Annotated in this window: 56 protein-coding genes and 1 riboswitch (1 of these 57 only partly in view); of the genes, 39 read left to right on the forward strand and 17 right to left on the reverse strand. The window is 70.1% G+C overall.

Annotation, left to right across the window (positions count from 1 at the left end; all coding sequences use genetic code 11):
- Positions 1–228 precede the first annotated feature (228 nt).
- Positions 229–786, forward strand: a complete 558-nt coding sequence (locus ABD331_RS28575; RefSeq protein ID WP_344480969.1) for a hypothetical protein — start codon at positions 229–231, stop codon at positions 784–786.
- Positions 783–1,403 (forward strand): DUF6461 domain-containing protein, encoded by a 621-nt coding sequence (locus ABD331_RS28580; RefSeq protein ID WP_344480972.1) that lies wholly within the window; start codon positions 783–785, stop codon positions 1,401–1,403. Before ABD331_RS28575 ends, ABD331_RS28580 begins: the two co-directional genes overlap by 4 nt.
- 1 nt (position 1,404) lies before the next feature.
- On the opposite strand, the gene ABD331_RS28585 is transcribed toward ABD331_RS28580, so the two are convergent.
- Both ABD331_RS28585 and ABD331_RS28590 read right to left on the reverse strand, forming a co-directional pair.
- Positions 1,405–1,986: a dihydrofolate reductase family protein gene (locus ABD331_RS28585; protein ID WP_344480974.1), complete on the reverse strand. Its 582-nt coding sequence runs from the start codon at positions 1,984–1,986 to the stop codon at positions 1,405–1,407.
- A gap of 65 nt (positions 1,987–2,051) precedes the next feature.
- Positions 2,052–2,888: a helix-turn-helix domain-containing protein gene (locus tag ABD331_RS28590; RefSeq protein ID WP_344480976.1), complete on the reverse strand. Its 837-nt coding sequence runs from the start codon at positions 2,886–2,888 to the stop codon at positions 2,052–2,054.
- A 48-nt stretch (positions 2,889–2,936) separates the two neighbouring features.
- Between ABD331_RS28590 and ABD331_RS28595 the strand changes: the two genes are divergently transcribed.
- Entirely contained in the window at positions 2,937–3,563 is a 627-nt protein-coding gene (locus ABD331_RS28595; protein WP_344480979.1) for a class I SAM-dependent methyltransferase, read from the forward strand.
- 241 nt (positions 3,564–3,804) lie between these two features.
- Positions 3,805–5,502, forward strand: coding sequence for a sulfatase family protein (locus tag ABD331_RS28600; RefSeq protein ID WP_344481532.1), 1,698 nt, complete (start codon positions 3,805–3,807; stop codon positions 5,500–5,502).
- A 302-nt stretch (positions 5,503–5,804) separates the two neighbouring features.
- On the opposite strand, the gene ABD331_RS28605 is transcribed toward ABD331_RS28600, so the two are convergent.
- Positions 5,805–6,251 carry an LLM class flavin-dependent oxidoreductase gene (locus ABD331_RS28605; protein WP_344480981.1) on the reverse strand — a complete coding sequence of 149 codons (447 nt, stop codon included), beginning with the start codon at positions 6,249–6,251 and terminating at the stop codon, positions 5,805–5,807.
- 13 nt (positions 6,252–6,264) lie between these two features.
- Positions 6,265–6,780, reverse strand: a complete 516-nt coding sequence (locus ABD331_RS28610) for an LLM class flavin-dependent oxidoreductase (RefSeq protein ID WP_344480983.1) — start codon at positions 6,778–6,780, stop codon at positions 6,265–6,267.
- A gap of 87 nt (positions 6,781–6,867) precedes the next feature.
- On the opposite strand from ABD331_RS28610, the gene ABD331_RS28615 reads away from it, so the two are divergent.
- From ABD331_RS28615 to ABD331_RS28660, 10 genes are all read left to right on the forward strand, one after another.
- On the forward strand, positions 6,868–7,338 hold the full coding sequence (locus tag ABD331_RS28615; RefSeq protein ID WP_344480985.1) for a GNAT family N-acetyltransferase: 471 nt from the start codon (positions 6,868–6,870) through the stop codon (positions 7,336–7,338).
- A 250-nt stretch (positions 7,339–7,588) separates the two neighbouring features.
- Positions 7,589–8,527 carry a phosphotransferase family protein gene (locus tag ABD331_RS28620; RefSeq protein ID WP_344481534.1) on the forward strand — a complete coding sequence of 313 codons (939 nt, stop codon included), beginning with the start codon at positions 7,589–7,591 and terminating at the stop codon, positions 8,525–8,527.
- Positions 8,528–8,606: 79 nt separating this feature from the next.
- Positions 8,607–9,137 (forward strand): DUF305 domain-containing protein, encoded by a 531-nt coding sequence (locus tag ABD331_RS28625; protein WP_344480988.1) that lies wholly within the window; start codon positions 8,607–8,609, stop codon positions 9,135–9,137.
- Positions 9,138–9,200: 63 nt separating this feature from the next.
- Positions 9,201–9,899 carry a FadR/GntR family transcriptional regulator gene (locus ABD331_RS28630; protein ID WP_344480990.1) on the forward strand — a complete coding sequence of 233 codons (699 nt, stop codon included), beginning with the start codon at positions 9,201–9,203 and terminating at the stop codon, positions 9,897–9,899.
- Between the two features lie 18 nt (positions 9,900–9,917).
- Positions 9,918–11,168, forward strand: a complete 1,251-nt coding sequence (locus ABD331_RS28635; RefSeq protein ID WP_344480992.1) for an ABC transporter substrate-binding protein — start codon at positions 9,918–9,920, stop codon at positions 11,166–11,168.
- Positions 11,165–12,013: a carbohydrate ABC transporter permease gene (locus tag ABD331_RS28640; protein WP_262380032.1), complete on the forward strand. Its 849-nt coding sequence runs from the start codon at positions 11,165–11,167 to the stop codon at positions 12,011–12,013. The genes ABD331_RS28635 and ABD331_RS28640 overlap by 4 nt, the downstream gene beginning before the upstream one ends.
- Positions 12,010–12,822 (forward strand): carbohydrate ABC transporter permease, encoded by an 813-nt coding sequence (locus tag ABD331_RS28645; RefSeq protein ID WP_344480996.1) that lies wholly within the window; start codon positions 12,010–12,012, stop codon positions 12,820–12,822. Before ABD331_RS28640 ends, ABD331_RS28645 begins: the two co-directional genes overlap by 4 nt.
- Positions 12,819–15,752, forward strand: a complete 2,934-nt coding sequence (locus ABD331_RS28650) for a glycoside hydrolase family 38 N-terminal domain-containing protein (RefSeq protein WP_344480999.1) — start codon at positions 12,819–12,821, stop codon at positions 15,750–15,752. The genes ABD331_RS28645 and ABD331_RS28650 overlap by 4 nt, the downstream gene beginning before the upstream one ends.
- Entirely contained in the window at positions 15,749–16,981 is a 1,233-nt protein-coding gene (locus ABD331_RS28655; RefSeq protein WP_344481002.1) for an enolase C-terminal domain-like protein, read from the forward strand. Before ABD331_RS28650 ends, ABD331_RS28655 begins: the two co-directional genes overlap by 4 nt.
- Positions 16,982–16,990: 9 nt before the next feature.
- A complete protein-coding gene (locus tag ABD331_RS28660) occupies positions 16,991–18,427 on the forward strand; it encodes a S10 family peptidase (RefSeq protein ID WP_344481005.1) in 1,437 nt (478 codons plus the stop codon).
- 101 nt (positions 18,428–18,528) lie between these two features.
- On the opposite strand, the gene ABD331_RS28665 is transcribed toward ABD331_RS28660, so the two are convergent.
- The 5 genes from ABD331_RS28665 to ABD331_RS28685 form a co-directional block, all read right to left on the reverse strand.
- On the reverse strand, positions 18,529–19,365 hold the full coding sequence (locus ABD331_RS28665) for a hypothetical protein (protein ID WP_344481009.1): 837 nt from the start codon (positions 19,363–19,365) through the stop codon (positions 18,529–18,531).
- Positions 19,366–19,439: 74 nt separating this feature from the next.
- On the reverse strand, positions 19,440–19,859 hold the full coding sequence (locus tag ABD331_RS28670; RefSeq protein ID WP_148438890.1) for a peptidase inhibitor family I36 protein: 420 nt from the start codon (positions 19,857–19,859) through the stop codon (positions 19,440–19,442).
- A 250-nt stretch (positions 19,860–20,109) separates the two neighbouring features.
- Positions 20,110–20,880, reverse strand: coding sequence for an SDR family NAD(P)-dependent oxidoreductase (locus ABD331_RS28675; RefSeq protein WP_344481015.1), 771 nt, complete (start codon positions 20,878–20,880; stop codon positions 20,110–20,112).
- A complete protein-coding gene (locus ABD331_RS28680) occupies positions 20,877–21,884 on the reverse strand; it encodes a DUF4432 family protein (RefSeq protein WP_344481018.1) in 1,008 nt (335 codons plus the stop codon). The genes ABD331_RS28675 and ABD331_RS28680 overlap by 4 nt, the downstream gene beginning before the upstream one ends.
- On the reverse strand, positions 21,881–23,014 hold the full coding sequence (locus tag ABD331_RS28685) for a glycoside hydrolase family 183 protein (RefSeq protein ID WP_344481021.1): 1,134 nt from the start codon (positions 23,012–23,014) through the stop codon (positions 21,881–21,883). The genes ABD331_RS28680 and ABD331_RS28685 overlap by 4 nt, the downstream gene beginning before the upstream one ends.
- A 113-nt stretch (positions 23,015–23,127) precedes the next feature.
- Here ABD331_RS28685 and ABD331_RS28690 point away from each other — a divergent pair, with 113 nt between their 5' ends.
- From ABD331_RS28690 to ABD331_RS28705, 4 genes are all read left to right on the forward strand, one after another.
- Entirely contained in the window at positions 23,128–24,738 is a 1,611-nt protein-coding gene (locus ABD331_RS28690) for an ABC-F family ATP-binding cassette domain-containing protein (protein WP_344481024.1), read from the forward strand.
- A gap of 64 nt (positions 24,739–24,802) precedes the next feature.
- Positions 24,803–25,603, forward strand: a complete 801-nt coding sequence (locus ABD331_RS28695; RefSeq protein WP_344481027.1) for a RidA family protein — start codon at positions 24,803–24,805, stop codon at positions 25,601–25,603.
- Positions 25,604–25,727: 124 nt separating this feature from the next.
- Positions 25,728–27,125 carry a sigma-70 family RNA polymerase sigma factor gene (locus ABD331_RS28700; protein ID WP_344481030.1) on the forward strand — a complete coding sequence of 466 codons (1,398 nt, stop codon included), beginning with the start codon at positions 25,728–25,730 and terminating at the stop codon, positions 27,123–27,125.
- A 79-nt stretch (positions 27,126–27,204) separates the two neighbouring features.
- Positions 27,205–28,305 carry a C40 family peptidase gene (locus ABD331_RS28705; RefSeq protein WP_344481033.1) on the forward strand — a complete coding sequence of 367 codons (1,101 nt, stop codon included), beginning with the start codon at positions 27,205–27,207 and terminating at the stop codon, positions 28,303–28,305.
- 6 nt (positions 28,306–28,311) lie between these two features.
- Here ABD331_RS28705 and ABD331_RS28710 read toward each other — a convergent pair whose 3' ends face one another.
- A complete protein-coding gene (locus tag ABD331_RS28710) occupies positions 28,312–28,803 on the reverse strand; it encodes an inorganic diphosphatase (RefSeq protein WP_148438898.1) in 492 nt (163 codons plus the stop codon).
- Positions 28,804–28,886: 83 nt separating this feature from the next.
- Between ABD331_RS28710 and dacB the strand changes: the two genes are divergently transcribed.
- The 11 genes from dacB to ABD331_RS28765 all read left to right on the forward strand — a co-directional run bounded on the left by dacB (position 28,887) and on the right by ABD331_RS28765 (position 38,538).
- On the forward strand, positions 28,887–30,311 hold the full coding sequence (dacB, locus tag ABD331_RS28715; protein ID WP_344481036.1) for a D-alanyl-D-alanine carboxypeptidase/D-alanyl-D-alanine endopeptidase: 1,425 nt from the start codon (positions 28,887–28,889) through the stop codon (positions 30,309–30,311).
- Between the two features lie 45 nt (positions 30,312–30,356).
- Positions 30,357–31,433 carry a zinc-dependent metalloprotease gene (locus ABD331_RS28720; RefSeq protein ID WP_344481037.1) on the forward strand — a complete coding sequence of 359 codons (1,077 nt, stop codon included), beginning with the start codon at positions 30,357–30,359 and terminating at the stop codon, positions 31,431–31,433.
- 56 nt (positions 31,434–31,489) lie between these two features.
- Entirely contained in the window at positions 31,490–32,491 is a 1,002-nt protein-coding gene (gene tilS, locus ABD331_RS28725; protein ID WP_344481039.1) for a tRNA lysidine(34) synthetase TilS, read from the forward strand.
- A gap of 10 nt (positions 32,492–32,501) precedes the next feature.
- Complete coding sequence (gene hpt / locus ABD331_RS28730; protein WP_344481040.1) at positions 32,502–33,053, forward strand: hypoxanthine phosphoribosyltransferase; 552 nt, start codon at positions 32,502–32,504, stop codon at positions 33,051–33,053.
- A gap of 237 nt (positions 33,054–33,290) precedes the next feature.
- A complete protein-coding gene (gene ftsH, locus ABD331_RS28735; protein ID WP_344481043.1) occupies positions 33,291–35,285 on the forward strand; it encodes an ATP-dependent zinc metalloprotease FtsH in 1,995 nt (664 codons plus the stop codon).
- Positions 35,282–35,860, forward strand: a complete 579-nt coding sequence (folE, locus tag ABD331_RS28740; RefSeq protein ID WP_344481046.1) for a GTP cyclohydrolase I FolE — start codon at positions 35,282–35,284, stop codon at positions 35,858–35,860. Before ftsH ends, folE begins: the two co-directional genes overlap by 4 nt.
- A 70-nt stretch (positions 35,861–35,930) precedes the next feature.
- A complete protein-coding gene (gene folP / locus ABD331_RS28745; protein ID WP_486348509.1) occupies positions 35,931–36,788 on the forward strand; it encodes a dihydropteroate synthase in 858 nt (285 codons plus the stop codon).
- Positions 36,785–37,231: a nuclear transport factor 2 family protein gene (locus tag ABD331_RS28750; protein WP_148438905.1), complete on the forward strand. Its 447-nt coding sequence runs from the start codon at positions 36,785–36,787 to the stop codon at positions 37,229–37,231. The genes folP and ABD331_RS28750 overlap by 4 nt, the downstream gene beginning before the upstream one ends.
- The gene (gene folB / locus ABD331_RS28755; RefSeq protein ID WP_344481048.1) at positions 37,221–37,586 is read left to right on the forward strand and encodes a dihydroneopterin aldolase; all 366 of its coding nucleotides are present in this window, start codon (positions 37,221–37,223) and stop codon (positions 37,584–37,586) included. Before ABD331_RS28750 ends, folB begins: the two co-directional genes overlap by 11 nt.
- The gene (gene folK, locus ABD331_RS28760) at positions 37,583–38,086 is read left to right on the forward strand and encodes a 2-amino-4-hydroxy-6-hydroxymethyldihydropteridine diphosphokinase (protein WP_148438907.1); all 504 of its coding nucleotides are present in this window, start codon (positions 37,583–37,585) and stop codon (positions 38,084–38,086) included. Before folB ends, folK begins: the two co-directional genes overlap by 4 nt.
- Positions 38,083–38,538 carry a DUF3180 domain-containing protein gene (locus ABD331_RS28765; protein WP_344481052.1) on the forward strand — a complete coding sequence of 152 codons (456 nt, stop codon included), beginning with the start codon at positions 38,083–38,085 and terminating at the stop codon, positions 38,536–38,538. The genes folK and ABD331_RS28765 overlap by 4 nt, the downstream gene beginning before the upstream one ends.
- Positions 38,539–38,581: 43 nt before the next feature.
- Here the strand turns inward: ABD331_RS28765 and ABD331_RS28770 are convergent, their stop codons facing one another.
- Genes ABD331_RS28770 through ABD331_RS28780 form a run of 3 tightly spaced genes read right to left on the reverse strand, consistent with a single transcriptional unit; the run spans position 38,582 to position 41,029 of the window.
- Complete coding sequence (locus ABD331_RS28770; RefSeq protein WP_344481055.1) at positions 38,582–38,767, reverse strand: hypothetical protein; 186 nt, start codon at positions 38,765–38,767, stop codon at positions 38,582–38,584.
- Positions 38,760–39,887 (reverse strand): acyltransferase family protein, encoded by a 1,128-nt coding sequence (locus ABD331_RS28775; protein ID WP_344481057.1) that lies wholly within the window; start codon positions 39,885–39,887, stop codon positions 38,760–38,762. Before ABD331_RS28775 ends, ABD331_RS28770 begins: the two co-directional genes overlap by 8 nt.
- Positions 39,884–41,029, reverse strand: a complete 1,146-nt coding sequence (locus ABD331_RS28780; protein ID WP_344481059.1) for an NADH-quinone oxidoreductase subunit D — start codon at positions 41,027–41,029, stop codon at positions 39,884–39,886. The genes ABD331_RS28775 and ABD331_RS28780 overlap by 4 nt, the downstream gene beginning before the upstream one ends.
- A 123-nt stretch (positions 41,030–41,152) precedes the next feature.
- Here ABD331_RS28780 and ABD331_RS28785 point away from each other — a divergent pair, with 123 nt between their 5' ends.
- Entirely contained in the window at positions 41,153–41,884 is a 732-nt protein-coding gene (locus ABD331_RS28785) for a DoxX family protein (protein WP_344481062.1), read from the forward strand.
- A gap of 36 nt (positions 41,885–41,920) precedes the next feature.
- Here the strand turns inward: ABD331_RS28785 and ABD331_RS28790 are convergent, their stop codons facing one another.
- Positions 41,921–43,222, reverse strand: coding sequence for an aminotransferase class V-fold PLP-dependent enzyme (locus ABD331_RS28790; RefSeq protein ID WP_344481065.1), 1,302 nt, complete (start codon positions 43,220–43,222; stop codon positions 41,921–41,923).
- A 45-nt stretch (positions 43,223–43,267) separates the two neighbouring features.
- Positions 43,268–43,383, reverse strand: a riboswitch (SAM riboswitch).
- Positions 43,384–43,505: 122 nt separating this feature from the next.
- Here ABD331_RS28790 and ABD331_RS28795 point away from each other — a divergent pair.
- Together ABD331_RS28795 and ABD331_RS28800 are read left to right on the forward strand one after the other, a co-directional pair.
- Positions 43,506–44,249, forward strand: a complete 744-nt coding sequence (locus ABD331_RS28795; RefSeq protein ID WP_344481067.1) for a TerC family protein — start codon at positions 43,506–43,508, stop codon at positions 44,247–44,249.
- A gap of 29 nt (positions 44,250–44,278) precedes the next feature.
- Complete coding sequence (locus ABD331_RS28800) at positions 44,279–45,442, forward strand: cytochrome P450 (RefSeq protein WP_344481069.1); 1,164 nt, start codon at positions 44,279–44,281, stop codon at positions 45,440–45,442.
- A gap of 87 nt (positions 45,443–45,529) precedes the next feature.
- Here ABD331_RS28800 and ABD331_RS28805 read toward each other — a convergent pair whose 3' ends face one another.
- Positions 45,530–46,492, reverse strand: coding sequence for an SAM-dependent methyltransferase (locus ABD331_RS28805; protein WP_344481072.1), 963 nt, complete (start codon positions 46,490–46,492; stop codon positions 45,530–45,532).
- 192 nt (positions 46,493–46,684) lie between these two features.
- On the opposite strand from ABD331_RS28805, the gene ABD331_RS28810 reads away from it, so the two are divergent.
- The 6 genes from ABD331_RS28810 to ABD331_RS28835 all read left to right on the forward strand — a co-directional run bounded on the left by ABD331_RS28810 (position 46,685) and on the right by ABD331_RS28835 (position 52,924).
- Positions 46,685–46,915 carry a chaplin family protein gene (locus tag ABD331_RS28810; RefSeq protein ID WP_344481074.1) on the forward strand — a complete coding sequence of 77 codons (231 nt, stop codon included), beginning with the start codon at positions 46,685–46,687 and terminating at the stop codon, positions 46,913–46,915.
- Positions 46,916–47,224: 309 nt separating this feature from the next.
- Positions 47,225–48,115, forward strand: a complete 891-nt coding sequence (locus ABD331_RS28815) for a Rossmann-like and DUF2520 domain-containing protein (protein WP_344481076.1) — start codon at positions 47,225–47,227, stop codon at positions 48,113–48,115.
- A gap of 22 nt (positions 48,116–48,137) precedes the next feature.
- Positions 48,138–48,974, forward strand: coding sequence for a pantoate--beta-alanine ligase (panC, locus tag ABD331_RS28820; RefSeq protein WP_344481079.1), 837 nt, complete (start codon positions 48,138–48,140; stop codon positions 48,972–48,974).
- Positions 48,975–48,994: 20 nt separating this feature from the next.
- Positions 48,995–49,501: a DUF6624 domain-containing protein gene (locus tag ABD331_RS28825; RefSeq protein WP_344481081.1), complete on the forward strand. Its 507-nt coding sequence runs from the start codon at positions 48,995–48,997 to the stop codon at positions 49,499–49,501.
- Positions 49,502–49,612: 111 nt separating this feature from the next.
- Positions 49,613–52,138, forward strand: coding sequence for an L-aspartate oxidase (locus tag ABD331_RS28830; RefSeq protein WP_344481083.1), 2,526 nt, complete (start codon positions 49,613–49,615; stop codon positions 52,136–52,138).
- A 3-nt stretch (positions 52,139–52,141) separates the two neighbouring features.
- Entirely contained in the window at positions 52,142–52,924 is a 783-nt protein-coding gene (locus tag ABD331_RS28835) for a type III pantothenate kinase (RefSeq protein WP_148438921.1), read from the forward strand.
- 61 nt (positions 52,925–52,985) lie between these two features.
- Here ABD331_RS28835 and ABD331_RS28840 read toward each other — a convergent pair whose 3' ends face one another.
- Positions 52,986–53,456 (reverse strand): hypothetical protein, encoded by a 471-nt coding sequence (locus tag ABD331_RS28840; RefSeq protein WP_344481087.1) that lies wholly within the window; start codon positions 53,454–53,456, stop codon positions 52,986–52,988.
- Between ABD331_RS28840 and lysX the strand changes: the two genes are divergently transcribed.
- Positions 53,413–55,107 (forward strand): bifunctional lysylphosphatidylglycerol synthetase/lysine--tRNA ligase LysX, encoded by a 1,695-nt coding sequence (gene lysX, locus ABD331_RS28845; protein WP_344481538.1) that lies wholly within the window; start codon positions 53,413–53,415, stop codon positions 55,105–55,107. The genes ABD331_RS28840 and lysX overlap by 44 nt on opposite strands.
- A gap of 51 nt (positions 55,108–55,158) precedes the next feature.
- Here the strand turns inward: lysX and ABD331_RS28850 are convergent, their stop codons facing one another.
- A protein-coding gene (locus ABD331_RS28850) for an NADP-dependent oxidoreductase (RefSeq protein ID WP_344481089.1) crosses the window boundary here: on the reverse strand, positions 55,159–56,013 show its 3' portion. The gene runs 78 nt beyond the window's last position; 855 of the gene's 933 nt are visible here — the last part of the coding sequence; the start codon falls outside the window, past its right edge — the gene reads right to left on this strand; its stop codon occupies positions 55,159–55,161.

Raw genomic sequence — 56,013 nt, forward strand, 5'->3', positions numbered from 1 at the left:
GTCGGCGCCTGCACTCGGCGCTCGGCTACCGGCCGCCCCTGGAGGTTCTCAACGAGGCCCTTGCAATCCAGACGGCCGCATAGGCTGCACCCATAACACGGCTGTCCGGAATCATCGTGGCCCCTCACCTCTACTTCAAGGCCCTTCGCGATCTCGCGGATGGGCTCTGCGTTTCACCAGCGCGTATCCATATGGCCAAGATCCAAGCGAAGGTCCTAGAGTTGCGCCGTGCTCGACAAGCCGCCGGGATGGCCGTTACTGACAGTGTTCTCTCTCGCGTCCTTGGTAGCCCTGTGGTGGGCCAGCGCTCCCTACGTCTACGTCGAGTTCTTCCTTTGGGCGTACCTCGTCGGCGGCATTCTTGCTCTTGTCTGGACCGTGCGTGCAGCCGTCGCGCTCATCCGCGATGCCGACGCGGTGCGTGACCGCAAGGTCCGGTGGTTCATGCCGTGGGTCATCGTCTGCGGTGTTGTCGTGGCCGTGTCACTCGATGCGCCGTTTCGGGTGCGGTTCGCGTTGTCGGAGTCCGCGCTGATATCCCATGCGGAGACGGTGGCCCGGAACGGCGCCTACTCGCGTGAGTGTCACCAGGTGGGCCTTTATCCAACGTGCTGGTCGGAGGCGACGCCCGGCGGTGGAGCTAGGTTCACCGTCGATGATCCTGGAGTTCGTACGTCGGCCGGTTTCATCTGGAGTCCAGCGGGTCAGATGCCCGAAGGCGACCTCGAGCGGTTCGACCCGATCGCCGGCCCTTGGTGGGCATACTCCGGTTGGGACAAGTGGTGACCGGATCCGAATACGAAGAGTTCGGCTGGCTCGGCGAGTTCGGCCCGTTCCATGACTGCGCTTGTGTTTCCTTCGTCCGCTCCCTCACCCCTCTCGAGGCGTTGACTCGTCTCGGGGCGGGAGCTGCCGACGTGGAACAGGTGACATTCGAAGAGTTTCAAGAGCGCACGATGTGGTGCATCGATGCCGACAACTTCCGAAGCAGCTACGTAGGCGCCATCGAGGCCGGCGGCTGGACGGTTCTCATCCAGCTCTGGGGCGGATCGATTGGCCTCGATCGCCGCTCGATGCGGAGCCTCTCGCTGGACGGCGAGCTTGTGGTGGTCCACCGAAACCTGCACGCCAGCGACTACTTCATTTACGCGGTGGACGGCGAACAGGTCACCTGGTTCGACCAGTTGGGCCCGCATGCGCGTACGGGATCCGATCCGGACCGGCTGGTGAAGGAGATGCGAGAGGTGGGGCTGGATCCCGACCACGACTGGGAAGGGCCGGGGATCGACTCCACGTTCCCGCGGAGTTTCGCACTGACGAAGAGGATCACGGGTGTTTCGTTCTCCAAAGCGATGCTGGATTCACGGATTCTCGCTGCTGTGATCGGCAACGCCGACCGGTGAGTTATCGGCGTACCCGATAGCGCAGGTGGAGCACTCGGTCACCTCTGACCACGACATCCGCGTCCGCCAGCAAATGTTGCGCGTCGACAGTCCCGAAGTAGCGCTTGCCCGATCCGAACACCACAGGCACCACGTCCATGGCCACCTCGTCCACGAGCCCGGCGGCCAGTACCTGGCCGCCGACGTCGCCCGCCGCGACCTCGACCGTGCGGTCGCCTGCGAGTTCCTGCGCCTTGGCCATGGCGGTCTCGATACCGTCCGCGAAGTGGAACGGCGCGTTGGGGTTCCAGGTCTCGGGCGTAGGGCGGTGGGTGACGACGACCAGGTGGTCGATGCCGGCCGGGGGCTTGCCGTTCCAGCCGTTCGTCAGGTCGAAGACGTGGCGGCCGACGACCGTGACGCCGATCTCGTCCCAGTACGGGCGGATGTAGTCGTGGGACGGCTGCGACACCTTGATGTCCCCCGTCGCATCCAGCGGCACGTCGCCGTTGGACAGCCAGTCGAAGAGTGGGCCGACCTGGTCGTTCGTGTCCGCGATGAAGCCGTCCACCGACACTGTGCTGTACATGACGACCTTGCTCATGGCGCGCTCCTCTGCTCGGGGGAGTTCCATGGTGGCGTGGCGGAGGCGCTGGTTCTTGTAAGAAATCAATCGGCGGGCAGGGGGCCGACGTTGAGGGCGTGGCCGGGGTGCTCGCGGAGGAACCGGCGCCGGACGTCGACGTCGCGGGTCGGAGTGAGGCCCGTGAACAGGCGGAACTCGTGGCCGAAGTGGGCCTGGTCGAAGTAGCCGGCGCGGGCGGCGAGGTCCACCCAGTTGACCGGGCCGGCGGCGGGGTCGACGGCGAGCACGGTGGCGGCGAAGCGGTAGGTGCGGGCGAGCCGTTTCGGGGTGACGCCGACGAGCTCCTTGAAGCGTTGTGCGAGGTGGGTGCTGCTGACGCCGGCCGCGACGCTCAGATCGGCGATCGGCACCGCGCCCATGGCCGACGCGATGAGGTTGCTCGTATGGCGGACCAGGCCGAGGCCGGTGGTTTCGCGGAGTCGTCGCGTCAGTTCGTTCTCCAGCAGGTTGAGCATGTCGTCGGGGCTGGTCGCCGCGGCAAGGCGTTCTCGTAGTTCGGACGCTGTGCGGTGGCCCCAGAGTTGCTCCACCGTCACCGGGCGGTCGCGTAGTTCGGCGGCGGGCATTTGCAGGAACGGTGCCAGGCCCCATGGCTTGAAGTGCACGCCCACCGAGCGGGTGGCCGGGGGATAGCAGAATTCGATGGCGCGGGTGGGAGTGGTGATCACGCAGCCGTCGGTGTAGGTGGTCGGGTCGGTGCCGGTGCGGACGTGGAATGGGGGGCCGAGGTTGAGGATGAGCAGGGCCGAGGGCATGGGCGGTAGCGTCAGGCGGGGGTACGGGGGTGTGCCCGCCAGGTAGTAGAGGTCGTCGATCAACGCGGTCAGGGGTGGTCGCGGCGCTCTGGACACGTACTCCACGGGTCACAGCATCGCCGATATGCGGTCGGGATGGGGCATCATGGCGCGATGAGCCTGCGCTACGACGATGTGATCGGTCCGCTCAGAGCGGCGTACGACGACGGTGCGGAGCTGCGCGACACCTACGGCAAGGCCCCGTGGAAGCTGGCGGAGCGGGAGACGTTCCTGGGACGGCTGCGGGAGCACGGATGTGAGCGGTTGCTGGAGGTCGGCGCCGGCACCGGGCAGGACAGCGTCTACTTCCAGGAGAACGGCCTGAACGTCGTGGCCGTCGATCTGTCGCCCGCCATGGTGGACCGTTGCCGGGACAAGGGCCTCGAAGCCCATGTCATGGACTTTCTCGGGCTTGAATTCGAGCCCGGCTCTTTTGACGCGGTGTACGCGTTCAATTGCCTGCTGCACGTACCTGACGGTGACCTTTCCGCGGTGCTGGCGGCGATCCGCGCGGTGGTGCGGCCCGGCGGTCTGTTCTTCATCGGTGTGTACGGCGGAGGCAGCATCGTGGGGGAAGGCCTGTTCGAGGGCGACAATCATCAGCCGGCTCGGTTCTTCTCCTTCCGTGACGACGACCGGCTGCAGGAGTTCGCGCGCGAGTTTTTCGACGTCGTGGACTTTCATGCTGTGGGGGATGGGGATGGCCGGTCCCAGTCGATGACCTTGCGGCGTCCTCTCTAGCCCTTCGAGGTCAAGGTAGAAAGCCGGGCGTTAGTGCGTTTCTGGGGAGGACGCCGCTGGCCTGCTTGTTGACGAAGAACAGCCAGAACTCGAGGGTGGTGACCACGTTCGAGAACAGCGACCACCGCACTTCCTGGCTGATTAGGGCCTTTGACGTGCCCGCTCCACTTCGTCGGGGGTGGGCTCGTATTGAACGGTGAAGTCCACGCGGGTGCCGCCTTCCTCTGGGGAGACGATCTTGATGGAGTTCGCGGGTCCGGCGCAAGGCGGAACCTTGATCGAGTGCCGATCGGGAATTAGCGTCTTTCGTGACTGCGATCTGTCGGTGGTGTCAAAAGGGGTGGTCATGTCGATGGTCCGGGACTTACGCAGGGTCATGGCGGTGGCGTTGACCGTCGTTCTGGTCATGGGTTCGGTGGCGTCGCAAGCCGGGGCCGGGGCTGCTGGTGTGAAGAAGCGGCCGAACATCATCTTCTTTCTGGTCGATGACATGTCGGCCGATCTGCTTCCGTACATGGACGCGGTGAGCGGGCTGGCGAAGAACGGTGCGACGTTCAGCGACTACTACGTCTCCAACTCGCTGTGCTGTCCGTCGCGGGCCTCCATGTTCACCGGCCAGTTCCCGCACAACACGGGGGTGGCCACGAACAAGGGCAGCGACGGCGGCGGTTATCAGGCGTTCGAGAAGCACGAAGGACGGACGTACGCGGTCGCCCTGGATCAGGCGGGCTATCGGACGGGGTACCTGGGCAAGTACATCAACGAATATCCGGTGCCGGCCGGGTACCACGTGCCCGTCGGGTGGGATGAATGGCATGTGGCCGCCGGGGGTGGATACAGCGAGTTCACGTATCAGCTCACCCGGTACATCAAGGAGGAGACGGCGCAGGAGAAGCCGCTCGATCCCTCCGGTGGGAAGTATCTGACGGACGAGCTGGGGCGGCGGGCCGTCGACTTCATCGAGAGGTCGCGGCGGCACGCGCCAGGGGAGCCGTTCTTTCTTCAGGTGTCGCCGTTCTCGCCGCATTCCAGGATCGGGGCGAAGGCCGGGGACAAGGAGCCGCGATTTCCGCCGGCGCGAAGGGACCGGCCGAAGAACCAGTTCCCGGCGGGGGAGTTTCCGCATGGTGACTGTGGTGGGGCCGATTGTGCGGGCATCGATGTGGCGGCGTTGCCCGCGTTCAACGAGGACACCTCTGACAAGCCCTCCTGGGTGCGGCGGGAGCCGCTCGGGGCTGGGGTGATCAAGGAACTGCGTAAGGATTTCCGGGATCGCATCCGGATGGTGCAGTCGGTGGACGACATGGTGGAGCGGGTGCTCGGCGCGTTGAGTGCTGAGGAGCAGCGCAATACGTATGTGGTGTTCACCAGCGATAACGGGTTCCACCTGGGACAGCATCGGCTGTTGCGGGGCAAGAGCACTGCTTATGATCATGATGTACGGGTGCCGCTGCTGGTCAAGCGGCCGGCGGTGGGGCGGCCCGGGGATTTCGCCGTTGATGCGATCGCGCAGAACGTGGATTTGTTTGCGACGTTTCTTGATATGGCGGGGGTGAGGGGTGAGCTGCGGGACGGGCGTAGCTTGTTGCGGCTCATCGAGGGGCACAAGGTTGCGGGGTGGCGGGAGGCGGCGTTGATTGAGCACGTCAAGCCGGATCCTGGTGCTCCTGGCGAGCCGGATCCTGATGCTGAGGAGTTGCAGGCGCCTGCCAATTCTGGGCCGCCCAGTTATGCCGCCGTTCGGACGGCTGGGGAGTTGTATGTGGAGTATGAGGGGGAGGGGCGGCCCGAGTACTACGACACAGTGGTTGATCCGCACCAGGAGACCAACGATCCGGGGAATGTGCGGACCGGGGAGTTGGCGGAGGTGCTTGATCGGTTGGCTGGGTGTGGCCAGCCGGGGGCGGTGGATTGCTGGCGTGCGGCGCGGCTGGGCTGAGGCGAAGAGCTGCGTGTCGGGGGTGCAACTGGGCTGAGGCGAAGAGCAGCGCGTCGGGGGTGCAACTGGGCTGGAGTGAAGCTGCCGGTCGGCGGGAGCGGTAGGCCGAGGTGAGGGTGCCGGTCGGGGTGCGGCAGGTCCAGGGCGGTGGATCGCTGGGAGTGCGGCGCGGTTGGGCTGAGGCGAAGCTGCCCGTCAGGGGTGGGGCTGGGCTGAGGTGAAGCTGCCGGTCGGCGGGTGCTGGTCGGGAGCGGCTGGGTTGATGCGGGGATGCCGGTCGGGGTGAGCGGGGGTGTGGCTGGTTAGGGCAGTAGGAGGGCTCTGACTTCGGCCAGTAGGTCCACCTGGGCCCGCCAGTCGCCGCCCGAGACGCCGATCACCGCGTGGCTCGCCCCGGCGGCGCGGTACTCGGCCAGTCTCTCGGCGACCTCCTCTGGCTGGCCCGTGAGCGGGATTCCGGCGACCTCCTCCAACGGACGCCCGTAGGCGCCGCTGATGCCGGACGCGATCTCCGCCTGGGCGGCGGGTCCACCGCCGACATGGGCGGTGCCGCCGATGGCGATGACGGGTGTGGGGCGCCTGTGCTCGGACGCCAGCTCGGCCAGCCTGTCCCGGCCGCGGGCGACCTCCTCGGGTGAGATCAGGGACGGGAACCAGCCGTTCCCCAGCCGAGCCGCCCGCCGGATCGCCGCGGCCGACGCATTGCCCACCCAGACCGGCGGCATCGCGACGGCGGGTGCGAGTTGCACGGGCTGGTGTGTGTCAGGGGGCGGGTGCGAGTCGTACGGGCTGGCGTGTGTCAGGGGCGGGCGCGGGCCGTACGGGCTGCTGGACGGCTGTGTCCGGCAGCACCACAGCCTCTCCCGCCAGCAGCCGTGGCAACAGCTCCAGAGCGGCATCCGTCCGCCGGCCCCGCTCCTCATACGGCACCCCCGCCGCCGCCCACTGCGCCGGCCCGCCACCGGACCCCACCCCGAGCACCAGCCGTTCCCCCGACACGTACTGCAGGGTCGCCACCTGCTTGGCCGCCCAGGCCAGCGGTCGGATGGCCGGGATGAACACGCTGGTGCCGATCCTGACTCGGGACGTGGCCGCGGCGGCGGTGGCCAAAACAATGGGCGCGTCGAGTACCGGTCCCCCGACCGCGAGGTGATCACCGTGCCAGACGCCGTCGAGCCCGGCCGCCTCGGCGTGGGCGGCGGCCTGCGCCGGTGTGAGCCCGTCCCGGCGCTGTACGGCGATTCCGGGCAGGATGACGCCGATCTCGAAGCTTGTCATGAGATCAACCGTGCGACCTCAACCCAACTTCATGTCAAGGGGCGAAACGCGTGGCGACCGAGCACCGCCGCACGGGAGGATCGCCGGATGACCATCCGCCCCGCCGCCACGGCCGACGCCGCAACCTTGGCCAGGCTGAACGACTTCGTTCACGCCCTGCACGTTGAGCACCGCCCGGATGTCTTTCACCCGCCCGCCGCAGAGGCGGAACTGGCGGACCGCTTCCGTGACTTCCTGGGCCGCGAGGACACGCTGGCCTTCGTTGCCGAGGTGGACGCGCGCCCGATCGGCTATGTCGCGGCGACGATCCACCGCAACCCCGGCGGCGTGCTCAACCGTCCCCGCAGGTTCGTGATGATTGAGCACATCGTGGTGGATACCTGGCACGCCCGGACGGGGGTCGGTGCGGCGCTGGTGGAGGCGGTTCGGGTGGGGGGCAGGGAGGCGGGGTGCACCGCCGTCGTCACGGATGTCTGGGACTTCAACGGCCCGGCGCAGGCGTTCTTCGCGGCGCTGGGCTTCGGGCCGATGCGGCGTTGGCTGGAGCAGCCGCTGTGAGCGCGATCGGGAGCGGAGGCGGGGGGCCGTGAGCGGAAGCGGGGGCGGAAGCGGGGGCGGGGTCGTGAGCGGAAGCGGGGGCGGGAGCGGAAGTGGGAGTGGGAGCGGGAAGGGAAGCGCGGGTGGAGGCGGGAGCGGAAGCGGGAGTGAAGGCGGAAGCGGGAGGGGAAGCGGGGGTGGCGGGAGCGGAAGTGGGAGCGGGAACGGGGCCCGGCGGCGGTTCGCGGGCCGCGGAGAGCTGACCGCGTTGGTGCGGGAGGTGTACGGCGGTGAGCGCCGCCTCGCCCACGTCAACCGCCTCAAGGGCGGCTCCAAGAAGGGCGTCTACCGCCTGACCTTCCAGGACAAAGGCCCGACCGCCGTCCTCTACGTCTGGTCAGACGACGAGGACTACTGGGACGCAGCCCACCTGAAGCGCCCCGAGCCCTTCACGCACGGCTCGGGCCTCGCGCTGTTCAGAGCCGCCCACGCCCGGCTGGCCGAGGCAGGCGTACGGGTCCCCGCCCTGTACGTCGCCGACGACGGCCGCGACCTCTACCCCGCCGACGTGGCACTGATAGAGGACGTACGCGGCGGCACACTGGAGGCACGGCTGAAAGCAGGGGACACGAAGGCCATGGAACGACTCGCGCAGGACCTGCGGGCGATGGCGCGGTGCCGCGAGCCCGGGCTGGGCAAGGTCGCGCGAGTCGAGAGCGGCCGGCCGGTGGGCAGGGCGGCCCCGGAGATCGTGCTGGAGGCGGCGCTGACGGACCTCGGAGAGGCCGCGTCCCGGGTGGAGCCGATCGGCGCGGTCGCGGCAGAGCTGGAGGAGAGGTTGCGGGGGCTGGCCGCGGGCATCGAGCCGCGTACGGACCACGGCCTGATCCACGGCGAGCTGGGCCCCGACCACGTCCTGATGGACGACGACGGAAGGCCGGTGCTGATCGACATCGAGGGCGCGATGTTCTTCGACGTCGAATGGGAGCACGTCTTCCTGCGGATCCGCTTCGGCGACCACTACGCCCGCCTGCGCACCGGCGGCGACCTGGACGAGCGCAGGATGCGGCTCTACGAACTGGCCCAGCACCTGTCGCTGGTGGCGGGCCCGCTGCGCCTGCTGGACGGCGATTTCCCCGACCGCGCGTTCATGCTGGGGATCGCCCGCCACCACACGAGCGAAATACTCCGCAAATCAGACGTATGGTGAGAACCGGCCAAAGCTCTTGCGCTGGCCGGTGGATGTGGTCAACCCTTAGGAAGGTTTCCTAACAGTCATGGGAGGGCCGGTGCGCGGAAGTCGTGTCTTGGCGGGCCTGACCCTCCTGCTGGCCACCGCCTGCGGCCCGCAGGCGAGCGACGAACCCCCGGTCAACGCCGAGGACGTGATGTTCGTCCAGATGATGGTGCAGCACCACCGGCAGGGCATCGAGATCGCCAAGGTGGGCACGTCGCGGGCCACCGACCCCCAGCTCAGGACGCTGACCGCGGCCATCGAGAGCACTCAGCAGAGCGAGGTGGAGATGATGCTGCGCTGGCTGCACTCCTGGGACCAGCCGCTCACGCCCGCCACCGGCGCGCACGACCACCACGGCGGCATGCCGGAGACGGACCTCAAGCAGATCCAGTCGCTGCGGCAGTCCAAGAACTTCGAGTACGACCTGTGCAACCTGCTCATCTCCCACCAGGACGACGCCGTCCAGATGGCCGCCGCCGAGGTGGCGGGCGGGGCGAACCCGACGGTGCAGCGGTGGGCGGCGCAGGTGCAGAGCTCTCGCAAGGGTCAGATCGACATGATGATGGACCTGATCAAGAGGTAGCGAAGGCCCCGGCGAAAAAGACCTCATAGACGCCGTGCCCAATAAGTGATTAGATCACTTGATATGTCCGAGGTAGCGCGGCCCACGCTTTCCGACGCTCTGACCGAGCGCATGCTGGAGCTCATCCGTACGGGAGGGCACCGGCCCGGCGACAGGCTGCCCTCGACCAGGGAGCTCTCCCAGCGCTTCGCCGTCACCACCCCGACCCTGCGCGAGGCGCTACGCAGACTGGAGGCCACCGGGGCCATCGAGCTGCGGCACGGCTCCGGCATCTACGTCGGCGCCGCCATCGAGCGGCTCGTCCTGCCCAACCCCAACATGCGCGAGATCCACGCCGCCCAGCTCCTGGAGCTGCTCGACGCCCGGATCCTGATCGAGCCGCCGCTGGCGGCCCTGGCCGCCCGGCACGCGGGCAGCGAGGAGCTCGGGGCGCTCAAGCGGGCGCTCGACGAGGCGAGCACGCATCTGCGCGGCCAGGACGCCGAGCTGCACGACGCGAACATGACCTTCCACCGGGCCACCGCCCGGATGGCGGGCAACAGCGTGCTGCACGAGGTGGTCGACTCGCTGCTCACGGTCCACGGGCCGGAGCAGCGCGAGATCCTGCAGATCTTCGACGACCGCCGCCGGGACCACGAGGAGCACCTGGCCATCCTGGAGGCGATCGAGGCGCGTGACGAGGCGCAGGCCGAGCAGCGCATGCGGGCCCACCTGATGGACGTGAAGACGGTTATCGAGCACCGGATGCAACCCCCCGAATAGAACCAAGGAGGCCGGCCCATGTACCGGTCACGTGTGGCCACGCTCGGCGTGGCGGCGCTCGTCCTGACCGCCTGCGGCGGCAACGGCGGCGGCGCGCCCCAGAACAAGACCGAGCTGACGCTCTACAACGACAAGGGCGCCTGGACGAAGTACTTCGACGAGATGGGCGCCCTGTCCAAGCAGAGCATCGGCCTGGCCATGAAACCGACGGGATACACGGACTCGGCGCAGTACCAGGCCTTCATCAAGGCCTCGTTCCGCACGAACGTCAAGCCCGACCTGTTCACCTGGCAGACCGGGGGGATGCTGGAGGAGATCGTCAAGCAGAAGCAGGTGGCCGAGACCACGGCCGTCTGGCAGGAGGCGATCAAGTCGGGCGACCTGTCGCAGGACCTGCTCCCGTACTACACGATCGGCGGCAAGCAATACTGCGTGCCGATGAACGTCGCCTACTGGGGCATGTTCTTCAACAAGAAGATCTTCGACAAGTACGACCTCAAGCCCCCGCAGACCTGGGACGAGCTCGTCAAGACCGCGGAAACGCTCAAGCAGAACGGCGTCAAGGCGTTCTACCACACCAGCGTGCTGTTCTCGTTCGTCTGGTTCGAGCAGCTCATGGCCGGCACCGACCCCGACCTGTACGACCGCCTGTCCACCGGCAAGGCCAAGTACACCGACCCGGGCGTGGTGCAGGTGATGGAGCGGTGGAAGCAGCTCATCGACGCCGGCTACTTCATCAACCCGGGCGACAAGACCGACCCCGGCGACGTGCTGAAGACCGGGAAGGCGGCGATGGTGTCGTTCGGCACCTGGTTCAACACGAGCATGACGACGCGCAGCATGAAGGCCGGCACCGACTACGACTTCTTCGTGATCCCGAACGTCAACGCGGCGCTGCCGAAGACGTCCATGATCTTCGAGAGCGGGCCGCTGTGCTCGCTGACCAAGGCGGCCGACCCGGACGCCAGCATGAAGTACCTCAAGTGGTGGACGACGGCGCAGGCGCAGGAGAAGTGGGCGACGAGCCGGGGTGACGTGAGCGCCAACCCGAAGGTGACGATCGCCGACCCGGCGCTCGGCACCGTCACCAAGGACGCGGGCAGCGGGAAGTACCGCCTGGTCAACCGCTACTTCGAGGCGACGCCGCCACCGATTCTGACGGCCGCGCTCGACGGGTTCAGCAAGTTCGTGACCGAGCCGGGCACGTACCGGGAGGTGCTGGAGACGATCCAGAAGGCGGCCGACGAGTACTGGAGCACGCATCAGTGAGTCGCGCGCCGATTCTCGGGCGGTTCAGGCACGGCTACGTGGCGCCGGCGGCGCTGCTGGTCGCGGCGCTGCTGTACGCGCCGTTCGTGTGGACGGCCTATCTGAGCCTGACCCGTTACGACGGCCTGGAGTCGCCGGTGTGGGTGGGGCTGGCGAACTTCGCGAAGCTGTTCGACGACCCCGCGCTGCTCACCTCGACCCGCAACACGCTCATCTGGGTCGTCGGCACGATGGTGCTGCCGGTCGGGCTCGGGCTGCTGGTCGCGGTGCTGTCGTACGACATCAGGGGCGGCGCCTGGTTCCGGGTGCCGTTCATGCTGCCGTACGCGCTCAGCGGCGCGGGCCTGGCGATGGTGTGGAGCCCGATCCTGTCGCACGACGGCATCGCGAACCTGCTGCTCGGCGTGGACACCGCGTTCCTGCAAGAGGCGCCGACGAACACGTTCGCGATGCTCGCGGTCTGGACGTGGCAGCAGCTCGGCGTGAACACGCTGCTGTTCGTGGTGGGGCTGCAGTCCATCCCGAGGGAGCCGATCGAGGCGGCGCGGCTGGACGGAGCGTCGGGATGGCGGCTGTTCCGGCACGTGATCTGGCCGCTGATGCGGCCGCTGACGGCGGTCGTGGTGGGGCTGGCGCTGGTGTCGAGCCTGAAGACGTTCGACATCGTGTGGGTGCTGACGCAGGGCGGTCCCGGGCGTAACTCCGAGACGCTGGCGGTGACGATGTACAAGGAGACGTTCGTGGCCAGCGACTACGGTTACGGCTCGGCCGTCGCGGTGATGCTGACCGTGGTGACGGGGCTGGCCTCGTACCTGTACCTGCGCAGGCAGGTGACCGCCACATGATCAGGAGGGCCGTGCTCGTCCTGCTCGGGCTCATCTGGCTCGGGCCGACGTACCTGCTGCTGGTCAACGCCGCGCGGCCGGCGGACGCCTACGACCCGGCGAGCGCGTGGGTGCCGTCGGGGGAGTTCGCGCTGCTGGACAACTTCGCGCGCGCCGTGGAGGGCGCTGACCTGGGCGGCAGCCTGGTCAGCACCGCGCTCTACAGCGTCGTCTCGCCGCTGCTCGGCGTGCTCGTCGGGGCGCTGGCCGGGTACGTGATCGTGGTGCTGCGGCTGCGGCACGGGTTCTGGTGGTTCCTGCTGATCTTCGGCGGCACCGTCTTCCCCTCGCAGATGCTGCTGGTGCCGCTGTTCGTCGGCTTCAGCGACGCCGGTCTGTACGACACGCGCCTCGGCCTGATCCTCATCTACACGGCGATCAACGTGCCGCTGGCCGCGTTCGTGCTGCGCAACTACTACGCCGGAGTGGCGTTCTCGATCTTCGAGGCGGCCCGCATGGACGGCGCCTCGACCTTCCGCGTCTTCTGGCGCATCTACCTGCCGATGTCGGTGCCCGCGCTGACGGCGGTGTTCATCCTGGAGTTCACCTTCATCTGGAACGACCTGATCTTCGGCCTCACCCTCACCACGACCGAGGACGTGCGCCCGGTGATGACGGCCATCGCGGGCCTCATGACCGACGTGTACGCGGGCACCCCGGTCCCTGTCGGCCTGGCGGCGGGCCTGGTGGTCTCGCTGCCGACCGTCGTGTTGTTCCTCGCCACCCAGCGCCTGTTCGCCAGGGGCCTGTCTCTAGGGAGTGTTCAATGACCAGCCGGTTGCTCCAGCGCAGCCTGGGGAGCCCCGACTACGACGGGATCAGGCAGGCGCTGCGCGACGACACCTCGACGCCCGTGATCAGCGTGCGCGGGCTGGAGGTGCGGGTCGCGGTGCTGCCGCTGTTCACCCACGACGGCCGCCAGGCGGTGCGGGTCTCCAGCACGGTGCCGCTGACGCACGTGCTGGTCGGCGTGGACAGCGCGTCGGGCAGCGACGTGACGCTGCTGGTGCCCGAGGTGGACGCGCCGCGCGCGCTGACCCTGGAGTGCCGCGACGAGGCGGGCGTGGTGGGCAGCGCCCGCGTCACGGTGACGCCGCAGCGCAAGTGGCACGTGTTCGTGGTGCACCACTCGCACCTGGACATCGGCTACACCGACCCGCAGGGCACGGTGCTGCGCCACCACCTCGACTACCTGGACGCGGCGCTGCGGCTGGCCGAGGAGACCGCCTCGTGGCCGGACGACGCGCGGTTCCGGTGGACGGTCGAGTCGTCGATGCCCGCGCTCAGGTGGCTCGACGCGCGGCCGAAGGAGATGGTCGACTCGTTCGCGGCGCTGGCCAGGGCGGGCTCGATCGAGGTGACGGCGCTGCCGTTCCAGCTCCACACCGAGGCCTGCTCTACGGAGGAGCTGCGCAGGCAGCTCCGCTTCACCACGCAGCTCGAACGGCGCTACGGCTTCACCACCAGGTCGGCCATGCACACCGACGTGCCGGGGGCCGTGGTCGGCCTGGTGGACGCGCTCAGCGACGCGGGCGTGCGGTATCTCGCGGCGGCGCACAACTGGGCGGGCAGGTCGGTGCCCTACCTGCACGGCGGCGACAAGCTGACCCGGCCGTTCCGGTGGCGGGCGCCGAGCGGGAACGAGATCCTCGTGTGGTTCACGGACACGCCGCACGGGATGGCGTACATGGAGGGCAACACGGTCGGGCTCACCGACTCCTACGACCTGGCCGACGACCTGCTGCCGCGTTACCTGTCGGCGCTGGCCACGCGGGGCTACCCGTACGGGCCGGGCACGTTCGGCTGGCAGGGGCCCGACGCGCCGAAGGAGCCGTACGAGCTGGACGTGCTGCACCTGCGCGTGCAGGGCGCGCACGCCGACAACGCGGGCCCGTCGATCGTGCCCGCGACGATCGCCCGCCGCTGGAACGAGCAGTGGGCCTACCCGCGCCTGCGCTCGGCCGTGAACAGCGACTTCTTCGAGCACGTCGAGGAGCGCTACCACGACCGGCTGGCCGTGCACGAGGGCGACTGGACCGACTGGTGGGCCGACGGGCTGGGCTCGGGCGCGCGTCCGCTCGGCTACGTGCGCCGGGCGCAGTCGGCGCTGCGCGTGGCCGAGACGCTGCACACCCTGGCCGGGGTGGACGCCACCGAGCAGGTGGACGCCGCCTACGACAAGGTCGCGCTGTTCAACGAGCACACTTGGGGCGCGGCCAACCCGTGGGAGGACGCCGAGGAGGCGGGCGACTCCGGCGGCCTGCAGTGGACCCGCAAGTCGTCCGGCGCGTACGACGCCCAGGACGACGCCGCCGACCTGCTGCACGCCGGGGTCCGCAGGTTCGCCGCCGCGCTGTCGGAGTCGGGCGTCGAGGGCGGCGCGCTGGCCTCGTTCGCCGTCTTCAACCCGGGCACGCGGGCGCGGACGGACGTCGTGCGCGCGTTCCTGCCGAGGGACGTGGTGGGCGTCGAGGTGCCGATCGCGCTGGTGGATGCCAGGACGGGGCAGACCCTGCCGCACCACGAGGAGTTCGTGGACCCGGACGACTGGCCGACCCGGCCGATCGGGCGGCACATCCACGCCGTCGTGCCGGATATTTCCGGATACAGCTATGTGCGGGTGGACGTCGTGCCGGGCGAGAGCCAGGCCCCCGAGCCGGTGGATCTCGAACTCAACGGGGTGATCGAGAACGAGTTCTACCGGGTGGCGTACGACGTCCGCGAGGGCTACATCTCCTCGATCTTCGACAAACGGGCGGGCCGCGAGCTGGTCAACACCGACGCCGCCGCCGGCTTCGGCCAGTACGTCTACGACCGGTACGCCACCGCCCCGCACTTCAACCATCTGTCGGGACACGTGGGCGCGCACGACCGCACCCTGCTCGGCGACCGCGCCATCGGCACCCACGCCACCATCAAGGAGACCAGGCGCACGGCGGTCGGCGAGAAGCTGGTCGTGGAGCTGCGCGGCAAGGGCGTCGACTGGATCCGCACCACGGTCGAGCTGCACTACGGCGTGCCGCGCCTCGACCTGACCTACCGGCTCGCCAAGCAGGGCACCCCCGCCAAGGAGGCCGTCTTCCTGGCCTTCCCCTTCGCCACAGGCCCGGCCACGGCCTGGGAGCTGACCGGCGGGGTCGGCGGCCCCGGCGTGCCGAGGGTGCCGGGCTCGGCCGAGTACATGCTGCCGATCAGGCACTGGATCGCCTTCGAGGACCCCGAGCTGACCGTCGCCTGGGTCACGATGGAGGCGCCGCTGGTGCAACTCGGCACCATCCACATGCCGTACGCGCCGTTCCCGCCGACCCTCGACCAGGAGGACGGCACCGTCTACTCCTGGGCGCTCAACAACATCTGGGACACCAACTTCCCTGCCCAGCAGCAGGGCGAGACCACGTTCAGGTACGCGGTCACCTCGCGGGCGGGCGCCCCGGGCAGGCGGCTGGGGGCCGAGGCCGCCTCCGGGCTGACCGAGCCGTTCGTCGGCGCGCTGATCACCGACAGCCCGGCGGCCGAGGAGACGTACGCGTCCGTCGACCACCCCGACGTGCTGATCACGTCCCTGGGCAGGGACGGCGTGCGGCTGCAGTCGCTGGCCCCCGAGCCGGTCGTGGTCACGGTGACGCGGCCGGGACACGCGCCGGCCGAGGTGAGGCTGCCAGCGTGCGGGGTGGCCGTGGTCGGGGGGACGGGCCAGTGAAGATCGTTGACATCCGGGCCACGACGGTCGCGGTGCCGCTGGAGGCGCCGCTGCGGCACAGCAACGGCGCGCACTGGGGCCGGTTCGTCCGCACGATCGTCGAGGTCGAGGCCGACAACGGGCTGGTCGGGCTGGGCGAGATGGGCGGCGGGGGCGAGAGCGCGGAGTCGGCGTTCCGCGCGCTCAAGCCGTACCTGAAGGACCACGACCCGTTCCAGCTCGAAGCGCTGCGCTTCAAGATCGCGAACCCGACGGCGTCGCTCTACAACAACCGCACGCAGCTCCTGGCCGCCATCGAGTTCGCCTGCCTCGACCTCATCGGCCGGCACCTCGGGGTGCCCGTCTGCGACCTGCTCGGCGGGCGGCTGCGGGACGCGGTGCCGTTCGCGTCGTACCTGTTCTACCGGTACGCCGCCGACGGCCACGACGAGATCCGCACCCCCGGGCAGCTCGTCGAGCACACCGCGAAGCTCAAGCGGGAGCACGGGTTCACCGTGCACAAGCTCAAGGGCGGCGTCTTCCCGCCGGACTACGAGCTGGAGTGCTACCGGGCGCTGGCCGACGCGTTCCCCGGCGACCGCCTGCGCTACGACCCGAACGCCGTGCTGTCGGTCGCCGAGGGGCTGCGCTTCGGCCGGGCCATCGAGCACCTCAACAACGACTACCTGGAGGACCCGGTCTGGGGGCTGGAAGGGCTGCGGGCCGTGCGCGAGCAGGTCAAGGTGCCGCTGGCGACGAACACGGTCGTGGTCAACTTCGAGCAGCTCGCCTCCAACGTGCTGCGCAGGGCCGCCGACGTGGTGCTGCTCGACACGACGTTCTGGGGCGGGATCAGGCCGTGCGTGAAGGCGGCGGGGGTGTGCGAGACGTTCCAGCTCGGGGTGGCCGTGCACTCGTCGGGGGAGCTGGGCGTCCAGCTCGCGACCATGCTGCATCTGGGCGCGGTGCTGCCGAACCTCACCTACGCCGCCGACGCGCACTACCACCAGCTCAGGGACGACGTGATCGAGGGCGGCAAGCTGGCGTACTCGGAGGGTGCCATCGCGGTGCCCGAGGGGCCGGGGCTGGGGGTGCGGCTGGACCCCGACCGGGTCGCCCGCTACGCCGAGTTCTACCGGGAGACGGGCGGCTATCCCTACGATCGTGACCCCGGGCGGCCCGGCTGGTACGCGACGGTGCCGAACGAGCGCTTCGCCGATCCGGATATGTCGGTGGAAATCAGGCCATAATTGGGCGCCATGTCTGAAGAGTCGAAGCCGGCCACCCCTGCCGACAACCTGGTCACCACCTCCCACACCCTGCCCTCCGGGCAGTCGTACACCGCCACGACGGGCACCCTGGTGCTGCGCGAAGAGGTGACCACGGACGGCAAGTTCGAGGGGTTGCGCCCGAAGGCCGAGGTGTTCGTCACCGCGTACACGATGGACGGGGCCGACCCGCTGACCAGGCCGATCACGTTCGCGTTCAACGGCGGGCCCGGCTCGTCCAGCGTGTGGCTGCACCTGGGCGTGCTCGGGCCGCGCCGGGTCGTCATGGGCGACGCGGGGGCGCTGCTGCCGCCGCCGTACGGGCTGGTGGACAACGAGGAGAGCCTGCTGCGGGAGAGCGACCTGGTCTTCATCGACCCGATCTCCACCGGCTACTCGCGGGTGGCGGAGGGGGAGAAGGCGGAGCCGTACCACGGCTTCTCCGGCGACCTGGAGTCCATCGGCGAGGTCATCAGGCTGTGGACCACCAGGAACGGGCGGTGGATGTCGCCCAAGTTCCTGGCCGGCGAGTCGTACGGGACCGTCAGGGCGTCCGGGCTGGCCGAGCACCTGCAGTCGCGCTACGGCATGTACCTCAACGGCGTGATGCTGATCTCCTCGGTGCTCGACTACATCACCGGCGAGTTCAACGAGGGCAACGACCTGGCCTACGCCCTGTACCTGCCGACGTACGCGGCCATCGCCCACCACCACGGGCTGCACGGGGACCGGCCGCTGGCCGACGTGCTGCGCGAGGCCGAGGCCTACGCCGACCGCGACTACCTGTGGGCGCTGGCCCGCGGCAACCGCCTGCCGGCGGAGGAGCGCTCGGCCGCGGTCGCCAGGGTGGCGGCGCTGACCGGGCTCAGCGAGGACTACGTGGACCGGGTCAACCTGCGCATCGAGCACATCCGCTTCTTCACCGAGGTGCTGCGCCCGCGCCGCCAGATCGTCGGCCGGCTCGACGGGCGGTTCACCGGCTGGGACCCCGACGCGGGCCGCGAGCACTTCACCACCGACCCCAGCATGGACGCCATCATGGGGCCCTACAGCGCGGCGCTCAACCACTACCTGCGCACCGACCTGGGCTACGCCAGCGACCTGCCGTACGAGATCCTCACCTCGCGCGTGCAGCCGTGGTCGTACCAGGAGTTCGAGAACGCGCACGTGCAGGTGGCCTCCCGCCTGGCCGCCGCCATGCGGGTCAACCCGCACCTGCGGGTGCACGTGGCCTGCGGCTACCACGACGGCGCCACCCCGTACTTCGCGGCCGAGCACACCTTCGCCCACCTGGCCGTGCCCGCCGAGCTGGCCGGCAACGTCGAGTTCAAGTACTACGAGGCCGGCCACATGATGTACGTGCACGAGCCCAGCAGGCTCCAGCAGTCAGCCGACCTCGCGGCCTTCGTGCGCGGCGAACAGGCGTGAGGCCCGGCCCGCTTGCCGTCCTGGTGCGCGGCGAACAGACGTGAGGCCAGGCCCGCTTGCCGTCCTGGTGCGCGGCGAACAGGCGTGCGGCTCACCTGACCTCAGCCGGCCTTGCGGCCTTCGTGCGCGGCGAGCAGGTGTGAGGCCCGGTCGAGGCGCTGCCTGAGGTTGGCGCGCAGGGCGGCGAACCGCTCGGGGTTGTCGCGGACGACGGCCCGCTGCAGATCGGCGTCGGCCGCGTACCAGGCGGCGACCAGGCCGGACGACCACTTGCACATGGTGTCGGCGGTGGCGGTCTGCCTCTCCTCCTCGGTCACGGCCGGCTCGTCGAGGTCCCAGCGGCTGTCGGCGATGGCCGCCTCCGGCGCCGGGTACGTGTGCCCGGCCCGGCCCATGCACGACGACCAGCGCTTGACCGCGGCGGTGACTGATGGGTGCTTGGCGGCCTGCTCCAGCGTGAGCGAGTCCTGGAGGGCCAGCCACGGCCAGTCCGCCTTGCGCACCCCCTTGTCCAGGAAGAGCGTCGCACGGTCCAGGCAGCCGCGGTCGGCGGCGGTGCCGTACAGGCGGTGGCGGGTGCGTTTGGGCAGCTTGCCCGCCCAGGTGCCGGTGGTGTCGGGCGACGGCGGCCTGGCCAGGTGGTAGCCGCTGCTCCTGGCCGCCCCGGTATCGGTGACGCCGTAGCGGCGGGAGTTGCCAGGATCGACCGCGGCCAGCATGGACGGGTCCTCGGCGGGCGGGGAGATGGCGATGCCCTGCTTGCGCATGCACCGCACGACGAGACGGTTGTGGGCGTTGCCCAGGACGGCCCGCTGCTGAGGAGTGGTCTTGTAGGCGTCGAACGGCAGCACCAGCTCCGAGACGGAGGTGACGCCCCGTACGGGCGCCGGTGGCGCGGGCTGGTCGGCGCCGCAGGCCGCGGTCGTCGTGATCAGCAACAGCGTGCCCGCGAGAAAACCGCGGCAGCCGGTTTCCGGCGGCCAAGCCCGGAAACCGGCACTCCCCATAATGCTCAGTGGCACCAGATGTCGATCGCGCTGGTGCGGTTGTTTCCGATGGCGTTGTTGGCCAGGAAACCGTCGTTCGAATTGTGCGTGAACGTGCTGTGGGCGCCGGTGTAACCGGGGTGCTGCCAGAGGGTGGCGCTGCAGCCGACGCGGTTCCTGATCGAGCTGGTCTCGTTGTTCATGCTGTGCCAGGAGTTGCTGAAGTCCCAGTTCAGCCAGTTGTTGTCCTCGAGGTTGGAGTCGTCCTTGACGAAGTCCCGCCAGTGGTCGACCTGACCGCGGTTGTAGTCGAATCCGGCGTACAGGCAGACGCGACCTCCGTAGCAGGTCGAGCGGGGGCTCGCCGCCGCGGTGGCGGCGGGCGCCACCACGGCCAGCATCGCGGCCGCGGCGACGAAGCCGGCGGCCTTCTTGAATAGCCTCACAGGTCTCTCCTCGATCGGTGAGTCATTTCGACCTCGTAACTTAGCGTGCGGAATCGAACACGAGTCGTCATGACTCGCCGATCCCTAAAGGCTTCGCGCCCGGGTGAGGGTCGCGTGCCCGGCCCGCCAGACCCACTCGTATCAGTGCGGTGACCTGGGAGTTCGTCGCATTGACGCAACTGTTGCCACCTCGGGTGGACGCACGGAGGAACCCGTGACCCATTCGAGGGGCAGCTATTTCGAAGTCGTTTTATTCGGGCAGCGCCGCCGGATTCCTGGCCAGCAGCCCGCCGTCCACCTTGTGCTCGGCACCCGTGATGAACGACGAGCGCGGCCCCGCCAGGAACGCCACCAGCTCGGCCACCTCCTCCGGCCGGCCGACGCGGCCCAGCGGGTGCGCCTTGCCCCACTGCGCGACCTGCTCGTCCTGCGACAGCTCGCCGCGCCACAGGTCCGCCGCCCAGCGCAGCATGGGGGTGTCCACCGAGCCGGGGCAGACCGCGTTGACCCGGACGCCGTCGGCGGCGTGGTCGAGCGCCATGGCCCGCACCAGGCCGTTCAGCGCGGCCTTGCTGGTGCTGTAGGCGGCCACCTGCGCCTGCGAGGCGAACGCCTGCACCGACGAGACGACCACGATGGAGCCGCCGCCGCGCTCGCGCAGCGCCGGCAAGGCGGCCTTGCAGGTGAGGTAGACGCCCTTGAGGTTGATGTCCATCACCTCGTCCCAGACGTCCTCGGGGGTGTCCTCGACGGTGCCGTAACGCTGCACGCCCGCGCAGGTCACCACGACGTCGAGGCCGCCGTACCGGGTGACGGCCAGGTCCACCAGGTCGCGCAGCTCGCCGGCCCTGCGCACGTCGGCGATCCGGCCGGTGACGCGCTCGCCGTCCTGCTCGGCCTCCTTGTCCACGCCGCAGAACACCACGCTCGCGCCGCCGGCGGCCAGCCGGTCGACCACCGCGCGCCCGATGCCCGTAGAGCCGCCCGTGACCAGCGCCACCATGCCGTCGAACTCACTCATCGCACTACCTCCGCGCGCAACCTCAGCACCTTCGTCTCGTGGGGGTCCAGGACGAGGGCCGTGCCGTTCGCGACGGCGGCGGCCAGCCCGTCGGTCGGCATGCCCGCGAACGGCTCAAGCCCCACCGTGTACGCCCGTCCCCACCACGGGTAGCCGGTGGACGCGCCGAGCTCCTGCCACATCCACAGGTACGGCAGCACCGTCGCATCCCAGGACACCCGCATACCGATGTCCCCCGAAATCTCGTACCAACCCTCGTCGCCGAAGCCGGTCAAATAGACGATGTCGCTCGGCGCCCCGGGCTCCTGCACCACGCTCAGATCCGTCTCACCGCCCCCGTGCGCGGGCACCACGGGCCATGGCCCGCCCGCCCGCACCCTGCGCTCCGGGGGATTGATCGCGCTCTCGTGCGGGATCACGGTGACGCCCTCGGGCAGCCTGATCCTGGCTCCGGGCCGCAGGAACGGCGGGCCGTACACGATGTGCTGCCCCCACATGGCGTGCAGCCGCAGGCCCGACTCGTTCGTGGCCCGCCCCTCGACCTCCAGCGCCGCCGTGCCGGAGCGCAGCCTGAACACCTTCTCCATCCGGTACGGCAGCCGCCGCGTCCGTACGCGCAGCCGTACCGCGACCTCCTCGGGGGAGTCGGCCAGGACCTCGCACTCCCACGGCAGCCCGGACACCTCGCCGTGCTGCGCCAGCCGCGCGCCCCTGTACTCGCTGGGCGCGCCGCCGCTGGGGAAGATCTCCTGCCAGCCGCCCTCGTAGTGGTCGATGAACTGGGCGACGTCGTCCGCGGCGCCCTGGAGGTGGTCGCGGGGGTCGCGCAGGCCCTGCGGGGCCAGCCAGACGAAGTCGGTGTCGGTGGGCTTGTGCAGCAGCTCCACCACGTCACCGCCCTTGCCGGGCAGCACGGTCACCCGCAGCCGCTCGTTCTCCAGGGTGACCGCCCGCAGCCCGTCGATGGTGCCGTGCCGCAGCCGGGCCGCCCAGTTGCGCCTCATCCGAACGTCACGTCTAGAAATCTCGGCCGGTAGATGGTGACGTCGCGGTAGTGGTCGGTGTTGACGAAGCTGTTGACGTTGTACGACACCACGAGCCCCGGCCCGTCGATCTCGGGGTGCGCGTGCGCGTTGTAGGTGAAGACGTTCCCGCTGGTCTCGGGCGTCGTGTAGACGTGCTGCTTGCCGGTGAACGGCCCGAAGGGGGAGCAGGAGGAGTAGGCCACGATGTTCGGGCTCAGCACCTCGGTCGTGTCGTGCGTGATCAGCACGTAGCCGTCGCCGACGCGGCTGACGCTGTACTCGTTGGCCACCCCGCTCATCACCCGCGCGGAGTCGGCTTCGTCGCCTGACCAGGTGCCGTCGGCCTTGAGGTACTCCCACCGGCCCAGCAAGCTCTGGCCCTTGACCCTGGCGACGTGCATGTACTTCGGCGAGCCGAGGTCCTCGACGCCGTAGACGTAGGTGTAGCCGCCGTCCTTCAGGATGCCCGAGGCCCACGCGACGCCGTGCCCGCTCGGCAGGTCGTGCACGCTGGCCGGCCGTTCGAGCCGCCCCGGGGCGAACCTGGCCACCACGTTGCGGTGCCAGCGCCAGTCCCAGGCGCCCGTGCCGAAGCGCTCGTACTCCTGGTAGGTGACCTCGACCATGCCGCCGGCGAGCGTCGCGTCACCGGCCCAGTACCAGTGCTTGTCGTCGCGCGGCGGCATCACGGCCGTCGGCTTGGCGGCGGTGCCGTCGTGGATGGTGGACAGGCGCCCGTCGCGCTCGACGGCGAAGGAGTTGTTCAGGAACACCGTCGTGCCGCCCTCCTCGACCACCGGCGGCCTGGACCCGTCGGGGTTGACCTGGCCGAGGAAGGTGTCGGAGAACACCCACAGTTCCTTGCCGCCGGGCAGCTTGAGCGAGTAGGTGCCGTCGGCGCCCGTCCAGTCGTCCAGGCGGCTGTTGTCGTTGCCGTAGGTGGTGAACAGGCTGGTCAGCCGGGCGTCGGTAGTGGCCGTCCGTACGGCCGGGGCGCAGGCGGCCGTGGTGACCTGCTGGGTCGCGGCCCAGGCGGTGGGCTGGGGCACGGCTGTGAAGCCGATCAACGCGATGGCGAGGGGTGCCAGGGCGGTGCGGAATCGCGTCATCACACGTCCTAGGGGAGGGGGTTCCCTACAGTTCTAGTCATTAGATCACTTGCTGTCCAGGGTCCGCCGATATTGGGATGCCACGCCGCTGAGTCGTTCGTTAACCTGCCGGGATGGGCCACGTTGAAGTAGGACATCTGACGTACGTGCTGCCCGACGGGCGGCCCCTGCTCAACGACGTGTCCTTCAGGATCGGCGAAGGCGTGAAGGCGGCGCTGGTCGGGCCCAACGGCGCGGGCAAGACCACGCTCATGCGCCTGGTCGCCGGCGACCTCCAGCCGGTCGAGGGCAGCGTGGCCAGCTCCGGCGGGCTGGGCGTGATGCGGCAGTTCATCGGCAGCGTGCGCGACGGCAGCAACGTGCGCGACCTGCTGCTGGGCGTGGCGCCGCCCGCCGTGCGGCAGGCGGCCGAGCGGCTCGACGCGGCCGAGCTGACGATGATGGAGCGCGACGACGAGAAGACGCAGATGCGTTACGCGCAGGCCATCAGCGACTACACCGACGCCGGCGGCTACGACATCGAGGTGCTCTGGGACACCTGTACGGTGGCCGCCCTCGGCGTGCCCTTCGAACGCGTGAAATATCGCGACGTGTCCACGCTGTCGGGCGGCGAGCAGAAACGGCTCGTCCTGGAGGCGCTGCTGCGCGGCCCCGACCAGACCCTGCTGCTCGACGAGCCCGACAACTACCTCGACGTCCCCGGCAAGGAGTGGCTCGAACAGCAGCTCAGGGAGACGCCCAAGACCGTCCTGCTGGTCAGCCACGACCGCCAGCTCCTGGCCAACGCCGCCGACCGCATCATCACCGTCGAGTCGGGCAACATCTGGATCCACGGCGGCGGCTTCGCCACCTACGCCGAGGCGCGCAAGGCCCGCAACGAGCGCCTCGACGAGCTGCGCAAGCGCTGGGACGAGGAGCACGCCAAGCTCAAGGCCCTGGTCAACATGCTGAAGAATAAGGCGCGCTACAACGACGGCATGGCCCCGGCCTACCACGCGGCCCAGACGCGGCTGCGCAAGTTCGAGGAGGCGGGGCCGCCCGAGGTGGCGCCGAGCGACCAGAACATCAAGATGCGCCTGCGCGGCGGCCGCACCGGCAAGCGCGCGGTGATCTGCGAGGGGCTGGAGCTGTCCGGCCTGATGCGCCCCTTCGACCTGGAGGTCTGGTACGGCGAGCGCGTCGCGGTGCTCGGCTCCAACGGCTCCGGCAAGTCCCACTTCCTGCGCCTGCTGGCGGGCGAGCCCGTCGCCCACGAGGGCGGCGCCAGGCTGGGCGCCCGCGTCGTCCCCGGCCACTTCGCCCAGACGCACGCCCGCCCCGACCTGCTCGGCCGCACCCCGGTCGAGATCGTCATGACCGAGCACGCCAGGCTCAAGAACGAGGCGATGAAGATCCTGGCCCGCTACGAGCTGGCCGGGCTGATCGCCGAGCAGCGCTTCGACACGCTGTCCGGCGGGCAGCAGGCGCGCCTGCAGATCCTGCTGCTGGAGCTGTCGGGGGCCACGCTGCTGCTGCTCGACGAGCCGACCGACAACCTCGACCTGGCCAGCGCGGAGGCGCTGCAGGCGGGCCTGGACGCGTTCGACGGCACGGTGCTGGCGGTCACCCACGACCGCTGGTTCGCCGCCGACTTCGACCGCTACCTGGTCTTCGGCTCCGACGGCACCGTCTACGAGTCGCCCGATCCGGTCTGGGACGAGTCCAGGGTCGTGCGTCGCCGTTAAAGATTCGGTACGGCTGGCGCGTGTCCCGCGTCAGCCGTGCCCATGCTCGGGTTATCACGGCAAAGTGATCCCGCGCAGCCGAACCGTCAGCCTGCTCGTACTCGGGGCGATCTGCCTTGCCGCGTGTTCGAGTGAGGAACAACCCGTACAGAAGCTCCGGCCGCTGGCCCTCAAGGAGCAGGCCTCCAACATCGTCAAGTCCGCCGACGGGTACGCCGTCACCTGGGCGGGCGTGCTCAGCAACGCCAACCCGTGGCACTTCGGCGAGCACGTGGTGGCCACGATCGTCGGGCACGACGCCAAGGGCGCCGAGGTGGTCAGGATGGACCAGCCGCTCGACGCCGTGCCGCCGGGCGGCTCGCTGGCCTTCACCGGTCAGGCCAGCGCCACCCAGAAGCCGGCGAAGGTGACGATCCAGTACCGCCCCGCGCAGTGGCGGCAGGCGGCGCGGATCGCTTCGGCGTTCCAGCGCTTCCCGACCTCGCGGGTCCAGACGATGCGCCAGAAAGACGGCACATTCCTCATCACCGGATATGTGGACAATCCTTATTCGATTCCGGCGAGCACCCTGGTCGTGAACGCGCTGCTGCGCGACAAGGCGGGCAAACTCCTCGGCGGCGGCAGCACGTTCGTGGACGAGGTGCAGGCGGGCAGCCCGCCGCGCTTCATCCTCACGGTGAGCGGGCTGCCGAAGGGCGCCCAGGTGGACAAGACCGAGATCACCGCCAGGACCTGGGGATCCACCGGCCGCCCCTACGAGGATCTGGCGCTCAGCGGGGCCGTGCCCGTGCACACGGTCAAGCCGACGAGCGAGCCGTTCGCGGTGGACCGGAGCACACAGATCGTCTCCGAATATAAGCAGTGATTTCCGCAAATTTCGGAGAATAGGCGCTTTTATGTGGACGAAGTCTGGCTGCTTCGCCAGACAAGCCATGCCATCGGCGTGAACAGGTAGAACTACTAGTTACCGATCCATTACCTTCAGTCACATGAATGACCGCGTCCTGGTCGAAGCACTCCGCGCCCGTGATCCAGGAGCGCTGTCCGCGCTCTACGACGCCCACGCGGAGAGCGTCTACCGCTACTGCTGGTCCCTGCTGCTGAGCGCCGAGAGCGCCCAGGTGGCGCTCCGCGACACGCTGATCGCCGCCGAGGCGCACGCCGGCGCGCTCGCCGACCCCGATCGGCTGCGCGTCTGGCTGTACGCGCTGGCCAGGGTCGAATGCCTGCGCCGCCGCGCCGCCGCCCCGCCGGGCGCCGCCGAAGGTCTCGCCGAGGCGCCGCCACCGGACGATCCGGCGGACGCCGACCTGCGCGTCATGGCCTGGAACGCCGTCCAGAGCCTGCCCGTGGCCGAGCGTGAGGCGCTGGAGCTGGTCCACCGGCACGGGCTGCCCGCCGCCGACCTGGCCCAGGTGCTCGGCCTGCCGCCGCGCCAGCTCGAAGAGCTCCTGGAGGGGGCGGCTGAGCTGCTGCGCGACGCCGTCACGGCCGAGGTGCTGGCCAGGAAGGGCCCGTACGACTGCCCGCGCCGCGCCCGCATCCTGACGGGCTTCGCCGGCGAGCTGACCCCTGAGCTGCGCGAGCACCTGGTCAGGCACCTGTCGCGGTGCGAGACCTGTGCGCCGCACCGCAGCCGCGAGGTGTCGGCCGCCAAGGTCTACGGGCTGCTGCCGGGGGCCGTGCTGCCCGACTCGCTGCGCATCAGGGTGATGAGCTGCTTCGCCGACCCCGAGCTGCTGCCCTACCGCCGTTACGTCGCCAGGCGTACGGGTGTGCTGGGAGCCGCCGGGTTTCCCGTTTCAGGGGAGCGGCCCGTTCGGCGGTGGCCTCAGGCGCTGGCAGGCGCGCTGGCGGCGATCGCGGCCGTGGTGGCGATAGCGGTGATCTTCGATCGGATCGGGAGGGACAACGGTGGGGTCACAGGCATCGCGACGGCCGCGTTCCCGGCCACAGGAGAGCCGCCGGGCATCCGATTGCCCTGGCAGGCGAACCCGCAGGACGAGCCGCTGACCGTGGTCCCCATCGTCGACAACGCCACCACGCACCCTCTCGGCGTGACCGGCACGCCGTCCCACGGCACGCAGGCGCCGCCCTACGCCGTGCCCTCGGGCGCGCAGTCCTCGCCCACCAGCGGCCCGCCGCCGTCGGAGCCCCCGGACGAGCACGAGGGGCCCGAGCCCACAGAGCTTCCGTCCGAGAACCCGTCCCAGAATCCGCCCGAGGAGCCGACGCCGTCCCCTCCGAGCACCCGCACCCCGTGCCCGACCCCGACGCCGACCCCCACCCCCACGCCGACCCAGACCCCCACCCCGACCGCGACGCCGACGGAGCCGGCCACCCCCACGCCCACGGAGGAGCCCTCGCCTTCGCAGACGACCTCCTGAGGCTGCCGGACCTTTACGTTACGTGCGCGAATTGGCGGGGAACGTGTGCATAGAGTAACCATTGGTTTCAGGGGGACCTATGCGCGCATTTCGGGCAGGGCTCCTCGCAGGCTGCCTCCTGGTGAGCCTGTGCCCGCCGGTGGAGGCCGATCGGGGGCCCTCCTCGCGGGACGTCCAGAAGGCCAGGGAGACGGCACGTGAGCGCTCCAAGGAGCTGAGCCGGACGACCGCCGAGCTGGCCACCGCCCAGTCGCGCCTCGACGCGCTGGCGGCCGAGGTGGAGCGGCTGGTGGAGGCGTACAACGGGGAGGTCGTCCGGCTGCGGCAGGCCGAGCTGGCCCACCAGCAGGCCGGGGTGCGGCTCGCGGCGGCCGACGCCGAGGCGGAGCGGGCCAGGCAGGCCGTCGCGGTGCTGGCGGCGGAGAGCTACGGCGGGCTCGGGACGGTGCACCCGGTCGTCGGCATGCTGACCGACCGGGGTGGCCCGGACGGGTTCCTGCACAGGGCCGGCGTGCTGGGGCATCTGAACGAGGAACGGGCCGCCGTACTGGGCCGGATGCGCGACGCCCAGGAGGTCGCGGCGATTCTGCGTACACAGGCGGCCGGAGCCCACGCGGCGCGGCAGGAGGCGGCGGAGCGGGCACGGCAGGCCAAGCTGGCCGCAGAGGAGGCGGTGCTGGGCCAGCGGCGCGAGACCAAGCAGCTCACGGCGCGCAAGGAGAGCCTGCAACGCGCGGTCGACTCCGCCCGCAGCCGCGCGGACCTGCTGGCCAGACGGCGCCAGGCGGCGCTGTCCGGGCTGGTCGGCGGCGGCTCCGCGCTGGGCGACCTGGCGGCGAACTGGGCGCTCACCCAGCTCGGCAAGCCCTACGTGTGGGCCGCCGACGGGCCCGAGACCTACGACTGCTCAGGATTGTCGATGCGGGCGTGGGAGCGGGCGGGCGTCCGGCTCGACCACTGGACGGGCACCCAGTGGACGTCGGGCCCGCACGTGCCGCTCGACCAGCTACACCGCGGCGACCTGCTGTTCTTCGCCCACACCGGCGACCCGTCGACCATCCACCACGTCGGGATCTACGTCGGGCGCGACCAGATGGTGCACGCCCCGCAGACCGGCGACGTGGTGCGGGTCACCTCGATCTGGCGCGGGGACCTGGTGGGCGCCACCAGGCCCCGCTGAAGGGGGTCAGTGGTGACCCGACTCCTTGAGGCGGCGGAAGGAACGCTCGATCTCGGCCTCGGCCTCGATGCGGCCCACCCAGTTGGCGCCCTCGACGGACTTGCCGGGCTCGAGGTCCTTGTAGACCTCGAAGAAGTGCTGGATCTCCAGCCGGTCGAACTCCGACACGTGGTGGATGTCCTGGATGTGGTGCATGCGGGGGTCGGTGGACGGCACACAGAGCACCTTGTCGTCCCCGCCCTTCTCGTCCGTCATCCGGAACATCCCGACCGCCCGGCACGTGATGTAGCACCCGGGGAACGTCGGCTCCTGCAACAACACCAGCGCGTCCAGCGGATCGCCGTCCTCGCCGAGGGTGTTCTCGATGAAGCCGTAGTCGGCGGGATACTGCGTGGAGGTGAACAGGAGCCGGTCAAGCCTGATCTTCCCGGTCTCGTGATCCACTTCGTACTTGTTCCGTTGCCCCTTGGGAATCTCAACGACAACGTCGAACTCCACCGCGGTTCCTCCGCTCAGGCCCCCGGGCACCCCCGGCTGGGCGTTAATGTCTCGTAGGCGAACACAGAGAGAGGGCAGGCGACGTGGCGCGGCGCGACCGGTGGGTGATGCTGACCACTCTCGCCGTGCTCCAAGCCCTCACGATCGTCACCGGCATCTATGCGATGACCACCGAGTTCAGCCTGAGCGCGCTCACGAGCGGGTCTTCACCGACCGAGCCGACGGCGTCACCGGCGGAAGGCATTCCCTCCGTCCCCGTCGTCACCGCGGGGCCTGTGCTGGCCCAGCTCCCGGTGAAGCCCGGAGACGGACCTCTCCCGACTAAGGGTACTTTGACGAAGCAGTTGGCCAGCGCCCTGGGTGACGATGCGCTCGGCGACCGCGTCGGCGTCGCGGTCATCGACACCGTCACCGGGGAGCAGCTCTTCGCCGCGAACCCGGACACCGCCGTCACCCCCGCCTCCACCACCAAGATCATCACCTGTTCTGCGGCCCTGGCCTCGCTCGGCCCCGACGCCCGCTTCTCCACCCGGGTCGTCCAGGGCTCCGCGCCCGGCACGGTCGTCCTCGTCGGCGGCGGCGACCCCCTTCTCGCCGGCCCCACGGCCAAGCAGGACGGCTACCCGAAGCAGGCCAGTCTGGCCACGCTCGCCGCCCGCACCGCCGCGACCCTCAAGTCCCAGGGCGTCCGCAAGGTCACGCTCTCCTACGACACGTCCCTGTTCACCGGCGCCACCAAGGCGTCCGGCTGGAAGCCCAACTACATCCCCGACGGCGAGGTCGCCCCCGTCCACGCCCTCACCATGGACGTCGGCCGCCAGGACCCCCGATTCCGGGCGCCCCGCGTGCCCGACCCGGCCCAGTACGCCGCCGACGCCTTCGCCAAGCTGCTCGCCAAGCAGGGCGTCAAGGTCGGCAAGTCCGTACGCCAGGCCAAGGCCCCCGCCGGCGCCGCCGAGCTCGGCCGCGTCGACTCCGCCCCCCTCTACGCCCTCGTCGAGCACACCCTCACCCACAGCGACAACGACATGGCCGAGGCCCTGATGCGGCACGTCGCCATCAAGGAGGGCCAGGAGGCGTCCTTCGCGGGCGGCGCCAAGGCCGTCGCCGCCGTCATGCAGCGCCTCGGCATCGCCCAGGGCGTCTCGCTCGACGACGGCAGCGGCCTGTCCATCCGCAACCGCATCAGCCCCAACGCCCTGGCCAAGGCCATCGCCCTGGCCGGCTCCGCCGGCCACCCCGGCCTGCACGCCATCGCCTCCGGCATGCCGATCGCCGGCTTCTCCGGCACCCTCGGCAACGGCCGCCGCTTCGTCGGCAGCGACAGCAAGGGCCAGGTCGGGCTCGTCCGCGCCAAGACCGGCACCCTCAACCACGTCAACACGCTGGCCGGGCTGTCCACCACCAAGGACGGGCGGCTGGTCACGTACGCGTTCATGGCCGACCGGGTGCCGGTCAACGCCGAGCCCGTACTCGACCGGCTCGCCGCCATCGTCGCCCGCTCCTGACGCGCTCCTTCGCAGGTGCGGCCAGAACCACGTACGGTGGACGGTATGCAGGTGATCGACTGGGATCTGGCCGTCACGACCGGCACGCGCCTCGTGCGCCCCGGCCCTCAGGTGAGCCGGGAGGAGGCCAGGCAGGCCGTCACCGAGCTCCGTACCCTGTCGCGCGAGGCCGAGGGCCACGTACGACAGTTCACCAAGATTCACACAGAGGCCGCGCCACAACCGGCCACCATCGTCGACCGGCCGGGCTGGATCAAGGCCAACGTCCAGGGCTTCCGCGTGGTCCTCGAGCCGCTCACGCAGCGCATGAGCTCCAGCGCCAACCAGGCGCCGGCCATCGTCAGCGCCGTCGGCTCCCGCATCACGGGCGTCGAGGTCGGCGCCGTCCTGGCCTTCCTCGCCTCCCGCGTGCTCGGCCAGTACGAGCTGTTCCTCCCGCCCGACCCCACCGGCCAGGAGCCGGTCGGCCGGCTGACGCTCGTCGCGCCCAACATCGTCCACGCCGAGCGCGAGATGAACGTCAACCCTCACGACTTCCGCCTGTGGGTCTGCCTCCACGAGGAGACGCACCGGGTGCAGTTCACGGGCGTGACGTGGCTGCGCGAGTACGTCCGGTCGCAGATGACCGAGTTCCTGCTCGCCTCCGACCTCGACCTGCCCACCCTCCTCGAACGCCTCCGCAACGCCGCCGACACGGTCGCCGACGTGGTGCGCGGCGGCGAGGGCAACCTCATCGACGCCATCCAGTCGCCCGGCCAGAAGGAGATCCTCGATCGCCTCACCGCCGTCATGACCCTCGTGGAAGGGCACGGCGACTTCGTCATGGACGCCGTCGGCCCGTCCGTGGTGCCGTCGGTGGCGGAGATCCGCTCCAAGTTCGCCCAGCGCCGCGAGGGCGGCTCCCGCCTCGACCGCACGGTGCGGCGGCTGCTGGGCATCGAGGTCAAGATGAAGCAGTACGCGGAGGGGTCGGCCTTCGTGCGCACCGTGGTGGACCGGGTGGGGATGGACGGCTTCAACAAGGTCTGGACGTCGCCGGAGACCCTGCCCACGACCCCGGAGATCGCCGACCCCGACACCTGGATCAGCCGCGTCATCGGCACCCCGGCCCTCCCCGCCTGACCCGGCCGCAGCGCGCACGTCGCACCAGGCGCGTCCACCAGGCGTCTGGTGCGACGATGACACCCGTGGGCCCACATCCAGCCGTAGCCGACGTCCGCCGAGCAGTCCGCGACGCCCTGGCCGACGTACCGGACAACGCCCTGATCCTCACAGCCTGCAGCGGCGGCGCCGACTCCCTGGCCCTGGCAGCCGCCCTGGCCTTCGAAGCCCCCCGCGCAAACCTGCGCGCCGGCCTGCTGACCGTCGACCACCAGCTCCAGCCCGGCTCGAAGCACCGCGCCGAAACGGTCATCTCCCTGGCCCGCGAGATGGCCCTGACCCCCGCGGAGATCCTCACGGTCACGGTGGGCAAGGAAGGCGGCCCGGAGGCGGCAGCCAGAGAGGCGAGGTACGCCGCACTGGACGAGGCGGCCGACAGGCTGCAGGCGGCGGCGGTCCTCCTCGGCCACACCAGGGACGACCAGGCGGAAACCGTCCTCCTGGGCCTGGCGAGAGGCAGCGGTCCCCGCTCACTCTCCGGCATGGCGGCCAGATCGGGCCGCTACAGAAGACCCCTCCTCCACCTCCCCAGAACGACCACGGTGGCCGCCTGCCACGCCCAGGGCCTGACCCCCTGGGACGATCCCCACAACGAGGACACGAGATATACGAGGGTCCGGGTCCGCCGCACGGTTCTCCCCGTCCTGGAGCAGGAGCTGGGCCCAGGGGTGGCGGAGGCGCTGGCGCGGACGGCGGCGCTGGCCCGGGAGGATGCGGACGCGCTGGACGAGTGGGCCGATTCGGCGTTCCAGAATTGCGCTCTTAGCGATATCGGCGAGTCGGTGAGCCTGACCGTGACCGAGCTGGAGAAGCTGCCCCCCGCCGTACGCAGGCGGGTCCTGCGGCGGGCGGCGATCGCCGCGGGATCCCCGTCCGGCGCCCTGTCGGCCACCCACGTGCTGTCCGTGGACCGGCTGATCACGCACTGGCGCGGCCAGAAAGCCGTTGACCTGCCCGGGGGTCTGTCCGCCGTCCGGCGGTATGGCACCCTGATATTCGCCATCAGTCCCATCGCGTAAGGAACCACAGGTGGACGCTGCCGACATGGGCAATGACCTGGAAAACGTGCTCATTCCCGAGGACGAGCTCCAGGCCAAGATCAAAGAGCTCGCCGGCCGGATCGACGAGGACTACGCGGGCAAGGACGTCCTGCTCGTAGGTGTGTTGAAGGGCGCGGTCATGGTGATGGCCGACCTGGCCAGAGCGTTGCACGTGCCCGTGCAGATGGACTGGATGGCGGTGTCGTCGTACGGGGCGGGCACCAAGTCGTCCGGCGTCGTACGCGTGCTGAAGGACCTCGACACCGACATCTTGAACCGCCACGTGCTGATCGTCGAGGACATCATCGACTCCGGCCTGACCCTGCACTGGCTGCTGGAGAACCTGAAGTCGCGTAATCCGGCGTCGCTGGAGATCTGCACCGCGCTGCGGAAACCCGACGCGGTGAAGGTGCCGATCGACGTGAAATACGTGGGCTTCGACATTCCCAGCGAGTTCGTCATCGGTTATGGCCTCGACTACGCCGAGAGATACCGGAACCTGCCGTTCATCGGCACTCTCGCCCCACACGTTTACAAGTAGCAATCTCCGTCATGGCCGGGAACATCGCGCAACGTGACGTACGTTGATAGGGCAAGACCGGTGTAGCGGGCGGTCCCTCCGTGCGCTCTGCCGGTGTACCTTCAGACTCCGGGAGGGTGACCACGCGTCCCCTTCGGGTAGTCAGAAGTCGCGGTGTCGGATGCCGCGGCCCCGGGCGTGCCCGGGGTTCCAGGCCATGGTCAGGAAGGGACGGGCCCGCAAGGGGTTCCGCATCGGATGGATCTCAAGCGATTTACACGTGGGCCACTGCTGTGGATCCTGGGCATCGTCGTGCTGCTCCTCCTCGTCACTCAGCTCTGGAGTGGCGGGGGAAATTTCAAGACGGCCGACACGTCCTTGGTCCTTGAGCAGATTCGCGCCGGTAACGTCAGCAACGCCAAGATTATCGACAAGGACAACCGGATCGAGGTCACGCTCACCAACCCGATCTCGGTCAAGAAGGGCGACGCGCCGACCAAGCTGATCCAGTCGAGCTGGGTCACCGGCTACGGCAGCAAGCTGACCGACGAGCTCCAGGCTCAGGTCACCGCCAAGAAGACCACGAGCTTCACCACCGAGGTGCCGCAGGAGAACATCCTCCTCAGCCTGCTGGTGAGCTTCCTGCCGATCGTCATCATCGTGCTGATCTTCCTGTTCATCATGAACCAGATGCAGGGCGGCGGCTCCCGGGTGATGAACTTCGGCAAGTCGAAGGCGAAGCTGATCACCAAGGACACCCCCAAGACCACGTTCGCCGACGTCGCAGGAGCGGACGAGGCCATCGAGGAGCTCCAGGAGATCAAGGAGTTCCTCCAGGCCCCGGCCAAGTTCCAGGCGATCGGCGCCAAGATCCCCAAGGGTGTGCTGCTGTACGGCCCGCCCGGCACCGGTAAGACGCTGCTGGCCCGCGCGGTCGCCGGTGAGGCCGGCGTGCCGTTCTACTCGATCTCCGGTTCCGACTTCGTCGAGATGTTCGTCGGTGTCGGCGCCTCGCGTGTCCGCGACCTGTTCGAGCAGGCGAAGGCCAACGCCCCGGCGATCATCTTCATCGACGAGATCGACGCCGTCGGCCGCCACCGCGGCGCCGGCCTGGGCGGCGGTCACGACGAGCGCGAGCAGACGCTGAACCAGCTCCTCGTGGAGATGGACGGCTTCGACGTCAAGGGCGGCGTGATCCTCATCGCGGCCACCAACCGGCCCGACATCCTCGACCCGGCGCTGCTGCGCCCCGGCCGTTTCGACCGGCAGGTCACCGTCGACCGTCCCGACCTGGAGGGCCGCAAGGGCATCCTCAAGGTGCACGGCCGCGGCAAGCCGTTCGCGCCCGACGTCGACCTCGACGTCATCGCGCGCCGCACCCCCGGGTTCACCGGCGCCGACCTGGCCAACGTGATCAACGAGGCGGCCCTGCTCACCGCGCGGGCCGACCAGAAGCTGATCACGATGGACGTCCTGGAGGAGTCGATCGACCGTGTCATGGCAGGGCCCGAGCGCAAGACGCGGGTCATGTCCGACAAGGAGAAGAAGATGATCGCCTACCACGAGGGCGGTCACGCGCTGGTGGCGCACGCGCTGCCGAACTCCGACCCGGTCCACAAGATCACGATCCTCTCCCGCGGCCGCGCCCTCGGTTACACGATGACGCTGCCGATGGAGGACAAGTTCCTGGCCACCAGGTCCGAGATGATGGACCAGCTCGCGATGCTGCTCGGCGGTCGCGCGGCGGAGGAGCTCGTCTTCCACGAGCCCACCACCGGCGCCTCCAACGACATCGAGAAGGCCACGGCCGTCGCCCGCCGCATGGTGGTCGAGTACGGCATGAGCGAGCAGCTCGGCGCCCGTAAGTTCGGCAGCGGCCAGGCCGAGGTCTTCCTGGGCCGCGAGATGGGCCACGAGCGCGACTACTCCGAGAAGATCGCCTCCACGATCGACGAGGAGGTCCGCCGGATGATCGAGACGGCGCACGACCAGGCGTGGGACATCCTGGTCGAGTACCGCGACGTGCTCGACAACCTGGTGCTGGAGCTGATGGAGAAGGAGACGCTCTCCCGCGAGCAGGTGCTGCAGATCTTCGCCCCGGTGGTCGTCAAGGAGCACCGCCCGTCCTACGCGGGTTACGGCAAGCGGCTCCCCTCCGACCGTCCGCCGATCCTGACGCCGAAGGAGCAGTCGGCCAACGGCTCGCTCACCACGGGCCGCCAGGACGCCCTCCCGTCCGGGGACAGTGCGTGACTCAGCACGACGTCGACCTGGGGCGGATCGAGAAGGCCGTTCGCGAGATCCTCTACGCCATCGGTGAGGATCCCGATCGTGACGGCCTGATCGAGACGCCCTCCCGGGTCGCCAGAGCCATGGCCGAGCAGTATTCCGGGCTCGGCCAGACGCCCGAAGACGTGCTCAACAAGGTCTTCGACGTCGACCACGACGAGATGGTGCTCGTACGCGACATCGAGGTCTACTCGACCTGCGAGCACCACCTCGTCCCGTTCCACGGCCTGGCCCACGTGGGGTACATCCCCAACGAGAGGGGCCAGGTCACGGGCCTGTCGAAGCTCGCCCGCCTGGTGGACGTCTTCGCCCGCCGCCCCCAGGTGCAGGAGCGCATGACCTCCCAGATCGCCGACGCGCTCATGCGCGTGCTGGAGCCGCGCGGCGTCATCGTGGTCGTCGAGTGCGAGCACCTGTGCATGACGATGCGCGGGGTGCGCAAGCCGGGCGCCAAGACCGTCACCTCGGCCGTCCGCGGCGACTTCCGCACCAGCGACAAGACCCGATCCGAGGCCATGGCGCTGATCCTCGGCCGCTGAACGGGCGGCTGATGACCGAACGGGGTACCCACGATGTCAGCAGGAGTGGGGAAGCGCCTAGGCTTGGCCCATGACTAGCGTGCCCATCAACGTGCCTGGAGGTGCGGAGCGGTGCCTCGTCATGGGTGTGGTCAATGTGACGCCCGACTCGTTCTCCGACGGGGGCCTGTGGTTCGACGAGGCGACCGCCATCCAGCACGGCTTCGAGCTGGTGCGTGACGGCGCCGACATCGTCGACGTGGGCGGCGAGTCCACCCGCCCCGGCGCGGCCAGGGTCTCCATGGAGGAGGAGCTGGCCCGGGTCGTCCCGGTGATCAGCGCGCTGTCCGCCGAGGGGGTGGTGGTCAGCGTCGACACGATGCGTGCCGAGGTGGCCAAGGCCGCGGTGGAGGCGGGCGCCCGCATCGTCAACGACGTGAGCGGCGGCCTGGCCGACCCGGAGATGCCACGCGTGGTGGCCGCGACCGGGGCCAAGTACGTCGTGATGCACTGGCGCGGCCACAGCCATGACATGTACTCCCGCGCCGTCTACGCGGACGTCGTGACGGAGGTGCGCGAGGAGCTGAGCAAGCGGGTGGACCTGGTGCTGGCCGAGGGGGTCACGGAAGAGCAGATCGTGCTCGACCCGGGCCTCGGCTTCGCCAAGAACGCCGAGCACAACTGGGCCGTGCTGGCGGGCATCCCGCGGCTGGCAGAGCTGGGCTTCCCGCTGCTGGTCGGGGCGTCACGCAAACGATTCCTGGGGCGGCTGCTGGCCGATCCCGACGGCACGCCACGGCCGTTCAGCCGCAGCGACGACGCCACGCTGGCGGTGACCGCGCTGGCGGCACAGGCCGGCGCCTGGTGCGTGCGCGTGCACGAGGTAGGTCCCAACGCCGATGCCGTGCGCGTGGCCGCCGCATGGAAGAGAGCCGGAGCAGGCACATGAGCGTCGACACCGCCGCGATCGAGACGGTCAACCAGGAGTTCTACGCCGCGATAGAGAGCGCGGACCTGGACAAGATGACCGAGATCTGGGCCGAGGACACCACCGACGACCAGGTGAGCTGCGTGCACCCGGGCTGGACCCTGCTCACGGGCCGCCAGGAGGTGCTGCGCTCCTGGGCGCTGATCATGGCGAACACCACCTACATCCAGTTCGTGCTGACCGACGTCAACACGACGGTGCTGGGTGACGTGGCCGTCCTCACCTGCGTGGAGAACATCCTGACCGCGGGGGAGGAGGGCGAGTCCAGCTTCGCCGCCGGCAAGGTGGTGGCCAGCAACGTCTACCTCCGCACCCCGCAGGGCTGGCGGCTGTGGATGCACCACGGCTCCCCGGTCCTCCAGGGCGACGACGACGAGGAGGAGGAAGGCGAGCTTGAGCCTTGATCGCATCGCTCTCAAGGGCCTGCGGGCCCGGGGCAGGCACGGCGTGCTCGCTGCCGAGCGGGAGCTCGGGCAGGAGTTCGTGGTGGACGCGACGCTGTTCCTCGACACCGCGCCGGCCGCGGCCGGCGACGACCTGACCAAGACCGTCCACTACGGGGAGCTGGCGCAGGCGCTGACCGAGGTGGTGGCGGGCGAGCCGGTCGAGCTGATCGAGACGCTCGCGCAGCGGCTGGCCGACGTGTGCCTGGCCAGCGAGCGGGTGCACAGGGTAGAGGTGAGTGTGCACAAGCCGGCGGCGCCGATCCCGCTGCCGTTCGACGACGTGGTCGTGACCATCGAGCGGAGCCGCGCATGAAGGTGGTGCTCTCTCTCGGCAGCAACCTGGGACGCCGGTTCACGACGTTGCAGGGCGCCGTGGACACCCTGTTCGACGCGCCTGGGCTGGAGTTCGTTCAGGCGTCCCCGGTCTACGAGACCGACCCGGTCGGCGGGCCGGGCGGGCAGCGCCCGTACCTGAACGCGATCGTGGTCGCCGAGACCACGCTCGCGCCACGCACGCTGCTGGAGCGGGCGCAGAGCGTGGAGAACGCCTTCGGCCGCGAACGCGTGGAGCGCTGGGGGCCGCGCACGCTCGACATCGACCTGATCGTGGTGGGCGAGACCGTCTGCGACGACCCCGACCTGACGCTGCCGCACCCGCGGGCGCACGAGCGCGCGTTCGTGCTGGTGCCCTGGTCGAAGGCCGATCCTGAGGGCGAGGTGCCCGGCCGCGGCCGGGTGGCCGACCTGCTGGAGGGGCTCGGCGAGCAGGGCGTACGGCTGCGCGAGGACCTGAAGCTGCAGAGGCCCGATTGAAGCCCACCCACGCCGGCCCCCTGGTCGGCATCGTCGTCGTCATGGCCCTGCTCACCTGGATGGTGATCAGGCCCATCTACTCCGACCTGCCGCTCATGCCCTGGACGGCGATCCCCACGGTGCTGCTGCTGGCCATCGGCGAGGCCTACAGCGGCTGGGCGACCAGGGCCAGGATCGCCAGGAAGCCCGACACCAAGCCGGTGGAGCCGCTGGCCGTCGCCCGGCTGGCGGCGCTGGCGAAGGCGTCGGCGTACGCGGGGGCGGTGTTCGGCGGGGTGTTCGCCGGGTTCGCCCTGCACACCGTGCAGATCCTCGACCGGGAGACGCCGCGCGGCGAGTTCTTCGTCGCGACGGGGTCGTTCGTGTCGTGTGTCGTGCTGATCTGCGCGGCGCTGTACCTGGAGCACTCCTGCCGCATCCCCAAGGAGCCGGAGGACCGCGCCCGCGACTAGCGAGCCGCTACCGCAACCAGCGGGCCTGAGACCGCGCCCGCGACTAGTGCTCGTCAGGCAGCCCCTCGATGGTGCGGAAGGTGCCCGAGACCAGGCGGTCGTGCCACATCTCGCGCTGCATCAGGCGTAGCGCGCGGCGCAGGACGTCGCTGGGCCGCTCGCCTTCCCGCAGCGCGGTACGAATGATCCGCTCGTCCTCGGCGTTGGCCCGGAAGGCGATGTCAGCCATGCTCCGAGCTTATGGACCCGCCGACGTCCTTGTCCTGCGTTTGCCCGACGGGGGTGCGCCGGCGTCCGAAGAGGTAGATGACCGGAGCCGTGCAGATGAGCGGCCCGATGACGGCGATCGGCCGCTCCAGCCACCACACGGAGTCGGGCGGGATGCGGTCGCCCAGCGTGCCGAACAGCCACCACGACAGCCCCAGCGAGATGGCCATCCCGGTGGTGTGGAAGAGGAACAGCGGCAGCGAGTACCGGTTGATGAAGTCGTTGAGCCGCCGCCAGCGCGGCCGTTCGAGCACCCGCTCCATGGCGGGCCTGAGCACCTCGACCAGCCCGATCTGGAACAGCAGCAGCGCCACGATGACGAACGTGGGCGGCGCCATGTTGGAGAACCTGTCGCCGGGCACCCCGACCATCGAGCCGGGGTAGATGCCGGAGTAGACCAGCCCGACCAGGGCGAACATCCCGGTCCACAGCAGCGCGATGTCGTAGCGGCGGGGCAGCACCACGACCCGGTCGTAGAAGAACCCGGCCTGGTGCGCCAGCCCCCAGACGATGATCATGTTGAGCCAGGCCACCCACTCGACCTCGTAGCGGAAGCGCAGCACGTCCACCACCAGCGCGGCGCCGCCGAGCCAGATGAGGGCCAGCACGTCGTAGCGCTGGTGCAGCCAGAGCGCGACGGGCAGCAGCGCGATCAGCACCAGGTAGACGCCGAGGAACCACAGCGGGCTGAGCACCAGCAGCACCACCCGCCACATCCAGTCGACCTGGAACGTGTACGTCACCACCGCCCCGATGGCGATCCACGCGCCCGACAGGAACAGCGCGGGTAACGCCAGCGCGCGGATGCGCCGCCAGACGAACGAGCCGATGCCGGTGCCGCGCGCCTTGGCCCGGTGCCAGGACAGCAGGTGCACGTGGCCGCCGACGTAGAAGAACAGCGGCAGCACCTGCAGCAGCCAGGTGAGGATCCACAACCCGCTGGTGAAGCCGAGTGGGCTGGTGGGCTCGGGGCCGTACGGCTTCCAGTCGAGGATCGTGAACGCCCAGTGCCACACCACCACGACGATCAGGCTGAGCGCCCGCAGCCAGTCGACGTACTTGTCGCGTTCCGGTGCCTTCACTTGTCGATGTCACCGACCACGAAGAACATGGAGCCGAGGATCGCCACCATGTCGGCCACCAGGTGCCCGGGCAGCATCTCGCGCAGCACCTGGATGTTGCTGTAGGAGGCCGAGCGCAGCTTGAGCCGCCACGGCGTCTTGTCGCCCTTGGAGACCAGGTAGTAGCCGTTGATGCCGAGCGGGTTCTCCGTCCACGCGTACGTGTGGCCCTCGGGCACCTTGAGCACCTTGGGCAGCCGCTGGTTGATCGGCCCCGGGGGCAGCGAGCGCAGCCGGTCGACGCAGGCGTCGGCCAGGTCGAGGGAGACCTTGAGCTGTTCGAGCAGGACCTCGAAGCGGGCGTGGCAGTCGCCGCCGCCGCGGGTGACGACCTTGACGGGCAGCTCGGGGTAGGCCAGGTACGGGTCGTCGCGGCGCAGGTCGAAGTCGACGCCGGAGGCGCGGGAGATGGGGCCGCTGACGCCGTACTGCATGATCTGCTCGCGCGTCAGCACGCCCACGCCCTTGGTGCGGGCGACGAAGATCTCGTTGTGCAGGATGAGGTTCTCGATGTCGGGGACGCGGCGGCGGGTCTCGCCGACGGCGGCTTCGACGCGGTCGAGCCAGCCGTACGGCAGGTCCTCCTTGAGCCCGCCGACCCGGTTGAACATGTAGTGCATGCGCCCGCCGGAGATCTCCTCCATCACGGCCTGGATGCGCTCGCGCTCGTTGAAGGAGTAGAACAGCGGCGTCATCGCGCCCAGTTCGAGAGGGTAGGAGCCGAGGAACATGAGGTGGTTGAGCACCCGGTTGAGCTCGGCCAGCAGCGTACGCGCCCACACCGCCCGCACCGGCGGCTCCATGCCCAGCATGCGCTCGGTGGCGAGCACCACGCCGAGCTCGTTGGCGAAGCCGGACAGCCAGTCGTGCCGGTTGGCCAGCATGATGATCTGGCGGTAGTCGCGCACCTCGAACAGCTTCTCCGCGCCGCGGTGCATGTAGCCGATGATCGGCTCGGCGGTGGCGATGCGTTCGCCGTCGAGCGTCAGCCGCAGCCTCAGCACGCCGTGGGTGGACGGGTGCTGCGGGCCGATGTTGAGGATCATGTCCTCGGTGGCCAGCTCTTTCGCGCCCGCGCCGATTCCGACCACACGTTCCGTCATACGGGCCATGCTGCCACCGACCTCGGTGGTGATCCAGCGGGGGGCCGGGTCAAGAGATCGTATGGAAACGCATCGTGAAGCCGGACATGGGGAGGAATACCAGGAACGGGGGGAGAAAACACCATGAAGAGAGTTCTTTTTGATGTCGCGGCACTGATCGCGCGAGTGGCGACCGGCGTGATCTTCGTAGCGCACGGCTGGCAGAAGTGGCAGAGCGGGCTGGGCGCCACCACAGAGGGTTTCAGGGAGATGGGGATCCCGATGCCCGAGCTGGCCGCCGGGTTCGCGACCGTCGTCGAGACGGTCGGCGGCATCTTCCTGATCCTCGGCTTGCTGGTCCGGCCGGTGGCGCTGCTGTTGCTGATCAACATGCTCGGCGCCATCGCGTTCGTGCACGGCGGCAAGGGGGTGATGGTCGGCGAGGGCGGCTGGGAGCTGGCCGGGGCGCTCGGCGCGCTCAGCCTGCTGTTCCTGGCGCTGGGCGGCGGACGCATCGGCCTGGACGGCATTCTCGGCGCCATGTTCCGCAGGCGCTCCGACCGGCGCGCGGCCGAGGAGGAGCTGACCGCGCACCGGCCCGGCGGCACGACCGCCACGGGCGGCATGCCCGGCGGGACGACCACGACAGGCGGCATGCCCGGCGGGACGACCACGGCGGGCGGTCTGGCCGGAACGACGCCCGCCGGGGGCCCGACGACGCCCGCCCACGCGCCCGGCGAGTCGCCCGAGGTGCCCAGGCAGCCCACCGCGCCCAGCACCTCCGGCTCCGGCAGGCTCAACGACGAGGACATGCGGGACATCGACGCCCTCGTATCGGACGAGCCCCCGCAGCACCGCAGGCCGCCGAACGGGTAACGCGTCCGAGCTGTGCCAGGCGGCCAGGCCGCGGAGTCACGCGAGGCGGGAGACCAGGTCGCGTACGGCCTCGATCAGCCGGTCCACGTGCTCCTGCGTGCTGCCGATCCCGATCGAGGCCCGCACCGCCGAGGCGGTGTCGTCCTCGCACCCGCCGTCGGCGCTGCCGAGCAGGTGCCGCACGAACGGGTGCGCGCAGAACTTGCCGTCACGCACCCCGATGCCGTACTCGCCGGACAGCGCCTCGGCCACCTCGCGAGCGGTGTACCCGGCCACGGTGAACGACACGATGCCGACCCGCGGGTGATCGTCCCCCCACAGCGACAGCTCCCGTACGCCCGCGATCGCGGCCAGCCCCGACCGCAGCCGCGCGATCAGCCGCTCCTCCTCGGCGACCAGCTCCGTCCATCCGGTGGCGGTCAGCGCGTCGCAGGCGGCGGCCAGGGCGATGGCGCCCAGCACGTTCGGGGTGCCCGCCTCGTGCCGCGGCTCGGGGTCGTCGTGCCACTCGGTGCCCTCCTCGGCGACGCCGACGGAGCGCACCGCGCCCCCGCCCGCGAGGTACGGCTTGCCCTCAGCCAGCCAGTCGCGCCGCCCGATCAGCACGCCGGCGCCGAACGGCGCGTACAGCTTGTGCCCGGAGAAGGCCACGTAGTCGAGGTCGAGCGCGGTCAGGTTGAGCTTGCGGTGCGGGACGAGCTGCGCCGCGTCCACCAGGATGCGGGCGCCGTGCCGGTGCGCGATGTGGGCCAGGGCGGCGATCGGCCACAGCTCGCCGGTCACGTTGGAGGCGGCGGTGACGACGAGCAGCTTCGGCCCGTCGATCGCGGCCAGCGCCTCGTCGGCGGCGCGCACGGCCTCGCCGGGGAAGGCGGGCGGCGCCAGCCGGACGGCCTCGGGCCAGGGCAGCAGGGAGGCGTGGTGCTCGGTGTCGAAGACGACGGTGGTGGTGCCCGCGGGCAGGCAGCCGGCCAGCAGGTTCGTGGCGTCGGTGGTGTTGCGGGTGAAGATCACGGCGTCGTCGGGGCGGGCGCCGACGAACGCCCTGACCGTGTGGCGGGCCTGCTCGTACCTGGCGGTGGTGAGCTGCGAGGCGTAGCCGGCGCCGCGGTGGACGCTGGAGTAGGCCGGGAGCGCGGCGGCGACGGCGGCGCTGACCGGCTCCAGACAGGGGGCGCTGGCCGCGTAGTCCAGGTTGGCGTACCCGACGAGCCTGCCGCCCTTGACGGGCACCTCCAGGTCGGCGCCGAGCACGGCGGGGATCGGCCGGCTCGTCGAGACGGCGGGAGCGGTCTCGGCGGCGTCACGGGCGGAGTCGAAGATCGTCAGCGTGGACACGGCATGCCTCCTGAAGGGTCATCGGACCCCTGGGAGCAGCCACGGAGCCCGCGCTTGCCCGCCACACCTCGTGGCGGACCAGGTCTTCACCCGGGGCACCCCGCCGCGGACGCGAGGGTTGCCGGCCAGCTAGCCGGGGCTTGTCGCTGGCACTCATGACCTACGTGGTGAACTATAACCGACAGCCGGGCATGAAACGCAAGACCGCGAACTAATGCCACCCGTGACTCGTTGCTATCGGGAAACCCCCTGAAATGTCCCCCTGAGTCATGGAGGTGAGCAGATGTTGGATTGGGTGACCGACCCGAACATCTGGATCGGCTTCTTCACCCTTGTCGCCCTGGAGATCGTCCTCGGGATCGACAACATCATCTTCATCTCCATCCTGGCCGGCAAACTGCCCCCTGAGCAGCGGGACCGGGCGCGGGTGCTCGGCCTGGCCGCCGCCCTGATCAGCCGGCTGCTCCTGCTGCTCGGCCTGTCGTGGGTGGTCCAGCTCACCGAACCGCTGTTCACCGTCCTCGGCCACGAGATCTCGGGACGAGATCTGATCCTGCTGCTCGGCGGCCTGTTCCTGCTGGGCAAGAGCGTCACGGAGATCCACCACGCCATGGAGGGCCCCACCGGCAAGGACGGCAAGCAGGCGGCCGCGGCCTCCTTCAGCTCGGTGATCCTGCAGATCATGGTGCTGGACATCGTGTTCTCGCTGGACTCCGTGATCACCGCCGTCGGCATGGTGAACAACATCGGCGTGATGGTCGCGGCCGTCGTGGTGTCCGTGCTGGTGATGCTGTTCGCCTCCGGGCCGATCAGCAGGTTCGTGGAGAGCCACCCGAGCATCAAGATGCTGGCGCTGGCGTTCCTGGTGCTGATCGGCGTGGTGCTCGTGGCGGAGGGCCTGGAGCAGCACATCAACAAGGGCTTCATCTACTTCGCGATGGCGTTCTCCGTCATCGTGGAGCTGCTCAACATCCGGATGCGGAGCAGGCACACGAAGCAGGAGGAAGCCGCTCCTAAGATGGAATAGTGGGCTTTGATCCTTGGAATCCGGATTTTGTGGCTTATCCCTACCGGGTCTACGACGAGCTGAGACGCCAGGCGCCCGTCAGCTACTTCGAGCCGACGGGCCAGTGGCTCATCGCGCGGCACGCCGACGTGAACGCGCTGCTCAGAGACCGCCGGCTGGGCCGCTCCTACCTGCACGTGGCCACCCACGAGGAGTTCGGCAAGCCGCCGGAGCCGGAGTTCCAGGAGCCGTTCTGGCGCGTGATCAGAGCGGGCATGCTGGACGTGGAGCCGCCGGTGCACACCAGGCTGCGCCGGCTGGTCTCCAAGGCGTTCACCCCGCGCATGGTCGAGTCGCTGCGTCCCCGCGTCCGGGCCGTCGCCGGGAGCCTCGTGGACGCGTACGTGGAGAAAGGCGGCGGCGACCTGATCGCCGAGGTGGCCGAGCCGCTGCCCGTCACCGTCATCGCCGAGATGCTCGGCATCCCCGACCAGGACCGCCACCTGCTGCGCCCCTGGTCCGCCGACATCTGCGGCATGTACGAGCTCAACCCGTCGCCCGACGCCCAGCACACCGCGGTCCGCGCGGCCTCGGAGTTCTCCGGCTACCTCAAGGCCCTGGCCGCCAGGCGCCGCAGGAGTCCAGGCGACGACCTCGTCAGCGCCCTCGCCCAGATCGACGAGCTGACCGAGGACGAGCTGGTCGGCACCTGCGTCCTGCTGCTCAACGCCGGCCACGAGGCCACCGTGAACGTGACGGGCAACGGCTGGTGGTCCCTGTTCAGGAACCCCGGCGAGCTGGCCAGGCTGCGCGCCGACCGGTCCCTGCTGCCCACCGCCGTCGAGGAGCTGATGCGGTGGGACACGCCGCTGCAGATGTTCGAGCGGTGGGTGCTGGAGGACGTCGAGGTGCACGGCGTGCGCATCCCGCGCGGGGCGGAGGTGGCGCTGCTGTTCGGCTCGGCGAACCGGGACCCCGCCGTGTTCGAGGACCCGGACCGGCTCGACGTGGGCCGCGCCGACAACCCGCACATCTCCTTCGGCGCCGGGATCCACTTCTGCCTGGGCGCGCCGCTGGCCAGGATCGAGCTGCTGGAGTCGTTCGGCGCGTTGCTGGACCGGGCGGCCACGCTGGAACTGCGCGAGGAGCCGTCGTGGAAGCCCGGCTACGTGATCCGGGGCTTGGAAGCACTGGAACTCACGGCGACCGCCTGACCCGAGGCGCGACAGCCGGAAGCGAGGCGCGACCGCCTGAGACGAGGCGCGACCGCCTGAGACGAGGTGCGATCGCCTCAAGCAAGCTCAGCGCGACTGGCTGAGCCAGCCGAAGCCGCCGAGCCCCGACGCGTCGATCAGCTCGCCCTCCTCCGAGGCCCGCGCCAGGGCCCGGAGGTAGCCGCGCGGATCGCTGCGGGCCAGCTCCAGCGGCGGCCGCTCCCCGGTGAGCCCCAGCCTCCGCAGTTCCTCCCGCTGTGTGGACAAGGTTGTGGATATCGCGCCGGCCCGCCGCCCGGCCTCCGCGCACGCGTCGAGGGCCACGTGAGCGGTGATGTCGCAGGTCCCGTCGGGTACGGGGCTGACGACCGCCCCGTCGCGGTACCCCGTGAGCGTGCCGTGCAGCGGCCGGTTGTCCACAGGGTGTGCATAATCGATGGCGATCGCCCGCCCCCTGGTGAGGCGCACGAGAACCGACGCCCAAGCCTCGTCGCGGGGCCGCCCGATCTCGGCCCGGGTGCCCACCCGGCCGAGCGGCCACCACCGTTCCAGCCAGCTCCGGTCGGCCGGCCGCAGCGCGCCGCCGACCCGCTCCTCGCCGGTGTGCACGTTGACCATGACGAGCCGCGGCCCTTCCGGGGTCTGCTCGACCACGTCGAGCGGCACGTTGTCCAGCCACTCGTTGGCGATGGCCAGCCCCTGGATCTCCGTGGGCAGGCTCGGCGTCCACTCGACCCGGTCGGGCAGGCCGGCGGGCCGGGGCGAGAGGTCGACGGCGGTGACGCGCAGCCGGTCGCGCAGGCGCGGCCCGGCCGCGTCCAGCACCTGCGTGATCAGCACCCCCTCGCCGGCGCCGATGTCGACCAGGTCGAGCACGTCTGGTTCGCCGAGTTCGGCGTCCACCTCCGCGAGCAGCGCCAGCACCGCGTCGGCGAAGGCCGCCGAGGCGCTGACCGAGGTGCGGAAGTGGCCTGACGGGCGTTCGCGGAGGTAGAAGCCCTCCTCGCCGTACAGCGCGCGCTCCGTTGCGACGCGCCAGGTGAGCCACATGCCCAGGACTATCTCATGACTCGCGACACACACGCACTGTCATCATATGGCTACTCAAGGTCGCGTGCTTGAGGTAACGTTTACCCATTGTCACCGAGTGGTCGCGTTCCGCCAACCCCCAATTGGCCGAAGCCGGCCGCTCCCGAACATGCACCAGCGGCCAGTGTGCCGCGAAACCGAGAGGAAGCCCTCGTGCTGAAGAAGGTCCTGGTCGTCACCGGAGCCGTTGCCATGATGTCGCTGGCCGTCCCGGCGCACGCCGACATCGTCACCAACGGCGGCGGCGGTGTGCTCTCCGGCAACCAGGTGGTCGCCCCGATCACCGCCCCGATCAACGTCTGCGGCAACGCCGTGGCCGTCATCGGCGTCGCGGTCGCCGGTTGCAAGGGCGGCGCGGTCGTCAACGGCCCCCACCACTACTGATGGAAAGAGCCCGGGCTGACGCAGGTCGGCCCGGGCTCTTCCTCCGGTCGGTCAGTCGGCGGGTGATCGACCGGCGCACCTCCAAGAGGTCGCATCGCGCGGGCGTCGTGCCTCGATCCGGGGCTCGGCGCCCGCTGCCATGCGATGAACCCCTCTCCTCATCTCTTCCGACAGGGGGTGCACCTTTTGACTGCCCTTGTCGCATTTGCGAATAACTCAACGCGCGGCAAAACACCGGTCACGCTCGCCACCCTGAGAGGCCGTTACGCTGGTCGGCAGTGCCATCACGGTCGACAGGGGTGAGACGTCATGGACGCAGGGGATCGCCCGGCACGGCTGACCGTCGGCGTGCTCGGGGCGGGCAAGGTCGGCTCCGCTCTCGGCGCCGCGCTGGCCCAGGCGGGCCACCGGGTCGTGGCCGCCAGCGGTGTGTCCGACAACTCGCAGCGATGGGCGGCCGACCGGCTCGGCGTCACGCCGTCCAGGCCCGACGAGGTGGTGGGGGCGGCCCAGCTCGTCCTGCTCACCGTCCCCGACGACGCGCTGCCCGACCTCGTCAGCGGGCTCGCCAGCACCGGCGCCGACCTCAAGGGCAAGATGCTGGTGCACACCAGCGGCGCGTACGGGCTGTCGGTGCTCGACCCGGCGGCCGGCGCGGGAGCGCTGCCGCTCGCGCTGCACCCGGTGATGACGTTCACGGGCAGGGACGACGACCTCAACAAGCTCACCGGCATCTCGTACGGCGTCACCGCCCCCGAGTTGCTGCGCCCCGTCGCCGAGGCCCTGGTGATCGAGATGGGCGGCGAGCCGGTGTGGATCGCCGACGCCGACCGCCCGCTCTACCACGCGGCCCTGGCCAACGCCGCCAACCACATGGTCACGCTCATCGCCGAGTCCTCCGACCTGCTGCGCGGCATCGGCGTCGATCACCCGGGCCGGATGCTGGGCCCGCTGCTCGGCGCGGCGCTCGACAACGTGCTGCGGCTGGGCATCGCGGGCCTGACCGGCCCCGTCGTCCGTGGCGACGCGGGCACCGTGCGCAAACACGTCGACGCGCTCATCCTGGCCGCTCCCGAGGCGGCCGACGCCTACGTCGCGCTGGCCCGGCTCACCGCCGACCGGGCGCTCGCCGCCGGGTTGCTCAAACCGGAGGAGGCGGAGCGGCTGCTCGACGCACTGGGGGGCAATATATGGACCTGACCGTCGCGTTGGGAGGGCTGTTATGGATCTGATCGTCGCCAGGGGCCGGGATGACCTGGTCAAGGCGCGCCGTGCCGGAACGGTGGCGCTGGTGCCGACCATGGGCGCGCTCCACGAGGGCCACCGGTCGCTGATCAGGCAGGCCCGGGTCCGCGCCGATCAGGTCGTGGTCAGCATCTTCGTCAACCCCCTGCAATTCGGCCCAAACGAGGATTTTTCGCGCTATCCCCGTACATTCGATGCCGATCTTGAGGTGTGCCGGGAGGAGGGCGTGGACGTCGTCTTCCACCCGGCGGCCGACGACCTGTACGCCGCCGACCGCCAGGTGAGCGTCTCCGCCGGCGAGATGGGCCGGGTCGTCGAGGGCGCCTTCAGGCCGGGGCACTTCGACGGCGTGCTCACGATCGTGCTCAAGCTGTTCAACCTGGTGCAGCCCGACCTGGCGGTGTTCGGCCAGAAGGACGCCCAGCAGCTCGCCCTGATCCGCCGCATGGTCGCCGACCTCGACCTGCCGATCGAGATCCTGGGCGCGCCGACCGTACGCGAGCCCGACGGGCTGGCCCTGTCCAGCCGCAACCGCTACCTGTCCGACGGCGACCGCCAGGTGGCGGTGACGCTGTCGCGCGCGCTGCGCGCGGGCGCGGCCCGGTTCACCCCCGCCGAGATCAGGCAGACCGCGCGCGCGGTGCTCGACGAGGCAGGCCCCGGGCTCGACCTCGACTATCTGGCCCTGGTGGACCCTGCCACGTTCGCCGAGGTGAGCGAGGGCTACGAGGGCCTGGCCGTGCTCGCGGTGGCGGCCAAGGTGGGCAGCACGCGGCTGATCGACAACGTCACACTCACCTTGAATCCCGCCTGAGGCGGTTTACCGTCGGGAGCATGACGGATGAGGAGCTGAGGGACGAGCTGATCCGGCGCATGGAGATGGACCAGGCCATGCGCGACCCGGCCAAGGGCGTCCCAGGCGACAAGCGGCTGGCGCGCCTGCAGCGGCTCGACGAGGGCAACACGGCCTGGCTCTACTCCGTCGTCGCGACCCGGGGCTGGCCGCTGATCTCCCAGGTGGGGGAGCGGGCGGCGCGGGCGGCCTGGCTGCTGGCGCAGCACGCGACCTCCAGGGGCGTGCAGCGCCTGTTCCGCGAGGTGATGGCCGACGCGGTGGACTCCGACGAGGCCTCGGCGCGCGACTTCGCCTACCTGGAGGACCGCGTACGCGTGCGCTCCGGCCGTCCCCAGCTCTACGGCACCCAGTTCCACAACGGCGGCGACGGGCTGGAGCCCATGCCGATCGAGGATCCCGAGCTGCTGGACGAGCGCCGCAGGGCCATGGGGCTGGAGCCGTTCGCCGATTACGAGGCGTTCATCAGGAAGAGCGGAGGCGACTGAGCAACCCCGGGGCATGTTCCTCTCACTCCAGGCGTTATCGTCATATTGACGAAATAGGCACTCCAGGGATTATCGTCATCCTGACGAGATCGCCCAGTGAGGAGACCCCCAATGAGCGCACCGGTGATTCCCCTGCGGCTGACGGCGCCCGAGCCTGGCTGGACCGTCGAGGCGGACGTGGTCGTCGTGGGCTCCGGCGTGGCGGGCCTGACCGTGGCCCTGCACTATGCCGAGCTGGATCCGGCGGCCAAGATCCTGGTCGTCACCAAGGACGTGCTGTCGGCGGGCTCCACCCGCTGGGCGCAGGGCGGCATCGCGGCCGTGCTCGACCCGCGCGACACCCCTGACGAACACCTGAACGACACGCTGATCGCCGGAGTGGGCCTGTGCGACGTGCGGGCGGTGCGCACCCTGGTCACCGAGGGCCCCGGCGCGGTGCGGCGGCTCATGGCGCGCGGCGCCCGCTTCGACCGGACCCCCGAGGGGGAGCTCCAGCTCACCAGGGAAGGCGGGCACCGGCGGAGCAGGATCACGCACGCCGGCGGCGACGCCACGGGCGCCGAGGTGCAGCGGGCGCTCGTCGAGGCGATCAGGGCGGCCGGCATCGAGGTGATCGAGCACGCGCTCGTGCTCGACCTGCTCAAGGACGCCGGCGGCCGGGCCGCCGGCGTGACGCTGCACGTCATGGGCGAGGGCGCGCGTGACGGCGTCGGCGCGGTGCGCGCCAGGGCGGTGGTCCTGGCCACCGGCGGCATGGGCCAGGTCTACGCCGCCACCACCAACCCCGCCGTCTCCACCGGCGACGGCGTGGCGCTCGCCCTGCGGGCCGGGGCCGTCGTCAGGGACATCGAGTTCGTCCAGTTCCACCCGACCGTGCTGTGGCTCGGCGAGGGCTCGACCGGCCAGCAGCCGCTGATCTCGGAGGCGGTCAGGGGCGAGGGCGCCTACCTGACCGACCACGAGGGCAACCGGTTCATGGCCGGCGTGCACGAGCTGGCCGACCTGGCGCCGCGCGACGTCGTCGCCAAGGCCATCCTGCGCGTCATCCGCGAGACGGGACGCGACCACGTGTACCTGGACGGCCGGCACTTCGGCCGCGACAAGTGGGAGTCCCGCTTCCCGACGATCTACGCGGTCTGCCGCGAGCACGGCATCGACCCGGTCACCCAGCCGATCCCCGTCGCGCCCGCCGCCCACTACGCCAGCGGCGGCGTCCACACCGATCTGCACGGCCGCACCTCCATCGACGGCCTGTACGCCTGCGGCGAGGTCGCCTGCACCGGCGTGCACGGCGCGAACAGGCTGGCCTCCAACTCGCTGCTCGAAGGGCTGGTCTTCGCCGAGCGCATCGCCGAGGACATCCACGCCACGAACCCGGCGCCGGGTGCGCCCGTCGCGAGCGGGGCCGAGCCCGGCCTGGTGGACCCGAGGGTCAGGCCCAGGATCCAGGCCCACATGAGCACCGGGGCGAGCGTGCTGCGCAGCCGCGAGTCGCTGATCGCCACCGCCAGGGCGCTGCGCGACGCCCGCTGGACCCCGATCCAGGTGGCCCCCTGCACCGAGGCGTGGGAGGTCACGAACCTGCTGACCGTCGCCACCGCACTCACCGGCGCGGCGGCGGCCCGGCTGGAGACGCGCGGTTCACACTGGCGCGAGGATCACGAGAGCCGCGACGACAACGAATGGCTGGGGCACCTGGACGTGACCCTGACGGAGGAGGGCCTGCGCATGACGTACACGCCGCACGGCGACACGATGCCGGCGCGCCTGGCGCACGAGCTGACCGCCGCCGGGCTGGACCCCGCCGAGGTGGACGCGCTGATCGACCGGGCGCTCGCCGAGGACCTCCAGGAGGCGGGCGACGTCACCAGCCTGGCCACCATCCCCGCCGGCCAGCGCTCGGTGGCCGACGTGGTGGCCCGCAAGGACGGCGTCGTGGCCGGGCTGGCGGTGGCCGAGGCCGTGTTCGTGCGGCTGGGGGCGGCCAGGGCCGAGCGCGTGTCCAAGGACGGCGAGCAGGTCAGGGCCGGCGACGTGCTGATGACCGTCGAAGGGCCGGTGCGTGGGCTGCTGACGGCCGAGCGCACCGCGCTCAACCTGCTCACGCACCTGTCCGGGGTGGCCACGCTGACCGGCCGGTGGGTCGAGGCGATCGGCGGCACCACCGCGCGCGTGCGCGACAGCCGCAAGACGCTGCCGGGCCTGCGCGCCCTGGAGAAGTACGCCGTGCGCTGCGGCGGTGGCGTCAACCACCGCATGTCGCTGTCGGACGCCGCGCTCATCAAGGACAACCACGTGGTGGCCGCCGGAGGCGTGGCCGAGGCGTTCAGGGCGGTCAGGGAGCGCTACCCGGACCTGCCGATCGAGGTGGAGATCGACCGGCTCGACCAGCTCGACCCCGTTCTGGAGGAGGGCGCCGAGCTGATCCTGCTGGACAACTTCACGGTCGAGGACACAGCTCGCGCTGTCCACATCGTGAAAAATCGGGCGAAAAACAGGGTTGCTCTTGAGGCCAGCGGGGGATTGACCTTGGAATCGGCCCGTGATGTGGCGGAAACTGGCGTTGACTACCTTGCGGTGGGAGCGCTAACGCACTCAGCGCCGGCCCTTGACATCGCACTGGATCTGCGGGGGTAATTGATGCTGCTCACGATCGACGTCGGCAATACGCACACAGTGCTGGGGCTGTTCGAGGGCGAGGACGTCATCGAGCACTGGAGGCTCGCCACCGACGCCCGCCGCACCGCCGACGAGATCGCAGTCGTCCTGCAAGGCTTGCTGGCCCAGTCGCCGCTGCTGAAGGGGGCCGACGTAGACGGCATCGCCATCTGCTCCACCGTGCCCAGTGTGCTGAACGAGATGCGCGAGATGTGCCGCCGCTACTACGGCGACGTGACCGCGGTGATCGTGGAGCCGGGCATCCGCACCGGGGTGCCCGTGCGCATGGACAACCCCAAGGAGGTCGGCAGCGACCGCATCGTGAACGCCTTGGCCGCCATCGACCAGTACGGCGGCCCCTGCGTCATCGTCGACTTCGGCACCGCCACCTCCTTCGACGCGGTCTCGGCCAAGGGCGAGTACGTCGGCGCCGTCACCGCCCCCGGCATCGAGATCTCCGTGGACGCGCTGGCCGCCGCCGGCGCGCAACTGCACAAGGTCGAGCTGGTCAGGCCGCGCTCGGTGATCGCCAAGAATACCGTCGAGGCGCTCCAGGCCGGCATCATCTACGGCTTCGCCGGCCAGGTGGACGGCATCGTCGAACGCATGGCCGCCGAACTGGCCGACGACCCCGACGAGGTGACCGTGGTGGCCACCGGCGGCCACGCGGCCCTGGTGGTGGGCGAGTCGCGCTCGATCGACGTGCACGAGCCCTGGCTCACGCTCATCGGGCTCCGGCTGATCTACCACCGCAACACCGCATGAAAAAGCGGGCGGCCCCCTTTCAGGGGACCGCCCGCCATCACGTACCTCTCCCGCCCTCGCCTTACTCGCTCTCGGCGGTGTAGAGGTACTCCCAGGGGCCACACTTCTTCGGGTAGCCGCCGTTGGGGCCGATCTGGCACACCTTCACCCGCAGGCTGTAGACGTCGTGCTCCTCGAAGCCGAACTTCTTGTAGCCGGGGTAACCGCAGTACTTCTTGGCGTAGACAGGCGACCAGTCGTAGTCGAAGTCGCTGGCCTCGAACTGGACGTACGCGCACTTGCCGCCCTCTTCGTAGGTGCGCGCGTCCCGGTCCCACAGCTTGCCCTTGACCGTGACCTCGTTCGACTCGCCGTGGTGGTCCCAGTCGACGCCGATCCAGCCCTGCGCCCTGGCCAGGTCGTGCTTGGCGGTGACGGGGCCCCAGTAGTCGGAGTAGTCGTACGAGCCGGCCTGGGCCGAGGCCGGCAGCGCCAGGGCGACGGCGGTGGTGGCGGCGACAGCGGCGAGGCCGGTCGCGATCTTCTTGAACATCTTTCTCTCCTCGAGCTCCCTTTGGACCGGTTCCCTACCGGCTCCCCCCCGAGCTCGTAAGAAAGTTGTAAACGGGGGCTCTTGCAGCGTTCCTTCAGCGCCCCTGCAGCGTTCCTTCAGGGAGCCGACGAGCCCTTGCAGTTCGCCATATCCCCTACCCTTTGTTGTTGTGAGCGACGAACTTCCCGAGCAGATGCGCATCCGGAGGGAGAAGCTCGACCGCCTTCGCAGCGAAGGCGTCGACCCTTACCCGGTGAATTTCCCACGCACGGCGACCAACGCCGAGGTCAGGGAGAAATACCAGGGCCTGGAGCCCGACACCGCGACCGGTGACCAGGTCGGCGTGGTCGGGCGCGTCATGCTCAACCGCGTGGGCGGCAAGCTCTGCTTCGCCACCATCCGCGACGGCAGCGCGGATCTGCAGGTGATGATCTCGCTCGACAAGGTCGGCGAGGACTCGCTGGCCCGCTGGAAGCGCGACGTCGACCTCGGCGACCACATCGGCGTGACCGGCGAGGTGATCACCTCCCGCCGCGGCGAGCTGTCCATCCTCGCCGAGAGCTGGCAGATCACCGCCAAGTGCCTGCGCCCGCTGCCGGAGAAGCACATCGGGCTCACCGACCCCGAGGCGCGGGTCCGCCAGCGCTACGTCGACCTCATCGTCAACGACGACGCCAGGAAGATGGCCCGGGTGCGCAGCGCCGCGGTCCGCGCGGTGCGCGACTTCTGGCACGAGGAGGGCTACCTCGAGGTCGAGACGCCGATGCTGCAGCCGATCCACGGCGGCGCGGCGGCCCGGCCGTTCAAGACCCACATCAACGCCTACGACATGGAGCTCTACCTTCGCATCGCGATCGAGCTCTACCTCAAGCGGCTCGTGGTGGGCGGCATCGAGAAGGTCTTCGAGATCAGCAGGACCTTCCGCAACGAGGGCGCGGACTCCACGCACAACCCGGAGTTCACCATGGTCGAGGCCTACGGAACCTACCTCGATTACCACGACATGGCCGACCTGACGCAGCGGATGATCCAGCGGGCCGCCCTGGCCTCGCTCGACACCACGGTGGTCGTGCACGAGGGCGCCGAGGTCGACCTCGGCGGCGTCCAGTGGCCGCGCGTCCCGCTGCACCACCTCGTCTCCGAGGCGGTGGGCGAGGAGATCACCACCGCCACCAGCCTGGAGGAGCTGCGCAAGATCGCCGATCGGCGCGAGATCCACTGGGACCCCAAGTGGGGCGCGGGCAAGCTCGTGCAGGAGCTGTTCGAGGAGCTGGTGGAGCACACGCTGATCCAGCCCACGTTCGTCATGGACTACCCGGTGGAGACCTCACCGCTGGCCCGCGTGCACCGCGACGACCCGCTGCTGACCGAGAAGTGGGACCTCATCGGGTTCGGCACCGAGCTGGGCACCGCCTTCTCCGAGCTGAACGACCCGATCGACCAGCGCCGCCGCCTGGTCGAGCAGTCCCTGCTGGCCGCCGGGGGCGACCCGGAGGCCATGCAGCTCGACGAGGACTTCTTGCAGGCGCTGGAGTACGCCATGCCGCCCACCGGGGGCATGGGGGCGGGCATCGACCGGCTGATCATGGCGTTCACCGGCAAGAACATCCGCGAGACCATCCTGTTCCCGCTGGTCAAGCCCACCCAGTAAGCGCTCCGCCCCCCGTCGGCCCGCCCGCCGCGAGCGGGCCGGCCGGGGGGTTCAGGGCACCAGCACCAGGCGTCCGCGCACCCCGCCCGCGGCCAGGCGGGCGTGCGCGTCCGCCGCCTTCTCCAGCGGGTACGTCCCGGCCACGCGCGTCGTCACCTGTCCGGCCTCCACCAGCCGCACCACCTCGGCGAGCTGAGCCGCGTCGGCCCGGAAGAACACGGTGGCCACGTCGATGCCGCGCAGCCCGACGGGCGCCGCCCCGGCCGTCAGCGCCACGAAGGCGCCGCCGTCCCTGACCGCGTCGAGCGCCGCCAGCCCCAGCACCGCCGCGTCCACCACGGCATCCACCCCGCCCGGCACCAAGGCCCGCACGGACCCGGCCAGGTCCCCGCCGCGCGCTATGAACCACTCGGCCCCCATTTTCCGGACCAGCTCCTCGTCGCCGGCGCCCGCGACCGCCACCACCCGCGCGCCCCGCAGCGCGGCCAGCTCGACCAGGTAGCCGCCCACGGCCCCCGCCGCGCCCGTGACCAGCAGGGTCCGGCCCGCCCCCGCGCCGGCGCGGTCGAGCGCCTGCCAGGCGGTGAGCGCGTTGAGCGGGATCGTGGCCGCCTCCACGGCCGTACGCCCGCGCGGCGCCCTGGCCACCGCCGAGGCGTCCAGCACCACGTACTCCGCCTGGGCCTTGGTCGGCAGCTCCAGCCGCGCGGCCAGCCCGACGACCTCCTGCCCGGGAAGGAACGGCGCCCCTTCGCCCACCCGGTCCACGACCCCGGCGACGTCGAACCCGAGCCCGTAGGACTCCAGCCTGCGGGCCACGCCGTAGTCGGCCACCGTTCCGGCAGCGATCGCCAGGTCGAAGGGGTTCACCGCGGCAGCCGCGACCTTGATCAGGACCTGCTGGGG

Source organism: Nonomuraea monospora (genome assembly GCF_039531895.1).
Lineage (GTDB): Bacteria > Actinomycetota > Actinomycetes > Streptosporangiales > Streptosporangiaceae > Nonomuraea > Nonomuraea monospora.

Coding starts and splice junctions, on each gene's coding strand:
- ABD331_RS28585 (WP_344480974.1), bottom strand. CDS start 1,986: ATGAGCAAGGTCGTCATGTACAGCACAGTGTCGGTGGACGGCTTCATC.
- ABD331_RS28595 (WP_344480979.1), top strand. CDS start 2,937: ATGAGCCTGCGCTACGACGATGTGATCGGTCCGCTCAGAGCGGCGTAC.
- ABD331_RS28600 (WP_344481532.1), top strand. CDS start 3,805: ATGGAGTTCGCGGGTCCGGCGCAAGGCGGAACCTTGATCGAGTGCCGA.
- ABD331_RS28610 (WP_344480983.1), bottom strand. CDS start 6,780: ATGACAAGCTTCGAGATCGGCGTCATCCTGCCCGGAATCGCCGTACAG.
- ABD331_RS28615 (WP_344480985.1), top strand. CDS start 6,868: ATGACCATCCGCCCCGCCGCCACGGCCGACGCCGCAACCTTGGCCAGG.
- ABD331_RS28630 (WP_344480990.1), top strand. CDS start 9,201: ATGTCCGAGGTAGCGCGGCCCACGCTTTCCGACGCTCTGACCGAGCGC.
- ABD331_RS28635 (WP_344480992.1), top strand. CDS start 9,918: ATGTACCGGTCACGTGTGGCCACGCTCGGCGTGGCGGCGCTCGTCCTG.
- ABD331_RS28645 (WP_344480996.1), top strand. CDS start 12,010: ATGATCAGGAGGGCCGTGCTCGTCCTGCTCGGGCTCATCTGGCTCGGG.
- ABD331_RS28650 (WP_344480999.1), top strand. CDS start 12,819: ATGACCAGCCGGTTGCTCCAGCGCAGCCTGGGGAGCCCCGACTACGAC.
- ABD331_RS28660 (WP_344481005.1), top strand. CDS start 16,991: ATGTCTGAAGAGTCGAAGCCGGCCACCCCTGCCGACAACCTGGTCACC.
- ABD331_RS28675 (WP_344481015.1), bottom strand. CDS start 20,880: ATGAGTGAGTTCGACGGCATGGTGGCGCTGGTCACGGGCGGCTCTACG.
- ABD331_RS28680 (WP_344481018.1), bottom strand. CDS start 21,884: ATGAGGCGCAACTGGGCGGCCCGGCTGCGGCACGGCACCATCGACGGG.
- ABD331_RS28685 (WP_344481021.1), bottom strand. CDS start 23,014: ATGACGCGATTCCGCACCGCCCTGGCACCCCTCGCCATCGCGTTGATC.
- ABD331_RS28690 (WP_344481024.1), top strand. CDS start 23,128: ATGGGCCACGTTGAAGTAGGACATCTGACGTACGTGCTGCCCGACGGG.
- ABD331_RS28700 (WP_344481030.1), top strand. CDS start 25,728: ATGAATGACCGCGTCCTGGTCGAAGCACTCCGCGCCCGTGATCCAGGA.
- ABD331_RS28705 (WP_344481033.1), top strand. CDS start 27,205: ATGCGCGCATTTCGGGCAGGGCTCCTCGCAGGCTGCCTCCTGGTGAGC.
- ABD331_RS28720 (WP_344481037.1), top strand. CDS start 30,357: ATGCAGGTGATCGACTGGGATCTGGCCGTCACGACCGGCACGCGCCTC.
- tilS (WP_344481039.1), top strand. CDS start 31,490: ATGACACCCGTGGGCCCACATCCAGCCGTAGCCGACGTCCGCCGAGCA.
- ftsH (WP_344481043.1), top strand. CDS start 33,291: ATGGATCTCAAGCGATTTACACGTGGGCCACTGCTGTGGATCCTGGGC.
- folP (WP_486348509.1), top strand. CDS start 35,931: ATGACTAGCGTGCCCATCAACGTGCCTGGAGGTGCGGAGCGGTGCCTC.
- ABD331_RS28750 (WP_148438905.1), top strand. CDS start 36,785: ATGAGCGTCGACACCGCCGCGATCGAGACGGTCAACCAGGAGTTCTAC.
- folK (WP_148438907.1), top strand. CDS start 37,583: ATGAAGGTGGTGCTCTCTCTCGGCAGCAACCTGGGACGCCGGTTCACG.
- ABD331_RS28770 (WP_344481055.1), bottom strand. CDS start 38,767: ATGGCTGACATCGCCTTCCGGGCCAACGCCGAGGACGAGCGGATCATT.
- ABD331_RS28780 (WP_344481059.1), bottom strand. CDS start 41,029: ATGACGGAACGTGTGGTCGGAATCGGCGCGGGCGCGAAAGAGCTGGCC.
- ABD331_RS28785 (WP_344481062.1), top strand. CDS start 41,153: ATGAAGAGAGTTCTTTTTGATGTCGCGGCACTGATCGCGCGAGTGGCG.
- ABD331_RS28795 (WP_344481067.1), top strand. CDS start 43,506: ATGTTGGATTGGGTGACCGACCCGAACATCTGGATCGGCTTCTTCACC.
- ABD331_RS28805 (WP_344481072.1), bottom strand. CDS start 46,492: ATGTGGCTCACCTGGCGCGTCGCAACGGAGCGCGCGCTGTACGGCGAG.
- ABD331_RS28815 (WP_344481076.1), top strand. CDS start 47,225: ATGGACGCAGGGGATCGCCCGGCACGGCTGACCGTCGGCGTGCTCGGG.
- panC (WP_344481079.1), top strand. CDS start 48,138: ATGGATCTGATCGTCGCCAGGGGCCGGGATGACCTGGTCAAGGCGCGC.
- ABD331_RS28825 (WP_344481081.1), top strand. CDS start 48,995: ATGACGGATGAGGAGCTGAGGGACGAGCTGATCCGGCGCATGGAGATG.
- ABD331_RS28830 (WP_344481083.1), top strand. CDS start 49,613: ATGAGCGCACCGGTGATTCCCCTGCGGCTGACGGCGCCCGAGCCTGGC.
- ABD331_RS28835 (WP_148438921.1), top strand. CDS start 52,142: ATGCTGCTCACGATCGACGTCGGCAATACGCACACAGTGCTGGGGCTG.
- ABD331_RS28840 (WP_344481087.1), bottom strand. CDS start 53,456: ATGTTCAAGAAGATCGCGACCGGCCTCGCCGCTGTCGCCGCCACCACC.